This is a genomic window from Candidatus Eisenbacteria bacterium, from assembly GCA_018831195.1.
In the GTDB taxonomy this organism is placed as follows: Bacteria; Eisenbacteria; RBG-16-71-46; order CAIMUX01; family JAHJDP01; genus JAHJDP01.
On record JAHJDP010000002.1, the window covers coordinates 1 to 57,671 of the forward strand.

Annotated in this window: 46 protein-coding genes and 2 pseudogenes (1 of these 48 running past the window's edge); 9 read left to right on the top strand and 39 right to left on the bottom strand. The window is 54.6% G+C overall.

What is annotated here, in order from left to right:
- Positions 1–364: 364 nt before the first annotated feature.
- From rsgA to KJ970_00060, 4 genes are all read right to left on the bottom strand, one after another.
- Positions 365–1,429 (bottom strand): ribosome small subunit-dependent GTPase A, encoded by a 1,065-nt coding sequence (gene rsgA, locus KJ970_00045; GenBank protein MBU2689291.1) that lies wholly within the window; start codon positions 1,427–1,429, stop codon positions 365–367.
- 157 nt (positions 1,430–1,586) lie between these two features.
- Positions 1,587–2,129, bottom strand: a complete 543-nt coding sequence (locus KJ970_00050; GenBank protein ID MBU2689292.1) for a hypothetical protein — start codon at positions 2,127–2,129, stop codon at positions 1,587–1,589.
- Between the two features lie 16 nt (positions 2,130–2,145).
- The gene (locus KJ970_00055; GenBank protein ID MBU2689293.1) at positions 2,146–2,916 is read right to left on the bottom strand and encodes a TSUP family transporter; all 771 of its coding nucleotides are present in this window, start codon (positions 2,914–2,916) and stop codon (positions 2,146–2,148) included.
- A 142-nt stretch (positions 2,917–3,058) separates the two neighbouring features.
- Positions 3,059–5,287 carry an amidohydrolase family protein gene (locus tag KJ970_00060; GenBank protein MBU2689294.1) on the bottom strand — a complete coding sequence of 743 codons (2,229 nt, stop codon included), beginning with the start codon at positions 5,285–5,287 and terminating at the stop codon, positions 3,059–3,061.
- A 177-nt stretch (positions 5,288–5,464) separates the two neighbouring features.
- Here KJ970_00060 and KJ970_00065 point away from each other — a divergent pair, with 177 nt between their 5' ends.
- Positions 5,465–8,098 (top strand): fused MFS/spermidine synthase, encoded by a 2,634-nt coding sequence (locus KJ970_00065; GenBank protein ID MBU2689295.1) that lies wholly within the window; start codon positions 5,465–5,467, stop codon positions 8,096–8,098.
- Between the two features lie 14 nt (positions 8,099–8,112).
- On the opposite strand, the gene KJ970_00070 is transcribed toward KJ970_00065, so the two are convergent.
- From KJ970_00070 to KJ970_00090, 5 genes and pseudogenes are all read right to left on the bottom strand, one after another.
- A complete protein-coding gene (locus KJ970_00070) occupies positions 8,113–8,538 on the bottom strand; it encodes a hypothetical protein (protein MBU2689296.1) in 426 nt (141 codons plus the stop codon).
- 125 nt (positions 8,539–8,663) lie between these two features.
- Complete coding sequence (locus tag KJ970_00075) at positions 8,664–9,416, bottom strand: class I SAM-dependent methyltransferase (GenBank protein MBU2689297.1); 753 nt, start codon at positions 9,414–9,416, stop codon at positions 8,664–8,666.
- 44 nt (positions 9,417–9,460) lie between these two features.
- Positions 9,461–10,125, bottom strand: a pseudogene (locus tag KJ970_00080) (aminoglycoside phosphotransferase family protein).
- Positions 10,126–10,408: 283 nt separating this feature from the next.
- Positions 10,409–10,471 (bottom strand): annotated as a pseudogene (locus tag KJ970_00085) (zinc ribbon domain-containing protein).
- Positions 10,472–10,511: 40 nt separating this feature from the next.
- Positions 10,512–10,748, bottom strand: a complete 237-nt coding sequence (locus tag KJ970_00090) for a hypothetical protein (protein MBU2689298.1) — start codon at positions 10,746–10,748, stop codon at positions 10,512–10,514.
- Positions 10,749–11,056: 308 nt separating this feature from the next.
- On the opposite strand from KJ970_00090, the gene KJ970_00095 reads away from it, so the two are divergent.
- The gene (locus KJ970_00095; GenBank protein MBU2689299.1) at positions 11,057–12,373 is read left to right on the top strand and encodes a TonB-dependent receptor; all 1,317 of its coding nucleotides are present in this window, start codon (positions 11,057–11,059) and stop codon (positions 12,371–12,373) included.
- A 27-nt stretch (positions 12,374–12,400) separates the two neighbouring features.
- Here the strand turns inward: KJ970_00095 and KJ970_00100 are convergent, their stop codons facing one another.
- The 5 genes from KJ970_00100 to KJ970_00120 form a co-directional block, all read right to left on the bottom strand.
- Positions 12,401–13,105, bottom strand: coding sequence for a peptidase E (locus tag KJ970_00100; GenBank protein MBU2689300.1), 705 nt, complete (start codon positions 13,103–13,105; stop codon positions 12,401–12,403).
- Complete coding sequence (locus KJ970_00105; GenBank protein MBU2689301.1) at positions 13,102–13,845, bottom strand: class I SAM-dependent methyltransferase; 744 nt, start codon at positions 13,843–13,845, stop codon at positions 13,102–13,104. Before KJ970_00105 ends, KJ970_00100 begins: the two co-directional genes overlap by 4 nt.
- Positions 13,846–13,986: 141 nt before the next feature.
- Complete coding sequence (gene mscL, locus KJ970_00110) at positions 13,987–14,382, bottom strand: large-conductance mechanosensitive channel protein MscL (protein ID MBU2689302.1); 396 nt, start codon at positions 14,380–14,382, stop codon at positions 13,987–13,989.
- A 195-nt stretch (positions 14,383–14,577) separates the two neighbouring features.
- The gene (locus KJ970_00115) at positions 14,578–15,495 is read right to left on the bottom strand and encodes a hypothetical protein (protein ID MBU2689303.1); all 918 of its coding nucleotides are present in this window, start codon (positions 15,493–15,495) and stop codon (positions 14,578–14,580) included.
- Between the two features lie 2 nt (positions 15,496–15,497).
- Complete coding sequence (locus tag KJ970_00120; GenBank protein MBU2689304.1) at positions 15,498–16,529, bottom strand: beta-lactamase family protein; 1,032 nt, start codon at positions 16,527–16,529, stop codon at positions 15,498–15,500.
- A gap of 208 nt (positions 16,530–16,737) precedes the next feature.
- Between KJ970_00120 and uvrA the strand changes: the two genes are divergently transcribed.
- The gene (gene uvrA, locus KJ970_00125) at positions 16,738–21,687 is read left to right on the top strand and encodes an excinuclease ABC subunit UvrA (GenBank protein ID MBU2689305.1); all 4,950 of its coding nucleotides are present in this window, start codon (positions 16,738–16,740) and stop codon (positions 21,685–21,687) included.
- Here uvrA and KJ970_00130 read toward each other — a convergent pair.
- Positions 21,674–22,084 carry a hypothetical protein gene (locus KJ970_00130; protein ID MBU2689306.1) on the bottom strand — a complete coding sequence of 137 codons (411 nt, stop codon included), beginning with the start codon at positions 22,082–22,084 and terminating at the stop codon, positions 21,674–21,676. The two genes, uvrA and KJ970_00130, sit on opposite strands and share 14 nt — an antisense overlap.
- On the bottom strand, positions 22,084–22,971 hold the full coding sequence (locus KJ970_00135; GenBank protein MBU2689307.1) for a LysR family transcriptional regulator: 888 nt from the start codon (positions 22,969–22,971) through the stop codon (positions 22,084–22,086). Before KJ970_00135 ends, KJ970_00130 begins: the two co-directional genes overlap by 1 nt.
- Positions 22,972–23,077: 106 nt before the next feature.
- Here KJ970_00135 and KJ970_00140 point away from each other — a divergent pair, with 106 nt between their 5' ends.
- The gene (locus KJ970_00140; GenBank protein MBU2689308.1) at positions 23,078–24,103 is read left to right on the top strand and encodes a hypothetical protein; all 1,026 of its coding nucleotides are present in this window, start codon (positions 23,078–23,080) and stop codon (positions 24,101–24,103) included.
- 25 nt (positions 24,104–24,128) lie between these two features.
- Here the strand turns inward: KJ970_00140 and KJ970_00145 are convergent, their stop codons facing one another.
- The 17 genes from KJ970_00145 to KJ970_00225 form a co-directional block, all read right to left on the bottom strand.
- Positions 24,129–24,290 (bottom strand): GNAT family N-acetyltransferase, encoded by a 162-nt coding sequence (locus KJ970_00145; protein ID MBU2689309.1) that lies wholly within the window; start codon positions 24,288–24,290, stop codon positions 24,129–24,131.
- A gap of 174 nt (positions 24,291–24,464) precedes the next feature.
- Positions 24,465–25,232, bottom strand: a complete 768-nt coding sequence (locus KJ970_00150) for a nucleoside phosphorylase (protein ID MBU2689310.1) — start codon at positions 25,230–25,232, stop codon at positions 24,465–24,467.
- Between the two features lie 166 nt (positions 25,233–25,398).
- Entirely contained in the window at positions 25,399–28,506 is a 3,108-nt protein-coding gene (locus KJ970_00155) for a right-handed parallel beta-helix repeat-containing protein (protein MBU2689311.1), read from the bottom strand.
- Positions 28,507–28,533: 27 nt separating this feature from the next.
- A complete protein-coding gene (locus KJ970_00160; protein MBU2689312.1) occupies positions 28,534–29,625 on the bottom strand; it encodes a formylglycine-generating enzyme family protein in 1,092 nt (363 codons plus the stop codon).
- 83 nt (positions 29,626–29,708) lie between these two features.
- The gene (locus KJ970_00165) at positions 29,709–30,293 is read right to left on the bottom strand and encodes a T9SS type A sorting domain-containing protein (protein MBU2689313.1); all 585 of its coding nucleotides are present in this window, start codon (positions 30,291–30,293) and stop codon (positions 29,709–29,711) included.
- A 207-nt stretch (positions 30,294–30,500) separates the two neighbouring features.
- Positions 30,501–31,214 carry a hypothetical protein gene (locus KJ970_00170; GenBank protein ID MBU2689314.1) on the bottom strand — a complete coding sequence of 238 codons (714 nt, stop codon included), beginning with the start codon at positions 31,212–31,214 and terminating at the stop codon, positions 30,501–30,503.
- Positions 31,211–31,843: a sigma-70 family RNA polymerase sigma factor gene (locus KJ970_00175; GenBank protein MBU2689315.1), complete on the bottom strand. Its 633-nt coding sequence runs from the start codon at positions 31,841–31,843 to the stop codon at positions 31,211–31,213. Before KJ970_00175 ends, KJ970_00170 begins: the two co-directional genes overlap by 4 nt.
- A 45-nt stretch (positions 31,844–31,888) precedes the next feature.
- Positions 31,889–34,723 (bottom strand): CHAT domain-containing protein, encoded by a 2,835-nt coding sequence (locus KJ970_00180; protein MBU2689316.1) that lies wholly within the window; start codon positions 34,721–34,723, stop codon positions 31,889–31,891.
- A gap of 3 nt (positions 34,724–34,726) precedes the next feature.
- Positions 34,727–35,770, bottom strand: a complete 1,044-nt coding sequence (gene cydB / locus KJ970_00185; GenBank protein ID MBU2689317.1) for a cytochrome d ubiquinol oxidase subunit II — start codon at positions 35,768–35,770, stop codon at positions 34,727–34,729.
- Positions 35,771–35,782: 12 nt separating this feature from the next.
- Positions 35,783–37,147, bottom strand: a complete 1,365-nt coding sequence (locus KJ970_00190) for a cytochrome ubiquinol oxidase subunit I (GenBank protein MBU2689318.1) — start codon at positions 37,145–37,147, stop codon at positions 35,783–35,785.
- A gap of 192 nt (positions 37,148–37,339) precedes the next feature.
- The gene (locus KJ970_00195) at positions 37,340–39,445 is read right to left on the bottom strand and encodes a radical SAM protein (GenBank protein ID MBU2689319.1); all 2,106 of its coding nucleotides are present in this window, start codon (positions 39,443–39,445) and stop codon (positions 37,340–37,342) included.
- Between the two features lie 54 nt (positions 39,446–39,499).
- Positions 39,500–40,402, bottom strand: coding sequence for a class I SAM-dependent methyltransferase (locus KJ970_00200; protein MBU2689320.1), 903 nt, complete (start codon positions 40,400–40,402; stop codon positions 39,500–39,502).
- An 84-nt stretch (positions 40,403–40,486) separates the two neighbouring features.
- Positions 40,487–40,999, bottom strand: coding sequence for a lipocalin family protein (locus KJ970_00205; GenBank protein ID MBU2689321.1), 513 nt, complete (start codon positions 40,997–40,999; stop codon positions 40,487–40,489).
- A gap of 112 nt (positions 41,000–41,111) precedes the next feature.
- Entirely contained in the window at positions 41,112–41,780 is a 669-nt protein-coding gene (locus KJ970_00210; protein MBU2689322.1) for an NAD(P)H-dependent oxidoreductase, read from the bottom strand.
- A 72-nt stretch (positions 41,781–41,852) separates the two neighbouring features.
- A complete protein-coding gene (locus KJ970_00215) occupies positions 41,853–43,034 on the bottom strand; it encodes an SDR family oxidoreductase (protein MBU2689323.1) in 1,182 nt (393 codons plus the stop codon).
- Positions 43,034–44,836 (bottom strand): FAD-dependent oxidoreductase, encoded by a 1,803-nt coding sequence (locus tag KJ970_00220; GenBank protein ID MBU2689324.1) that lies wholly within the window; start codon positions 44,834–44,836, stop codon positions 43,034–43,036. The genes KJ970_00215 and KJ970_00220 overlap by 1 nt, the downstream gene beginning before the upstream one ends.
- 81 nt (positions 44,837–44,917) lie before the next feature.
- Positions 44,918–46,390 carry a catalase gene (locus tag KJ970_00225; GenBank protein MBU2689325.1) on the bottom strand — a complete coding sequence of 491 codons (1,473 nt, stop codon included), beginning with the start codon at positions 46,388–46,390 and terminating at the stop codon, positions 44,918–44,920.
- A 162-nt stretch (positions 46,391–46,552) separates the two neighbouring features.
- Between KJ970_00225 and KJ970_00230 the strand changes: the two genes are divergently transcribed.
- From KJ970_00230 to KJ970_00245, 4 genes are all read left to right on the top strand, one after another.
- Positions 46,553–47,665 (top strand): sensor histidine kinase, encoded by a 1,113-nt coding sequence (locus KJ970_00230; protein ID MBU2689326.1) that lies wholly within the window; start codon positions 46,553–46,555, stop codon positions 47,663–47,665.
- On the top strand, positions 47,662–48,312 hold the full coding sequence (locus KJ970_00235; protein MBU2689327.1) for a response regulator transcription factor: 651 nt from the start codon (positions 47,662–47,664) through the stop codon (positions 48,310–48,312). Before KJ970_00230 ends, KJ970_00235 begins: the two co-directional genes overlap by 4 nt.
- 164 nt (positions 48,313–48,476) lie before the next feature.
- Positions 48,477–49,679, top strand: a complete 1,203-nt coding sequence (locus KJ970_00240; GenBank protein MBU2689328.1) for an ammonium transporter — start codon at positions 48,477–48,479, stop codon at positions 49,677–49,679.
- Positions 49,680–49,712: 33 nt separating this feature from the next.
- Positions 49,713–50,744 carry a porin gene (locus KJ970_00245; GenBank protein MBU2689329.1) on the top strand — a complete coding sequence of 344 codons (1,032 nt, stop codon included), beginning with the start codon at positions 49,713–49,715 and terminating at the stop codon, positions 50,742–50,744.
- A gap of 51 nt (positions 50,745–50,795) precedes the next feature.
- On the opposite strand, the gene KJ970_00250 is transcribed toward KJ970_00245, so the two are convergent.
- The 4 genes from KJ970_00250 to KJ970_00265 all read right to left on the bottom strand — a co-directional run bounded on the left by KJ970_00250 (position 50,796) and on the right by KJ970_00265 (position 55,999).
- A complete protein-coding gene (locus tag KJ970_00250; protein ID MBU2689330.1) occupies positions 50,796–52,214 on the bottom strand; it encodes a T9SS type A sorting domain-containing protein in 1,419 nt (472 codons plus the stop codon).
- 114 nt (positions 52,215–52,328) lie between these two features.
- Positions 52,329–53,873, bottom strand: coding sequence for a B12-binding domain-containing radical SAM protein (locus tag KJ970_00255; protein ID MBU2689331.1), 1,545 nt, complete (start codon positions 53,871–53,873; stop codon positions 52,329–52,331).
- 70 nt (positions 53,874–53,943) lie between these two features.
- Complete coding sequence (locus KJ970_00260; protein MBU2689332.1) at positions 53,944–54,537, bottom strand: superoxide dismutase; 594 nt, start codon at positions 54,535–54,537, stop codon at positions 53,944–53,946.
- 157 nt (positions 54,538–54,694) lie between these two features.
- The gene (locus KJ970_00265) at positions 54,695–55,999 is read right to left on the bottom strand and encodes a hypothetical protein (protein ID MBU2689333.1); all 1,305 of its coding nucleotides are present in this window, start codon (positions 55,997–55,999) and stop codon (positions 54,695–54,697) included.
- A gap of 60 nt (positions 56,000–56,059) precedes the next feature.
- On the opposite strand from KJ970_00265, the gene KJ970_00270 reads away from it, so the two are divergent.
- Positions 56,060–56,962, top strand: a complete 903-nt coding sequence (locus KJ970_00270) for a sulfite exporter TauE/SafE family protein (GenBank protein MBU2689334.1) — start codon at positions 56,060–56,062, stop codon at positions 56,960–56,962.
- Between the two features lie 43 nt (positions 56,963–57,005).
- On the opposite strand, the gene KJ970_00275 is transcribed toward KJ970_00270, so the two are convergent.
- Together KJ970_00275 and KJ970_00280 are read right to left on the bottom strand one after the other, a co-directional pair.
- Positions 57,006–57,461: a YaiI/YqxD family protein gene (locus KJ970_00275; GenBank protein MBU2689335.1), complete on the bottom strand. Its 456-nt coding sequence runs from the start codon at positions 57,459–57,461 to the stop codon at positions 57,006–57,008.
- A protein-coding gene (locus KJ970_00280; protein MBU2689336.1) for a nuclear transport factor 2 family protein crosses the window boundary here: on the bottom strand, positions 57,462–57,671 show its 3' portion. Its footprint extends 60 nt past the window's final position; the window shows 210 of its 270 coding nt (coding positions 61–270); its start codon lies beyond the right edge, outside the window; its stop codon occupies positions 57,462–57,464.

Consider the following 57,671-nt stretch of genomic DNA (forward strand, 5'->3'; position numbering starts at 1 on the left):
AGACAAGAGATAACATTTTGACGCTGGAGGCGAGATAAGGGTGAGGTATGTCCTTTTCAGGGACAGTCTGTTCAAATGGATGTTGAACATAATGAAAGAGTCCAATTCGGAAAAGATAAAGCATAATGCGCTTGTTTTGGGCCTAGATCCAGAACGGTCATCCCTGTTCTAACGTATGGTTTAAGCAATTTCTTCGGATTTTGTAGCCATCTTCGGATCCGGTTGTCCAATCCTCCCGCTCTTTCAACCGGGCATACGTGATGGTTCTTTTCACTCATTCTCGATCTCTCTTTCCGCTTCGATGCCGTGAATAAAGAGGCGTTCGCAGCCGCTTGGTCAAAATAAAATCGCCGCCGAGTAATGGTTATTTATTCTTCCTGTGCTTCATTGCGTTTTTGCAAAACGCTCCAAACTGCTTGTCCTTTCTCCGCCGTTCCATATAAGACATCTTATGGTAATTCGATTCCTTCAATAGTTTCAGATAACTTCGGTGGCGCTCTTCGCTGATATCTCCATTCTCAACAGCTTTAAGAATCGCGCATCCCGCCTCGATCGTATGTGTGCAGTCTCTAAATCGGCAGCCGTCCGACAATTCCCGAATGTCCGAGAAACTCTCATCGACTCCGTCTCCGGCGTCCATTATGGCGAGCTCTCTCATTCCGGGATTATCAATTATCATGGCGCCGTTATCGAGCATGATCAGTTGGCGCCGTACTGTCGTGTGTCTTCCCCTGCCATCCTTTTCGCGAACCGGGTAGGTCTCAAACTGTTCGCCGCCCAGCAGATGATTCAACAGCGTTGTCTTGCCAACGCCGGAGGATCCCAAGAGGCAATAGGTTTTCCCTTTTTCCAGCGTTTGGCGGATTAGATTCAATCCGGCGCCTGTCGTATTGCTGAATGTTATGACTCTATTTTGAATACCAGAATCCCGAATCTCTTCAATCTTCCGCTCCAACTCCTGAGGATTATTTAAATCACTCTTACTCAGAAGAATGACCGGCTCAATCCGCTCCTGATTCGCTATCACCAAATAGCGATCGAGTCTCCGTAAATTGAAATTGGTGTCACAAGATTGAACGATAAAGGCCACATCGAGATTAGAGGCTATGATCTGAAAAGAGATATCCCTACCGGCGGCTTTCCTTTTTAGAGTGGATTTTCGAGGGAGCAGATTTTGAATAATGGCCATCGTGCCGTCATTATGATACTGAACCAAAACCCAGTCTCCCACACACGGCCATTCCAAACTCGATTCGGTTGAAAACATAAGCTTGCCGGCCAGTTGAGCTGGGATCTCATTCATTTCATCCCGCACCAGATATCGTTCCCGGTCGACCGTCGTGACACGGGCAAGCTTAAACTCCGTGGTTTTCAGCTCTTCCCAGCGCTCCTGAAACCAGCTGTCGAAACCAAGCTTCCCAAGATCCATCATCCACTCCCCAGTTTAAGGCAAAGATTCCTTCTTATTATAGTATTTGACGGCAAAAAATTTCAGGAAAAGCGAAGTGACCCGGAAAAATTATCGGGGGGTATTTGAATTCGCATTTAATCCCCGCTCAACAAAATGCCGTTCCAGTGTCGTTTTTCTACTGGTTCGGATTCCCCGTCTCAGCAAATCTCTTCAGTCGTATTAGTTGCCCATTGAGAACGGTATCGACTATAGGGGCGATATTTTGCAGGCCTCCATCAATGTATCCACCGACACTGTACGTAAATCCCAGCCTGGTTGAATCGCCTATCGCCTCGAACATCCATGTCATACTCCCCGCAAGGCCAAAACCCTGGAGCGGGCCAAGAGCGCCTGACATGCGAAGCGTCTTGCCTGGGGAATTATAAACAACTTCGAGGTGGCGAACGCCGCCGCCATCGGGTAGCGCCTCGCAGAAACAACCACCCGGCCTTGCGTCAATAGACAGGTTTTTGGAATCGCCGGAAAAGGTATGTGCCGGATCCCACCATTCGGAGACATCCTGCACCAGATTATTATAGACACTGAGAGGAGTCCCATAGATGGGGATTTCGATTTTCAGAAAGAAGCCTGAATCCGTGCAGCTCGATACTTCCGCCACCGCCGGCGCGCAGACTGACAGAACAACGAGAATTACGAATTGGCTGAAAAGTTGCTTCATGATTCACTCCTTCTTATCATCCCCACACCCCATGAATCACCGCGGGAATGATAGAGGCAAGGCCGATGATCAACAAGATTATGTTAATGATTTTACGCAAGGCGGGCTTTGACATCCGGTTGCCGATCGGCATTCCGATACTGGCGCCCAGAAAGACAGCTGGCGTCAATAGCAGGGCAAGGAGCACGCTATGGAGGATATCCGGGCCAAAAGCTATATAGAGCAAAGCAAGCTGTACGGGGATTGAAGTGGCGAAAACAGCGAAAAGAAATCCTCTCGTCTTTTCGGCTGACCAGTTATGGGCCAGTGACCATAGGACCAAGGGTGGGCCGCCCATTCCACTCACCCCGGCCAAGATCCCACTCGAGCTGAAAGCCAAACCACCCCAAATCCAGTGAACAGATTCTACTGGTGGTTTTCGGCCGATCATTTGGATCCCCACCAGGACACACAAGATGAAGCCGACGATCATTTTAATCACCATCGGATCCCATGAAACGATACTTCTGAGAGCCAGCAAGCCTACCCCGACCATGACGGTTCGCGTCGCCGTCGCTACCAATGAGGATTTCCATGGCACCGAGGCGCGAAGCCGGCTGGCGCCCAAGACTGATTGAAGAAAGGAACAAACAGCCATCGTCGCAATCACATGGGGCAGCGGCATACCCATCCAGATAAGTAAAGGAGCCGCAAACAAAGCAAAGGCGAAGCCAACGGCGCTCTGAATGGCACTGGCCAGAAATATGACGACAGCAATGCCTAGGATATATAGAATGTTAAAATTCATGGCACCCGGCTTCTGAGTAAAGAACAAGTCCGCTTTGGTTAGACGGCGAAAATGTTTTGGCTCTCCGCACTCCTCTGCAAATAAATCCAAGCAGCCCTACTCAAGATATGCCAGGTGTCTTTCAAATGCGAAGGATTTCGCGTTATCTGATCACCAGGACCTTCTCTGATTGCGCCTGCTGGCCGACTTCAAGCCGGGCCAGATAGAGCCCCCCGGCGACAGGTCGATCATTGTCATCACGGCCATCCCAAATAATATTATGCGATCCCCGGTTCAGCTGTTGCTCTACCAAAGTTCGCACAATTCTCCCGTTGACATTATAAACTTTCAATGACACAACACTGCTATGCGGAAGAGCGAATGAATAGGCTGTTCCGGTGTGCATTGGGTTGGGTCCCACATGCAACCCCAGAACCGGATCCACGGATACATTTCTTATATCGGATGTCGGACAATCAAAGGGGCCGAGAAAGTCACATACTTTCGGAGTCGTATTGTCGTAGGCAACCTGAAGCTCGTCCATCACCGTGGACATCGGTTTATCAGATTCACTGATGCTATACGCTTCAATTTGAATGGCCAGCTTTTTGGGGAGCCCACAGACTGATATGTCTTCTTCATTGTCCAAAAAGAGAAACTCATCCATTAGATCCGGATCACCATACATAGGCCTGCCGCTCACTACTGTCAGCTTCACATCCGCAGCATCGATCTCGAGAAGGGCTTGATACGGATCCTCAGGATCACCGGGAATAACCATGAGATCGGCCTGATAACCCGTCGCCACTTGGCCTATTCGATCTTCAGCGCCCATGGCATAGGCGGCATTCCTTGTGGCAAAGAGGGCAAAATCCACGGGCTCAATCGTACTGCCCCAGAAAAGTGTGTTCAATTTGTTGCCATACTGGATTTCCTGCAGCATGTCCCGCGTGCCCGATTCGGTCCAATCCGGTGCAATTGCAACATTCACCCCGGCGAGCAGAGCGCCCGGAATGTCGGGCGATGCAGCATAAAGGAACATGTCGCTTTTGGGAGACCAGACCAGATTGGCCTCTGCTTCAGCCATGAGTTGCCATTCAGTTGGACCGTACGGGATACCATGAAGGATGGTCGTCCGCCAATCCAACATGCCCCATTGCCGCCAGGTATAAAATTCCTGTAAAGCGGCCGCATTGATACCTTCAGACAAATGGATAACAAATCGATCCCAATACTCCTCTTTCATGTCCTGCCAGTAGTTCATGTCCTCGTCAAGTGGAAATGTCTTCGTATAAATACGACTTGGAAATCTTTCTGCATTATTTATAACCATTCCCTGCTGGCCGTAAAAATCATCGCTCTCGACGTTGCAGTTTCTTCCTTGCATCATCGTTGTACCGGCACAAAGCGCTCGCACTTCGGCGACTTTGAAGACATTGCCAATTTGAGCGTTGGTGCCGCCGTAATCTATAATGGCATCAAGCTGATCTCCAAAATCAGAGTATATTGGAGTGATCCGCCACTCATATCGATCCGCAAAGGTTTGCCCGAAAGGAATATGATCCAGAACATTATAAGCTGCGTGATTATGGCCATCGATTAAGCCGGGGAAAATCAAACCACCGGTCTCAACAAGCAGCAGCTCCCTCGGTGGAGATGATGTGATGCCGATAATTCTGTCGCCCTGGATCTCAATGTATGAATCCTCGAGAATCTCGAGGGCTGGATTCATCGTCACAATATCTCCCCCTATAACAAAATGCGGTATGATATCGCCCGTTAAGTCCATGGTGTTGCGCGGCTCGAGTTTATATTGACCGGCGCTATAGTACAAAAACCCGGTCACGGAGGCCAAAGAGTCACCGATTCTGGGAAAGTACATATAGTCGTTTAGGTCATCGCAGCGAATATCGCCGCTTCCATCGTTGGCTATCCACTCGCCGGCGCCCAAAAGAGATGTCACTGTGAGATCATTGATGCTGAGAAGCACAGATTCATACTGTTCTTGGGGTGCGTCTGCCGCCCAAACAACCAAGGATCCGATGGAATTGCCGGTCGAGAGAAGGGTATAGCTGGTAATCTCCCACAGTATTGTCATGCCGCTGACCTCAATCACCGTACCGCTAATTTCCACCTCATCGCCAATCTGCGGGCCGTTGCTTTGGGAATAGACGTAGACCGCCTGCCAGGGACCGGTCCCTTCGGCGATCACATACCCGTAATAGGTAATGGCGGAGACGACACCTGAGGTTGTGATGAATTGCCCATTATAGGGGGATACCCCCGATGGATCAGTCGTGTATTGAATATCATAGACTGCAACCCCTGACACCGCTGTAACCGCAAACAAGATAAGAAGTAAGCTGATTACGGATGCTTGTGTAAATTTCATCGGCGTGGCCTCCATCTATGTGGTGTAAGAAGCAGCAATTATCTTTGTGCCTAGATCTATGACGAGAAAGCTGGTACATGCGAACCGATCAACTTCATGTACGCCCCTCAATTCCGAATTTTGATATCATAGACCCTCAGAAGAACACACCGGGATTCTACCTCAGAATATAGGCGCATGGCAAGCTCCCCGGGCGGCGGCGTCCGTCCAATACTGATATTGCCTGCCTTGCCCCCCGCCTGCTACTCTACCGACATGAATAGGGAATCGGACCATCGTGGCAAATCCTTCAGTATTCATCTCGTTATATTCTTCACGGGTTTTACATTTTTGATCTATGAGGTCAGTTGGAATCGACTACTGTCCTTGACTCTTGGAACGACCGTCACGGCATCTACAATCGTTCTCTCGTCCTTCATGGCGGGATTCGGAATAGGCGCCTATTTTTGGGGCCGCATCGCCAACGACAGGATCCAGCTCGGAAAAATCCTGTCGGCGCTGCTCACTGGGATCGGAATCACCAGCGCGCTTAATTATTTCATTTTATCCCTCGGGCTCCCCCTTCTATATTCCGCTCTTTCCCGAGGAGGGACCCCTTCGCAAATCGTCGAAATGGTAGCTTTTGCCATCGCCACGCTTTTACTTTTTGTCCCCGCCTTTTTCATGGGTGCCATCTTCCCGCTTGGCAGCAAGATTGCGGTGAAATCGGCCGTCTCGATCCCCGCCGCCTTAGGCCGATTGTACGCCTTCGAGACTCTAGGCAGCGCCCTCGGCGGATTGGTGGCGGGTTTTATCTTGTTGGGGACGCTGGGGCAAAGAAATACCTTTGTGTTTGCCATCATTATCAATCTTTCCTTGGCTATTTGGATTTTCATTACAAAAAGATTCAATCCATACGAAATGCCAACCCAAGAATCCGCCGATACCGGGCCGGCGTATTCTTCAAAAGCTAAATCCCGCGGCGTTCTCGGCCGCACGCCCATGGCCCTTAAAAGAACCGCCTTGATGGGAGCGTTTGTCTGCGGATTCGCCATACTGAGCCTTCAGATTTTGTGGTTGAGGGTCTTTCGGATCTATTTGACCAATACGAGTTACACCTTCGCCCTTGTGTCATCGCTGGCTATTCTTGGATTGTATACCGGTAGCACAATATTCAAATACATCGGTCATAAAAACGACAATTATCAGAGATCCATGTATCGCATCATACTCTTGATGAGTGCCGTCGTTCTTTTGGGTCTCATGTTTCTGATCTATCTGCCCCAGGCTCTCATGTTTCCATTTCAAACGCTCTGGGTTCATCCGCTGCTGCGCGTGCTGTTGTTGCCCTTCGTCGCAGCCATTCTCATTGTCTTTCCTCCTTCAGTTTGTTCCGGCTATGCCTTTCCGCTGGCTTGCCGCATGTATACCGGACGCGGGCAGAACATCAGCAAAGATGTTGGATTTGTGTTAATGATCAATACGATAGGGTCTGTCGTCGGACCAATTGTCGCCGCTTTTGTTCTTATCCCCGGGCTGGGCGCCGCAATATCGATCCTACTCGTCGTCTGGCTTCTGGCCGGCACGGCGCTTCTTATCTTGCACACGCAGAAATCGCCTCGCAAGCCTCGATTAGCTCTGGGTTGTCTCTATGCGGCCACCGCCCTTCTCCTTGCTGTGGTCATTGTTAAGCCGGATATTAAAATTCTTCCACCCTCCTTCTGCCGTTTTGATCACGATATCTTGTACTACCGCGAGTCGGTTGAAGGAACACTCACCGTCGGACAAGACAAGGGAGCCGGCCAGGCAACTAAGTACACCTTTGTGAACAACAGCGCCGTTATTGGATCAACTTACGACGCCATCAAGGTCGTTAAGATGATCGGTCATACCCCCTTTTTTCTGGGACTCGATTGCAAAAATGCTTTGGTCATCGGATTTGGCATTGGCGTAACCACCTCGGCGATCGCCTCCCATCCAGAAGTCGAATCGATTGAATGCGTAGAATTAGTGGCCGGATTGGGAGAAGCGGCCGTTTTTTATAACGACTTGAATCAAAATGTCATGGAAGACCCGAGGCTCAAGCTCGTCCACGGCGACGGCCGGCATTATCTTCAGATGACATCAAAGAAGTATGATCTGATTTCCTGCGATCCCACCCACCCCATTCTGGGTTCGGGGAATCTCTATACAAAAGACTATTTTTTGCTGTGCCTGGAGCATCTGAATCCGGGAGGGATGGTTTCCCAATATCTTCCTCTTCACAAACTGCGATTGGTGGATTTTTTAGGCATCATCAGCACATTCCACTCCGTGTTTCCAAACAGCACGGTCTGGCTCGGGCATTATCACGCAATGCTCCTGGGATCTACAGACCCGATTGAAATCGATTTTGAGACCTGGTCGGCAAACATTGAAAAGATCGACATAGATGTTCATTTTTACTCAGATCCTTACCACCTTGCCGCCAATCTTATGCTGGATGGCGCCACGATCGGGAAGCTCCCCACCCAAAACAGAATCAATACTGATGATCATTCCTATACCGAATTTTTTGCGCCCGCATGTCTTGATGCTGACAATATCAGTAGGAATTTGGCCTTCTTTATGGAGAGGCCGGCCGGACCGGTCTCCATTTTCAAGAACATTGCGGATGCGGAGAGAATGGAGCATTTTGTCCTGGGGAATCAGCTGTTAACCAAGAGTCTCTATTATCAATTAAACGGAGACAATCAGCGCAGCCTGCAGTTCTTGCGCCAGGCCTGCCGGTCGAATCCAGAGGATCAGGAGTATCCCTTCCTTATGCAACTCTACTTCAATGTTTCACAATAAAGCCAGCGGGATATCTAGTTGATCATATATCGAAGCACGTTCCATACCCCAACAGCCGCGAAAACCGTGCATAGAATAGAGAAGACGCCAAGATAACGATTTTTCAGCCAGCCACTGAGTCCGAGCATTGAAAAGAGGAAAAACAGACCCAGTATAAACGACCGCGACAAGGATATATGGGCGCCCAAGCGCCATGTTTCTGCAGACTCTTGCAGCGCTTCGGGCCCGCCCTTAACCAAAGTCTGCGCCGCAAAAGAACCCATCAATGACCACCCCAGAGCAGAAACCAGCAAACAGGCTGCCGCAGCCGTCGTCACAGCGATCGAGGCAGATAGAATGCGCCCTTTCTCTTTGTGGCCGAGAAGCAGCGCGAGAAACGTAATGGAAAATCCCGCAAGAATTGCGCTGACGTTGGCTAATTGTCCATAAAATGCATCCATCAGTTTCCCTCATCGCATCATTACGCGGCCCTTGCCCACACCTATTCTATTATTTATAGAATATAATAGACATCATTGATCTCAAGGCCTGCACGATATTTCTGTAGACGCCTTTCAAGTTTTTATCACGCTCCCACCTTCCGAAACGCATAAACTGCAAATCCCAACGTATCCCTCCCCCATTTCAGATAACTGTGTTTCTCGCGGGATATGCGTTCTTGAAGATAGGTGACATCCGGATCGTCGGCATGTTTCCGGCTATACTCATCGGCTGCATACCATTGCAGGCCCTCGTATTCATCCCAATCCTTTTCCTCGCTGACAATTGAATAGACAAGGCGCAGGCCCTTCTCCTCTGCAACACGTACATTTCCTTCGCATGTGCTGAATGTACCCGCACTGCAATCAATGGCCGCCAAATACTCTTTGGATGGATCTCGCCGCCAGTGCGGCTCCCCGATGATAACCCAGCCGTTTTGTTTAACCATGGGAATCAATGCCTCAAGCGTTCCTGCATGCCCGCCATAAATCCAGCTGGCTCCGATACACGCGGCCAAATCGAGGCTATTCGGCATGTCGGGTGAAAATTCCGCCCCATCCATTTCCAAAAATTTAATCCCTACCCCTTGGATCCTTTCGGCCAGCCTCTGCTTGGCGTCAGCCACACAGAAGGGGGAAATATCGACGCCGATACCGGTCACGCCGTATTTTTCTGCCAGACGGATGATGAACTCACCCTTGCCGCAAGCTACTTCCGCGACCAGCGCTCCAGCGGGAAGCCGAAGAAGCTCGATGAAACGGCCAAGCCGCTCCACACTCATCGGATTACAGAAAACATGTTCGCGATGGGTAATGTCATAAAACTTCCACTTTTCCATATTTCCTCCATGGTTTTTCTTGGGCCATTCTATCGCCGCAGAGTTCAAGATGTGATGATTCGCTCGAGTGTCGCTCGGTGTCGAAGCATCCAAGAGGCGCCTCTCGTCCTCCAGGTTATCCCCACAATGGGGTGGGATCTGTCGTTTCTGGGACAACATCAGGATTCATCACCTGGTCAGCGGCATCGTGCACTGCCAGTTCAATCATGATATCCAAAAATCCGCACCGCGCGGCGCGGGGAAGCTCAACCCGCGGGTCAACGGGGCCGGCATTCTCCCAGTCAATAAGCGCATGCGGCAGCCTTCCCCTGGCAAGAAAATTCCACGGCCCTGTATCGCAATGACCAATGACAGAATCCGGCCCGCCAATAGACCGTCCATGCCAGGGTCTCCAAATAGCATCACTGGGGATAGCAAAGGATTGGGTTGCCGTATGAAAATCCCGCAGAAACCGGCCAATCAACGGAAAGGCATCTTCTCTCCACGGTCCGGGATGGATGAACTCGCCTTCAATATAGGTGAGCGTTTCTCTACCGCGGTCATCAAACCCGGAGCCGACAACCCGCGGCGCACCCTGAAATCCCACCACCTCCAGGTGTCTTAAGAGCTTGTGGACCGTTGGAGCCCAAGATCCGGTTTCCCGATAAACAATATCTCCCCGGCGTGAAACCGCCGTGCGCCTCCCGCCGGCCAGCGGGATTTCAATCATGCCAAGCCTCCCTCGGAACAGATGCCTCAGCGAGATGGGGTTTCACTTAGCGAGCCCGCCCTCAAATGTCCCATAGGGAACGGTCACTTGCCCATCCAGACGCTCTACCTGTCCCATATCCTCCGCCCGGCCCTTGTCGTATTCCTGCCGGTAGGGGACCCCGATCTCGGGGTTCCCCGGCATGATGATGCCGGGCTGCGCTCCGTCGAGGCCTGCTTCCCACGAACCGGCGCGGTTCTCGGTGCCGTCTTCCTTAATGGCGCGCGTGTTCTCGCCAAAGTACCTAATGGATCCATCCGCACCCTGGGCATACCAATCGAGGGTGATCTCCGCAAGCCGGCCTTGCTCGTCCTCACGGCTCTCCACCACAGCGCAGGAAACACCCATCAAATCACGTGTTTGATCGGTAACAACGACTTCGACACGCTCATCTCCATCCGGCGTACTATATATATGGTCCCTGGAGTGAGCGGGAAAAATGGGTTATCCACGGTCGATGAAAATCGATTCGGATCAATCTTGGGCGCATAACTCTCTAATTTTTGATCGGTTGTATCGGTGCAGGATGACAGGAAGCCGATCATAAGTATGATAAACCCTGCGGTCAAAAGGTGCGCTTTCACAACCAGTTCCTCCTTATCAGGGCTTCACTTCCCTTAAAATCCCACCCGATCTCATTTTTATCTCATTTAGTTTCAGCGGACAACGGGCATTCTATCTATCCATTTCCTGAAATTCCAGGATTATAAAAATGTTCCGGATCCCTTTGGCGTCGCAAGGAAAACATTGCGATCATCATGTGGCGTATGCCACGCTGGGAGTGTATTAGATTGCAGGAGGCTCAACCAGAACCCCCTCGCGCCGCCTCCGATTGATCGTGGCGGAGATATTCGCCCGTTACAGGTTCTTTGCTATATAGGGATACAAATTCATGGCTCGAGAAGATGCAATTTTAAACACCCGCCATAAGGCGCTCCTCCTGAACAAGAATCCCCTGATCTACGGATCATTGGCGGAAATCGGCGCCGGCCAGGAGGTGGCGCGCCAGTTTTTTCAGGCCGGCGGCGCTTCGGGTACGATCGCCAAGACCATGTCGGCCTATGACATGGGAATGAGTGATTCGATTTACGGCGTCGACCAGACGGGAAGATATGTCTCCCTGACGCGGCTGGAAAGCATGCTCGATACCGAGTTCACGGATCTCATTAAGCGCGTCTCCGAAAACCGCTCGCCCGAATCCACTTTTTTCGCCTTTGCCGACACCGTGGCGGCCAAAGCGTATAAGTCGGATAAGGATTGCCATGGATGGATGGGGATAAAGTTTCAGTGCACCCCAGGAGCCGAACCGAGCCAGATCGCCATGCATGTGCGCTTGCTCGATAAAACAAATCGCGAACAACAAGAAGCCTTGGGCATCCTCGGCGTCAGCCTTATTCATTCATCCTTTGTTCATTCAAGAAACCCTGAAGCGCTGGTCGATGCCCTGATTGAGGATATTGACTGGGGCCGCATTGAAGTCGATTTCATACGTCTTGAGGGTTCCTGTTTCAAGGATGTCGATAATATGCAAATGAACCTACGGCTGGTCACGTCAAGTCTCGGGCCGGTCGTTATGTTCACTCCCGACAGGAAGGCCGTTGTGCCGGCTGATCTTATTTTTAGAAAAAACGTCCTCATTCTCCGCGGGAACTTCCGCCCTTTTACGAATGTCCATGCCGACATGATTCAATGCGGTATGCACACATTCGCCCAAGATCTTTCCACATCAGAAAAGAATATTGTTTGTTTCTGCGAAATGAACATGGCTCAATATTTATCAGACGGGGTTGATGAAGTTTCTGATCTTGAAGAACGCGTACTGATGCTCACCGGGAAGGGATACAATGTCATGGTCACTTCTCACTTCCGATATTTCCGTCTCAGTGAATATTTCTCTAACCATGGCAAGCGAAAGATCGGCTTCATTCTCTCGGTAGACAATATTTTATCGATTCTCGATGAAAAATATTATGAAGGCATGGAAGGCGGTCTTCTTGAGGCGATGGGTAAACTCTTCACGTCGGATTCCAAACTACTCGTTTACCCGAACTTGACCCCTGATGGTGAATTAGTAACGGCAGAGAATATTCTCATTCCGGATAATCAGAAATACCTTTACCGGCACCTACATTACAACAAGCGTTTGCTATCGCTGCGGCCGGACTCAAAAAACCTCGTGCCGTTCGCTGTACATCCTGAACCCCAATAATGTTTCCACCGCGGAATCGAGCCATTTCTATTTTTCCCCAAGATAGGTCGGCGGGAGTTTCTCTTCGTGCACCGTATCCCCGGTCTTCCTCACTCGGAACGCCGCGGCCCCCGGCCGGGAACTGACAATGCGGGCAAGCTTCTTGCCTATAAAATGAAGAGCGACGCCATCCTCGGCTGCCAGGCCGTCTTTCATCCGGCCCCCCTTAACCAGCCGCTTGAATGCGGGACGTCTATTTTCTTCGCTGTCATAGTGAGGACAATGGCTCCCCGCAAGGAAACCCAGGCATGGGAGAACGGTCAAACGATCTGAAATGGAGTCGGTCAATCCCTGCTCAAACCAGCAGATCGACCCGGCGCTGAGCCCGCCGAGAACCACTCCCTGGCGCCATGCCTTTCGGAGTATTTTGTCTAATCTCCATTCCTTCCACAACGCCAGCATACTTTTAGTGTTCCCCCCACCGACATAAATAGCATCCTGCGAAAGAACAAAGGACTCTATTCGCTCGGGGGGATAAAACAAGGATAGGTGGCTCGGTTGGCAGCGGTGCTTTGCAAAAGCATCATAGAATGTAACAATATAGGTGTCGGAATCACCTGATGCCGTCGGCAGAAAACAGACGCGCGGCGTGCGTTTACCCGTCTGCCGGAGGAAGTACTTATCCAAGAGTGGGTTTTCCGGCTCCATCGAGAAGCCCCCTCCGCCCATGGCTATGATTTGCGGCTTTTTCATGACATGTTTCGTACCTTTTCATCCCCTTCGGTCGCCGCCGAATTGCGGCTCACTGCCGGCATGGGTTCGGCCACATAGACAACAAAATCCTGCCCCAAAAATGAGTACTCTGTTGTTTCAACCGCATCCAGCTCCTCTTCAATCACATCCCGGTGGACTGCGTTGCGGTAAATGATCCATGTTTTCCTGCCCTGTCTTTCAAGAGAAGCCATGAGATTCCGCATAACCTGTCTTAGAACATAAGCATCAAAGGGATTAAACATGTAGAGAACATCTTCGTCGTCTTCAATTTTGTAATCATAGGCATCGGATTCATAAATCGTGAATTTTGTGTCCACGTTGGCTCTGTCTTTGTAGATGGAACAATTTCTTCTGGCAATATCACATAATACCGGCGAGATCTCCACGCCTTTGGCCTCTGCAAATCCGAATTCAGATGCAATGAGAAGGACTTTCCCTTTGCCGCTTCCCAGGTCAACAAGGGTCTTCCCCGCAGGGATATTCATTCTTCTCAACAACCTCCTCAGAGCGGCCGCATGCGTCGGTTGATAGAGCTCGGCGTGTTTCTTTTTTTCATCGTCTATTCCCAGGTCATCCAATTCCAACCAGGAATATGTCTCCGTTCCGCGTTTTCTATCAAAAAAGTAATCTATACAATGAGACAGAGAATTGACAAGGGTTCCCAAAAGCCCCCTTCTCTTCACCGATCGCAAAAATCTTTTAATATTTAATCGTTTCATTCTTGTATCCATCTATTTCGCGATGGATTGAACCCGGCAGCAAAAGCAAAGGCCGCCTCCCTGCGGCCCTCGCCTCTTGTGTACAACTTTACCTTGGCCAGCCCATTGCCCAATAACATCTGCTCGATGACTTCCGCTTGATTACTTCTGCTTGAGCAGATCTCTGATCTCTGTTAGGAGGACCTCCTCCTTCGGGGGCGCCGGTGGCGCTTTGGGCGCTTCTTCTTCTTTTTTCTTCAGCGAGTTCATGGCCTTGATGACCATGAAAATCGCGAAAGCGACAATGATGAAGTCCACTATGGTTTGGATGAATTTGCCGTAGTTCAGTGTCACGGCAGCCGCTTCCGCTGTGGCCCCTTTCAGCGTTATCACCAGGGCAGTAAAGTTAACATTTCCGAGAAGCAAACCGATCGGCGGCATAATGAGATCCGCCACCAATGACGAGACAATCTTTCCAAAAGCCCCGCCGATGACAATGCCGACCGCCATGTCGATAACATTGCCGCGCATCGCAAATGTCTTGAATTCTTTCATCATACCCATAGACACATCCTCCGTTGGTTTGGCTTTGGTCAAGCGACCCTGGGCCCATCCAAAACAGCCCCGGTCGATCAAAACTATAATAGGCTATCTTTCCAAGGGATGCCAGAATTGCTATAGGATGGACCGGCAGAACAAGTTAACGTTTGTTCTTCCAGCGGCTCTCCCTTCGTTCCGGCGACACGAATGGCCTCATTGCACCAAACCAAATCGAGGTCTGATGCCCAGATCCAGAACAACAACGCGATCAAAGAAGAGGGCATTCCCGATCAGCCCGTTCGCCGGGAAGGGCCAATTTGAAAAGAGATCAGGTTGTTCCTTTATGTAGAAGACGTTGGGATCCTCAATCCTGGCAGAACCTATGACCAAGGCTCCAAGAGCGGGGGCGCCCAAGATCGTCATCGCCCGGCCCCACGAGCCGACAATCCACTCGGTTTCAGCCTGCTCGGGTCCGGCGCACTCCGTCAGCGTTTTCCATCGATCGAAATCGACAATCAGGCCGAAGGCGCTGGATCCGGTATCAAAGAGGAGTCCATCCAATCCCTTGCCATTCAGAGTAATATTTAGGAAGAGTTTCGCATCACGCAGCTCGGCGGGTGTCCAGGTTGTCCGTTGCCATAGCCAGACCGGGGCCTGACCATGTTTCATCAGGATTATCCTGTTCCCGGGAAAATCGATTATCACAAGCTGGCCGGCCAGCAGGTCCAACCCAATCGATCCGCCTAGTTTATCCGGATCGCCGTGATCTTCACGGGTGCGCACCCACACGGGGCCGAGGTCCATGCCACCGATCTCCATTCTTGGCACATGAACCATTCCGTCGCACGTTTCCCATCCACGTTTCGCTGGAATGTTTCCATAGAGAAGGGTCACATCAAGACCGGTATCCACCTGAAACCTACAGGTGTCCCCATCAAGCTTCACAGGAACCTTCATGGCGGCGCGGTCGGAGACGCCTTCTTTTGCGACCCACTCGATGGGGCTGGATGGCGTCTGTCCGAATAACGAATCGAGTTGCGAGCGCAGATCCGGGGGCGGTTCGGCTTCAACCGGCCGCGGCAGGAACAGGGCGCAAACCAACAAACATTGAAGGTATCTTGAACGACGCATTTTTATGCCTTCCGTATCATCTCGTCGATCTCTTTTAGTACCGGCCAGGCGCCCCTGGTTGTGTTGGATATCACGGTGACCTGCAAATCGTTGGCTCTCATTGTGCTCGATTTGAAAGAAACCCCTGCGTCGCAACCTTCGATATATTCCCTTGGCTCCTGTTCGTTCTCATGATAAATCCATATCCCGCGCCCATAGTATTTGTTTTGTCCTTCTGTCTCAGCCTTAACATTTGGTCTCACATAGAGTTCAACCATTTCTTTCGACAGGATTTTGCATCCCCAGAAGGCGTCCCACAGTTTCGCCAGATCGTACAACGTGGTGTAGGCTCCCCCGTCCGATGCGCCGACAATAGGAAGATTGAAAACGTTGGTCCGCCATCCGTCCTCTTCCTCAATATAGCCAAAAGCCGTGTTTTCAGGCAGCTTGTTCATGGCAAAATATCCGGAACGAGTCATTCCGATGGGTGTGAAGATCTCCTGCTCAACGAATTTTTGATATGTTTCCCCGCTTAACTCCTCAATAATGATCCCTAGGATTATATATCCGCCATTTGAATACGAGAATCGCCGTCCCGGCTCGAATTTCATCTCTCCCTTGGGGAATACGGCCAGATAATCTCTCGGCCCTCTCAATTCATACCACGGAACCCCGACAGAAAAGTTATTATAATCCGTGATATTTTCCTCGTCGTAGTAGTCCGGAATCCCAGATGTATGAGTTAATAAATGCTCTATGGTAATCTCGTCTGAGTACTGAGGAAAATCCAGATTGATGCACTCTTTCGCTCTAGTTGAAAAGGAAAGCTTGCCGTCTTCGATGAGCTTTCCAATGGCCAATGCGGTGAAGAATTTTGTTCCCGATGCAATGCCGAATCGGGTTTCCGGCGTATTCGCGATCCTGTTACTGCGATCGGCATAACCCGCCGCCCGCTCATAAAGAACCTTCCCGTTTCGGCGAATACCAACGACGCCGGAAAAGGCGTGTTTTTCAATGGACCTGTCGATTGCTGGTTTGAGTTCTCCCGGCTTCACGGATACCTCCTACGGCGGGAATCTTGGCATGATCCCCGTTCAATTGTCTCCAATTCCCGTCTGCTATTTTCCTATCAAACGAGGATCCCGGCAAGCTTCTTCATCGATCCCGCCGCCTGTTTTTATTTGGAACTGCCTGGAATAATGTTTACTCTACTGAATAATGCAAGAATCAAAATATCAACAGATCGCCCAAGGATCAGGCTGAATGAAGAAGCTCACCATCAGAAGCGCCCGGGAGCACAATCTCAAATCTGTGGATGTCGACATTCCGCACGATTCCCTTGTGGTCATCACGGGTGTCTCCGGTAGCGGCAAATCATCCCTTGCCTTCGATACGATATACCGCGAAGGGCAAAGGCGATATCTGAGTTCCCTCTCATCTTATGCGCGGCAATACCTAGGCAAGCTTGGCAAGCCCGATTTCGAAAGAATCGACGGATTATCGCCGGCGATTTCGCTGGATCAGAAAACCGTTGTCAGAAACCCGCGATCAACCGTCGGAACACTTTCGGGGATAACTGATATCTTAAGACTCCTCTTTTCGAGACTCGGCGATTGCGAACCCGGTACCAGCTCGAGTTCCTTCTCTTTTAATTCCCCCAAAGGCGCTTGTCCGGTCTGCAAGGGCCTCGGCGTTGAAGATAGGATCATTCCCGATCTATTGGTCTTGGACAATACAAAGACCATCCGCGAGGGCGCGCTTGTCCTAACCACCCCAACCGGATACCTTGTCTACTCCCAGGTTACTCTCGACGTCTTAAACACAGTGTGCCGGGCGCATGGCTTTAGCATTGATATTCCATGGAAGGATCTGACCGACGATCAACTCCATGTCATCCTCAACGGCTCAGACAAGATAAAGATCCCCTATGGGAAGCATCCCCTGGAATCAAGACTGAAGTGGGCCGCTTTCACCGCCAAGCCCCGCGAAGAAGGATATTACAAGGGCATCCTCCCCGTCATGGAGGATATCCTGAAGCGCGATCGGAATAATAATATCCTTCGCTTCGTTCGTTCCGTCAAATGCCGCGGCTGTGGCGGGCGGCGCCTTAATGTTGATGTCCTGAAGATCACTTGTTTCGGAAGAAATATCGCCGCCCTGTCGGCCCTGACAATTGATGAACTTCATTCCTATTTCGCACAGATAAAACTCAGCGAAAAGGAATCTCCCATCGGCCGGCCGCTCGTGGAACAGTTACTCGAAAGATCCGGCATGCTTCGCCGGCTGAGACTGGGTTACCTGACCGTCGACAGAGAATCCACGACACTCTCTGCGGGAGAGGCGCAGAGAATACGCCTGACCAGCATTGTGGGAAGCCGCTTGCAGGGGATCCTTTACATTCTCGATGAACCCTCGGTCGGCTTGCATCCGGTCGATCATCAGAGCCTACTCGAAATATTAAAGCAGTTGCGGGATAGCGGAAACACCGTCCTGGTGGTCGAACATGACGAAGAGACAATGCGCCACGCCGACTGGCTTATTGATATCGGCCCCCGCGCAGGATCCCTCGGCGGGGAAATACTCTTTGAGGGAGCGCCGAAAAATATCCCGGCAAAGATCGCCGCGTCCAAAAGCGAGACGCTTCCATATCTGCTCGGCGCCAAGCAGATCACCATACCGGATAAGGTCCGCACCGGCGCCGGTGAGATCAAGATACTTGGGGCCGGCGAATTTAACCTGAAAAACATCGATGTCCGGTTCAAAACAGCTGCTTTTAACGTCGTTACAGGGGTTTCGGGCGCCGGCAAATCGACACTGGTCAATCGAACGCTGGCCTTTAAATTAAAGGAATGCGCTGGAGAAGCGGCTGTTAAGTACCATCATATCGAAGGGCTTGAACAAATCGACAAGCTCATAGAGATCGACCAGGCGCCTATCGGCCGGACGCCCCGCAGCAATCCGGCAACCTACACAAAACTTTTCGATCTGATCCGGGATCTCTTTTCCAGGCAGAGCGCCGCGAAGGAACTGGGTTTTGATAAGGGGCGCTTTTCATTCAATGTAAAAGGTGGACGGTGCGAGAGGTGCCAAGGCGCGGGCGTGCAGCAGATTGGGATGCACTTTTTAAATGATGTCTCGGTCACCTGCGAAGAGTGTGGTGGAAAGAGGTTTGACGAAAGCACGCTGAGCGTTCTATACCGCGGCAAAAACATTCATGATGTATTGGAAATGCCCGTCGAAGAGGCCGCACGATTCTTTGTTGACGCCGAAAGGATCATGCATTATCTAGACACGCTTCTGGACGTTGGACTCGGGTATATCAAACTGGGACAACCCTCCACAACCCTTTCCGGCGGCGAAGCGCAGCGCATCAAGCTGGCGGCTCAGCTGGCAAGGCCCGCCACGGGGAGAACCCTTTATATCCTCAACGAACCCACGACCGGTCTCCATAGTGCCGATATCGTCGTCTTGCTGAAGGCCATCAATAGACTGATCGACGCGGGGAACACTGTCATCGCCATCGAGCACAACATCGATTTCATCAAGTCCGCCGATTGGGCCGTTGATCTTGGACCCGGCAGCGGCAAGGAGGGCGGGCGGGTTGTTTTCATGGGCCTGCCCATGGAAATGGCGGATTCGAAAGAGTCTCTGACCGGCAGGGCATTAAAGGAATCAGGCTCTAGGCGTCCGATTCAAGAAGGAACAGACGATGGAAAAACAGACGGCCGCGGCAGGACAGGAGCCGGCCCCAAAAAAAATATGGAGATACGGGGGGCTGCGGCTCACAACCTCCAATCGATCGATGTCGATATTCCGCATGAGAAGCTGACCGTTATAACGGGTGTTTCCGGCAGCGGCAAATCATCTCTCGCCTTTGATACGGTCTATGCTCAGTGCAGAAGAAAATTCTCGGAATCGCTCTCTACCCAGGCCAGAAGATATTTAACAAAGCTTCCAACACCGCCTGTGGAGGAGACCTTGGGACTCAACGCGGCGATAGCGATTCAACAGCAGCGCGGCCGCGACAACCCCCGTTCGATCATCGCAACGGTCACCGAGATCTATGATGTGTACCGGTTGTTGTTCTCCAGAGCGGGAATGGCCTGTGGAACCAGCACCGACTTCCCGGCCGGAGCCTTTTCGTTCAATCATCATCTGGGTTCCTGCATGGAGTGCAGAGGTCTGGGTGTGAAAATCGGCTGCTCCCCCGAAGCCCTTGTATCACACCCCGGCCGATCTCTTCTCGATGGCGCTCTGGATGGAAGCAAGACAGGAAGGTTTTATGGCGAACGCGGCGGGCGGTATCTCGCCATTTTGGAAACGGTCGGAAAAGAAAGGGGCATTGACTATACGGCTCCGTTTAATGCCCTTTCTTCCGAGGCTCTGGAAATCGCTCTCTATGGAACCGGCGCGACGGTATGGAATGTCGTCTGGAAATTTAACAGGAAGGGCCGCATAGGTGAGCACGCTTGGGATACGCCCTGGCTCGGCTTCTGTACATACGTAGAGCAGGAATACGCGCGGGTGCACGCCGATCATCGCGGTGAACAGATGTTGCCCCTCATGAAGGATATTTTATGTCCAACCTGCCAAGGCAAAAGATTGTCCCCGGAAATTCTGAAAGTTGAATTTGCCGGGAGAAATATATCCGAGCTCTGCGCGATGACTGTGACCGGTACAATTTCCTTTTTGAAAGACCTCGCGGCAGAACCGGCGGCGCATTCTGTCACCAATAGACAGATGCTCATCACGGAAGAGATTCGTCGAGAGATCGCTGAGCGGCTCGAACCTATAAATCAGGTAGGTCTTGGATATCTGACCCTTGATAGAAAAACCTCGTCCCTTTCCGGCGGGGAACTGCAGCGGCTGTTGCTGGCAACCCAGCTTCGGAGCGGCCTTTGCCGGGTCACCTATGTCCTGGATGAGCCGACGGTTGGGCTGCATGAACGCGACACACAAAAACTCCTTGGCGTATTGAAGCGTCTGCGCGATGAAGGGAACACGGTCCTGATCGTCGAGCATGACGAGCAGGTTATCCGGTCGGCTGATCACATTATAGATATGGGGCCGGGCGCCGGCTCGCTGGGAGGTCATATCGTCGCGGCGGGGGATCTCCCTTCGATCGAATCACATCCAAATTCTTTGACGGGGAGATATCTTTCCGGGAAGAAAAAAATAGGCAGGCTTGCTAAAAAGCATGCGTTGGAAGAGGGGTTCGAGATTAAGGGCGCCCATGCCAACAATCTAAAAAATATCGATGTCAAGATTCCGAAAAGCTGTGTTATCGCAATTACCGGGGTCTCTGGAAGTGGAAAATCGAGTTTGGCCTTCGATGTGATCACCGAATCGTTTATCAGAAATCGGCCTGTTAAATGCCAGGGGTACGAAGGTTTTGATCAATTCGCCCGGATCATCGGCATCGATCAAACGCCTATCGGAATCTCCCCCCTCAGCAATCCGGCAACCTATTGCGGGCTCTTCGACAAAATTAGAGAACTCTTTGCTCAAACAGAGCCCTCAAGGAATCTGGGTTATAAAAAGGGACATTTTTCATTCAATTCCAAGGGCGGTCGCTGCGAGATCTGTCGGGGCATGGGGCATCAGAAAATTGAGATGGGATTTTTATCCGATATCTGGGTCCCGTGCGAGGACTGCGGCGGGCAGCGCTATAATAGAGAGACATTAGAAATCCGTTACAGGAACAGAAATATTTTCGAGGTATTACAAACAACGATCGATGAAGCGAAGGAAATATTCTTCGACTCCCCGGGCCTGAAATTGCCGCTCGACATTCTCGATTCGGTGGGGCTTGGATATCTCACCCTTGGCCAGCCTTCGAATACCCTTTCGGGTGGCGAAGCCCAACGGCTGAAACTGGCGACGGAATTGATAAAGTCCACGGTGAGCCGATCCGCAAATAATGGCGGGGATAACATCTACATTTTCGATGAGCCGACAACAGGACTTCATTTTCAGGATGTCGACCGCCTGGTCGGGATATTCAGCGAACTTGCCGCCAAAGGACACACGGTCCTGATCGTCGAGCACAACATGGATATCATCAGAAACGCCGACTGGATTATCGACCTCGGCCCGGAAGGCGGCGATGGCGGCGGCGCGATCGTCGTTAGTGGAACTGTTGATGAAGTGATGTCGTGTGATGAATCGTGGACAGGGTGGGCCCTGAGAGAAGGATCGGTTAGACGCGGCTAATCGATATGGGATTCCTCAGAAGCTCATCCAGCCGGCTCGGAACGGCAATCGCCCGAAGGATGTTGCCGTAACTTCTGTTCGTCGTGGGCGCCACCGACTTTGCCATAACGATCGGTATGTCGCGCGTTGCCCGGAGCATAAAGGCCATCCCAAAATCGAAGGTGCTCCCTCGGCTGGATGGATCCCAGATAACATGCACCTCTTTGCAAGCGAACATTGCCTGCCGGTGTGTTGAATTCAGCGTGAGTCCGACGCCATCATCGGTCTGATCCACGTCACGCGGCGGATAGTGAACAGAAACCCCGCGCTTTTCCAACGCTTCGACATACAGATCCGCAAAACGTCGCTGTTCCTCGGTGACGTTGCGTACCGGACAGATCAAATAGATATCTTTCATCACAGCTTCCCTTCTTTCCTCGCCAATTCCAAAAACCTCTCAAGCACAGGATCCGCCGTCCCTGGTACCCAGACCATACGAATCTCCATTGGCGGCCACCCGGCATCCATCGGCAGGGTCACAATGCCCGGCACCGGCGTTCCGAGATACGACGGACAGATCGGCGTTACACCCAATCCCTCGGCGACAAGCGACAAGGCCGCATGCTTGCCGTAAACCGAATAATCCAGCAAGGGCTCGAAACCGGCCTGCCGGCAACTCCCGACGATGGCATCATAGACCCGTGGCTGCACCGGCCGCGGCGGGAGGATCAGGTTCACGTCCCTTAGGTCCTGAACGGTGATGCGCTTGCGCCGAGCCAGCGCATGATGCCGCGGCACCGCGAGGTGATAGGGCTCGGAAATCACCGGCAGGCTTTCGAGATCCGACAGATCCTGTCCGCATGTCTGAATAAAACCAACTTGAATGCCGCCCCTCTGCAGTTCCCTCAACTGTTCATTGGTGCCCATCTCATGCAGAGAGAGCCGGATATCGGGATGTCGCTCCCTGTATCCCCTTGCTAATCTTCCTATTAGGAGATCGAGCGCGATCGGGACCAATCCAATCGCCAACGTTCCCATCTCGCTCGTATCGGCCCGGCGGCACAGCGCCGCCGCCATCTCCACCCGATCCAGAATAGGCTGCGCCTCTTTGAGCAGAACCGCCCCGGCCGGTGTCAGCTTGACCGAGCGTTTCGTGCGCTCGAATAGCCGAACCTGCAGATCCTGCTCCAAGCGTTGAATCTGTAAACTCAAGGGAGGCTGGGTCATATGTAGACGCTGGGCAGCCTTCGAGAAGTGAAGCTCCTCGGCGACAGCGATGAAGTATTGGAGTTGTCTGAAGTCCATACGATTAATATGTTATCGCTATTATTTGCGTGTCAAGTAATATGAGACAGATCTTATTTGGCGACGTACAATGAGTTCATAAGGTATCTGGAAACCGGAGATGTATATGGTCAGAACTCTTTTCGTCCTGCTTTTTCTATGCGCCTCGGCCAACCTCTCCCCGGCCCAGGCCGGCGACGCCGCTCCGGCTTTCGCCGATTACGCCTCTATGCGCGCCCACTTGACGACCCTTTTCGGTGCGGCGCGCTACGCCGAAGCGGCCGCCATGTTATCGGCCCACCTCGATCGCTTCCCCGATCACTTGGAGGCCAATGCTTTCAATCTGGCGATTGTTGACATCTTGAGCGGCGATCACGACGCGGCTGTTGCCGCCCTGAATCGGGCCGCCGACGAGGGCATCTGGTTCGGCAAATACAGTATCGAAAGTGAGTATTTCGCGCCGGTGTTCGATCTACCCGCATTTAAGACCTTTCTCGCCCGCAATAACGCGATGCGGGAGTCAGCCGCACCGGGGACGATGCAATATGAAGTTGTTTTCCCCGAAAATTACGATCCCTCCAAACGTTGGCCCTTGTTTATGGCCTTTCACGGCGGTGACGGAAACATCGAAGAGTTCAGCGCCGCTTGGCACTCCCCTCGCTTGCAGCGTGAGTTTGTGCTGGCTTATGTACAATCCTCGGTAGCGAGTAACATGAAAGGATTCAGTTGGTATATACCCGGTGAGATTCGCTCCGACATTCTATCCGCATATCACCAGATCCAAGCCGGCTGCCCGATCGACCCGGAGCAGATCTACATCGGGGGATTCTCTGCCGGAGCGACCGCCACCTTCTGTATGGCTTTCGACAGCGATCTGCCGGTCAGTGGATATATCTGCTTGGGCCCTCCATACCCGCCTCAGATTCTGACGCCGGAGAATATAAAAAGCAGTGCGGATAAAAAAATGCGGGGCTGTTTCATTGTCGGTGAGAACGATCGGTTTTTTAATGACGCCGCTTCCATGGCGGCAACCCTCGATTCCCTCGGGCAGGCGATCGATATGATCATCCTGCCCGGCGTTGATCACGGCTATCCGGAAGATCTACCGGCGCGGATCGATGAGGCCCTGGGTCGTATCCTGCTGAAGAATTGATGAGCCGCTCCCTCACACCTGAACCCTATCTTCTCAAGGACACGAAGGATGCCTGGTGGTCGTTACAAACCGTTGCCTGCAGTCTGTGAGCATCCGCTTTAACATAGAGGAAACGAACGACCGCTCCCAGCACCTCGGTCATGATGCCCTTATTCCAGAAATCGACATCGAGGTGATATCCAATCATGCCCAATATTGTCGTATGTACGCATACTTGATATGCCCGATAAGGCGGTCTTGATTCCGCAAAAAAAACCCCAGGGAATATCCTCCTTTGCCAAGAACCACTCGTGCCACTAAAACAATCTGAGCAGCCGAAAACGGGCCAAAACTTTTTTGCTGGTTTATCGTTATACGTCTTCTAGAATTTCATGCAGGCTTCAACTGACAGCCAGAACAACTGTTCAGGAAAAGACCTGCGCTCCTTCATCTGCCGGGGATCCCATTCACTACCGCTGACATCATCTCCGGCGGCCAGCAATTGCCCGAATCGGACCCCCCGGAAGGCTGCGACGGCCAGGAATGCGGCGCATTCCATCTCAACGGTCAGACACCCTTCCGATCTCCGCTTCATGATCCGCTTCTTCGTTTCCCGGAAGATGGCGTCAGTTGTCCATGTCTTACCAATCTGATACTTAACACCCCGGCTCTCCAGCACCGTTTGAAGTGATTTCACCACCTCCGGCTCCACCGCAATTTCCCGGCCGGGTGTAAGATAGTGGTATGACGTGCCCTCATCTCGAACCGCACCACTTGGCACAACCACGGTGTCCTTGGCGAGGGCGGAATCCAAAACGCCGGCCGCGCCGCAGGCCATAAACTTCCGGCACCCGAAGGCAATGAGCGCCTCAAATACCGCGGCGGCCAACGGGGCGCCAAGGCCGGGGTGGGCCACCGCTACATCCTTGCCTTCATAGGTCATGCGATAGACCGGCATGGGCCCCATGGAGGTCCGAATGTCGTCTATATGTGTCAGAAGATCCGTTTTCTTTAAAGCCTTGATGACCTGGTCGTAAATGGGCATAACACAATGTTCCGGCATTCCGTCCACCGGTTTTAACATCTTGGATGGTTCAATGATCGCATCCCGGCTATCGTCAAACTCCAGAATCGGATACTCGGCGCTCATTTTCCCTCTCAAATTGGAATATGTAGAAGCGGGGGCCGAAGCCCCCACGTTGCGAGGTCATTATCATTCTTGCAGCGTCGCGTGTCGATCACAAAGGGACAACAACAGGCGTATGCGATCAGGCTCGCTTCATCACGGTCCATCAAACACGATCACGCAAGCAGGATCACTCGAGCAGGATCAACGGCCGCGTCTCGCTCCGTCCGAGTAGGTCCAGCCGGCAAAAATAGACGCCGGAAGTGACCCGGGCCCCCGCCAGATTCCGCCCATCCCAAGCAACCGAGTGAATACCGGCGGATTGCTCGGTATCGACGAGCCGCCGCACGAGCCGTCCGCCGGCATCATAGATGCTTAGGCTGACCGGCTCCCGTCCGCCCGATCCCGGTACCTGATAGGTCAGGGTCGTGGAGGACCGGAACGGGCTCGGTTGACCGGGGCTGAGGAGATGCCCGCCCCGTAATATGCCGGGTTCCTGATCCGTCGGATTCTCTACTGTCGAACTCCCGCTGCAGCCTTCCGGCCAGGCGCCGATCTGCCCGCACACCTGATTGTTCCATTCAGTACAAGGAGAGGTTTGATGTAATGTATAAGGCTCTTCCGGGTTCTGCTGCCCGCAGAAGAGGGGATCCTCGCTGATGTTGTCATCCATGCCGAGGAAGTCGGCGATCGCCCCCACCCAGTCGCCGCCGATGTTGCCGTAGAGATCACAGCAGGCCATACTCGGGACGGCCATGCTATTGGCGCAGTAAATCGCACCGCCGCTGAAGTTCGAGGCGATGATCGTGTTATCAATAACCGGGGTCGCGTATTCATAGCAGGCCAAGCCGCCGCCGGCAGTCGCCGTGTTGCCGACAAGGGTGCATGCGCTGATCAGCGGCATTGATTCCCAAAAGGTCATGGCACCGCCGGCATCGGCATCATTCCCCTCAAATGTGCACCGCAGCATATACAAATGGCAGTTGTTTCCAAAGAGGCCTCCGCCGGATGGAGCCGTGTTGAATTGGAACAGGCACTGGCTGATATCGGGAGAGGCATAGTTGCAGTAGAAGGCTCCACCGGCTTGCGAGGCTTGATTATCGTTAAACACGCAGGTATTGAAGTTTCCCGGAAACTGCCGAAGATAGCAGGCGCCACCATAAACGGCCGTGTTGTGCGACATGGTTGTGATGCCGAAATCGAAGTAGGACTGATCCCAGGCGCAGACGCCGCCGCCATATTCGGCGGCATTGCCGGTCAAGAAACACATAAACGTAGTGGCATCGGCATCCTCTGCATAGATCGCGCCGCCGCGGGCGTTCCCGGTCAGGGCGCTATTGTTCTCCAGGGTGCACCGATCGAGGGTCAGGTAGGTCGATTCCCCCGATATAAAGATCCCCCCGCCCATCGTCGCCTCATTCCCCGTGAATGTGCAGTCCGTCAGTAATATCTCGGCGCCGGTATCGCCGTACAAACCGCCCCCGCCGCTTTCGGCTTCGCCGGTGGCGCGATTGTCACGGAACTCGCAATTGGTGAGGGCGGCTGAGGCATCAAGCCCGACCCGCAGTCCCCCCCCATAACTGCAGACATTGGAGAGGAACTCGCAACCGGTGAAGGTTGGGTAAGCGTCCTCCGATTCAACGTACACAGCGCCGCCGGAACCGCCGCCGCATGTATTTGAAGAAAATTCGCAGTTCAAAAAAGTCGTCTGCCCGAAGGCGAGAACCGCGGCGCCCGCCATAATGGCGGTGTTCCCTTGGAAAGTGCAATTTGTATAGGTTGTCGGCCAATTCTGGCACAACAGGGCGCCCCCCATCATGGAACTATTCCCAACCAGCCGGCAGTCGCTGGCCCAGACGCCTGAGAACTGATCGCCCGCGATGGCGCCTCCCATCTGATCGGCGTGGTTATTGGAGAGAATGCAGTTGGCCAGCGTGGGATTGGCGCCGCCGGTGCAGCGTATGGCGCCGCCGGCCGATAATGTATATCCATTGGATATCGTCACACCCCGGATGACGCTGGTACTGTCTTCATACATTTGGAATTGAAACCCGCGGTGCGAGGAGCCATAGCTCCCTTCGCAATCGATAATACAGGCGTTGGGATTGTCCGAAGCCGAGCGCACGGTGAGCCGCTTGCCGTAAAAATCGAGATCGCGGTTCCCGTCGCCTGTATAAGTTCCGTCACCCAGTTCTACAATGCCGCCCCAGACCGCCGCATCGATCGCCGCCTGGATCGTCGCGTAATCGCCGCCGCCGCCCGCCTCTACGGAGTAGACCATCGGCCCGCAGGAGACCGGAAAGCGCCCTATCAAACCGCAGGCGCTCTGCTCAGGAGCGCACGGCGAATTTTCATGCAGGCCGAAGGGCACAACCGATCCGCAATAGAGGGGATCGGCGCAGATATTTCCCCATTGACCCAAATAGGGGGCCAGACCACCCACCCAATCACCGCCGCCGTTGCCGAAAAAGTCACAGCACTCCATATCGGCGTTCCCGCCGGTCCGCCAATAGACCGGCTGGTGGTCGCCGAAGGAGATGATCGTATGCTCCAAAAAGGCGGTACCGCTGACATCGACCAGGACCGACACGTCACGCGAGGTGCCGTTGATCGTGCATTGATTCATCCAGGTATCGCTCGTGTGGAGATAGAGGCAGGCGCCGCCATACCCGCTGTTGCCGCTGAACAGACATTCGTTCAGACTCACCCACGAGAGATTGACGGCGCAGATGACCCCGCCGCGGCCGTCATTCTGGTCGAGATTTTCGTTGCCGGCAAAGAGGCACCCCGAAAATTCCATGGCCGAGTAGTCATCCATAAAAACCGCTCCGCCGTCATATTCGGCGCGATTGTTCCAGAAGATACAGTTCTCGAAATGAGTGTAACTCATGGTCGCGGCAATCGCGCCCCCGGAGTTGGTCCCGGTTACATACCCGTTCTTGATTGTTAAACCACGGATATAGGAACCGTCGGACGCGCTGTCCAAGATAAAACCGCGATGCGGCGCGCCGGCGCTCCCCTGGCAATCGATCACGCAGAAGGCCGGATCACCACTCTGCGATTCGATGGTGATGATGAGATCACCGAGAGTGATGTCCCGGTTCCCCGCGCCGGTGAACGTACCGTCGGGGAGCTGGATGACATCCTCATTTTCCGCTCCATCCAGCGCTGCTTGAAGGGTCGGATAGTCTCCCGTCCCGTCGGGGCGCACGGTGATCACCACGGCCGCCGCCGGGGCGATCAGCCAGAGGGTGAGAGCGATGCTGAGCCAAGCAGCGACGATAGGTCCGCGGTACATAACAACCTCCTATACATTAAGACAGGATCACGGGTTGACACTCTTCGCCGGCCGGAAACCGACCTCATAGGTCTTGCTGGTGGGGGTATAATCGAATCGTATAGAGCATCGCATCCGGTTCTGGTTGTAGTACCAGGAGCCGCCATGCAGCACCTTGTAAAGTGCACTCGCCGGTCCTATCGGGTCGGTATCCGGATTGTCTCCCAGGTCGCATACGTGCCAGTCGTTGCACCACTCCATGAGATTTCCACCCATGTCATAGAGACCCAACGATGACGGGGCCACTGGATACGTTTCCACCGGCGTTGTCCAACCGATACACATTTCATAAGCGCCCCAACGGTAATTGGCGATGCTGCAGTCGGGATCATCGTCCCCCCACGGATAAGCCCTATCCCCCTCGATCTGCGTCGCATACTCCCACTCGGCATCGGTCGGTAAACGGTACCCCTGCGCTCCATACGGATCGCCCCCGTTGCATGACCAGTCCCCCGTGTGTTCATAGGCCCGCGGCAACCCCGCCTGCAGGCTCAACCAGTCGCAATAGCGGGCCGCCCCATACCAGGTCACCATCAGGACCGGGTGATCACCGGGATCGTATCCGTTGGGGTAGGCGTTTTGGGCTTCCGTTGACGGGGATTCGCGCAGGTAAAACGTTCCCTCGCCGTCGAACTGGATTTCCGACCAATCCCAACCCATCCCCAGCAGTTCCACCGTGCTTCCGTCCAGGTCGTCCCGCACCTCGTGTGAGAGGTTCACCGTGACATACCCGTTGTCATACGCCCATTGCAGCGCCTCCATGTACTCCTGGTTTGTCACCTCATGCTGCCCAAGGTAAAAGTCATGCGTCAGGGTCACCTCTCGTTCGTCAATACCGCACTGGGATTCCATATTCCCATCACCCATCCAGAAGACCCCGGCCGGCACCATGACCATCCCCGGCGGAACGACCATATCATCGTAAAAGGTCACGCTGTCGACATCCGATACCGCGTATTCATCGATCCCTGTATAGGTGTGGACCTGCATCTTCCACTCGCCGTTGACCGTTGAAATCGCAAGGACCAATACCAAGCCCAGCAGAGCCATCAATTGTATAACCATCATCCGTCGTCTCATTACTCCATCCTCCTCCCGCTGCCTGTGAATCTGTTGAATCCAATATCGCGCATTCCTGCCTGCACTCTTCAGAAGAAGTAATCTCACGGCAGCAGGATCATCCGCCGGCTCTCTTCGATCCCGGGCGCTCTCAAATTGTAAAAGTAGACGCCGCTGGGGACCGCCCGCCCGGCGCCATCCAATCCGTCCCAAGCCACGGTGTAGCGGCCGGCCTTGCTTGTTTCGCTCACAAGAGCGCGGATCAGCCGCCCGCTCACGCTGTAGATCCCCAATTCCACCTCCCCGGCCCGCGGCAGCTCATAGCTGATGCGCGTGTCGGGCGAGAAGGGGTTCGGTTGGTTTTGGAAAAGGTGAATCACATCGACCAGCGCCGCGGCATTCATGGGATCTTCTACATTTGAGGCGTCCCAAAGAAATTCGATCCGCTCGATCAACGCGAGATCGTAGTAGTTCCAAATGTCGCCGGTCACGACGGCGAAGGTCTCCTCACCTTCAAAGCCGGCCCAGTCGATGTCGCTCAGGTTGTAGGTCGCCCCCTCTCCTCCGTTCAGATAAACGGCGAGCATCGGTTCATCCGCCCGGGCTCCCGTGAGAAGCAGCAGTATGGCGAGAAGGTGGAAGGCGGCCAAAGCGATGCCTGTACCTCGCCCTTGTTTTTGTCGTTGCATGAGCACCTCCTGTACAAAAGGTTGGGATTCCTTCAGATGGGGAGAAAGGCCGGATGGGCGCCAAAAGACCCGCCGTTTCAATACCCCGCTCCCTGTCGTTTGAATAGACAGGGACGGGTGAGCGGAATCACAGAAATTGGAAAATATTTAGGCGGAATTAGAGCTGGCGGCGGTAAGGGACCGCGCTGATGCCGAAGGGGGCGCTTCCTAGGGAATCCGCAGCCGCTCCGGCGTTGAGTGCTGAAGTTCCTCTCCGCGCTGCAGGGCTCTGACCTGCCAGAGGATCGGCTCACGGCCAAAGGTCTCGCTCAACCGGGCGCCCTCCACGCTCGCGGCCGGATCGCTTCCCACCGGCAGGCGAAGTTGCACATTAAGATCAGCGTCCAGAAGAAGAACCTCATATCCGTCGGCCCCCTCCACAGGCTCCCAGCTCAGAAGAAATTGATCTTCAGAAAGCGCCCGCGGCGGATGAAGGCTCAAGGCCGCCACCCTGTCCGTCGCCGCTTCGCGGGTCACGATGGGACCGGAGATCTCGCCCAGGTGGTGATAGATCATTAGAAAACCGACGGCCACGACACAGATCGCCGCCAGACCCCAGGCCGGTCTGAAACCGGGCCGCCATAGCCGGCTTAGAAAGAGATGGAACGGTCCGGGCGCGCTCCTCCGGCGCGGGAGTTCGCCCTCACCACCCGCCGGAAGATCTCCCAACCCAAGTTTCTGATCCAAAATTTGTTGGAGCTTTGCGGCCGCAACCTGCGGCTGCGCCCCCTTGGGCACAACGCTCGGATTCTTAAAGGCCAGGACAGAGGCCAACAGGGCCTGGCAATGCGCGCATCCGGCCAGATGCGCTCGCCGCGGATCGTCATCGGGCAGATCCGCGATCTCTCCCAACTCCTCAATGCGATAGCAGTCCCGGCTCATGACTCTCTGTCTCCCTCCATGGTGCCGCGGCCCTCCGGCCGGCCGTTGCGGTTTCTGCGATCGGCCAAGGCCGCACGGAGCTTGCGGCGGGCGCGCTGGAGCACCCCGCGCGCGCCCGACACCTCTTCAATCCGCAAGATCACCGTGATCTCATCCACCGGCATGCGCTCGGTGCAGCGCAGACGGATGGCCCGTTGTTCGAGCGGATCCAATCGCTCCCGGACAAGATCCAGCAAAACCAGCTCATCGGCTTGCTCTTCGCGGAGCTGCTCGGGACCGGCATGCGGCGCCGGTAAATCCTCCAGCTCAACCTCCTCATCGCGGAGGAGGGACGGGCTTTGCACCGCATTGATACAACGGTTGCGCGTAATGGCAAAGATCCACGAAAAGAACCGTCCTTGTCCGCCGAAACTTTCCAGATGGGTATAGGCGCTCATCAAGACATCTTGGGAGAGATCCAACGCCCGTTCATGTTCATGCACGAAGCGGAAGCACCAGATGTAGACACGTTCGGCGTAGCGCCCCAGGAGTTCCGAGGCCGCCTGGCGGGACCGGACCGACTCCGGATCCTCGCGGGCGATCTGGACCAGCGCCTCATCGCTCGGCGTATCGGTTCTCTCTATCGGCATAGACAATCCTGCCAGGGTGGAATCACAGGCGATCCTCATTTGAGATCAACCTGGGGGGTGGCGGCGCGATCGGCGCCGTATCCCTATAATAATGAGGGATGCGGCCGCTATCATCAAGAGCGAAACGCCTAATAGAAAGTAAAATAACACGTTAGAACGCCGTTCCAGCTTCGCGCGCACGTCGCCGTCCCCCACCACGGTGAAGCCGGCCCAGAAAAACGGAGCGCTCCAGCGCCGATCCCGGCGCATGGCGGATTGGGCCTGCTGCAGCGCGGCGGCCACCGTTTCCCCATCCGCCAGATGCGCATAGAGATGTTGCATGAGCCGGGCGGTGGCGCGATCCCCCACCGGCCACAGCGAAGCGATCACGGCGGGAACGCCCGCGCTGAGGAAGGCGCTCGACAACCCCTGCACCCCTTCAAGGGAGAGGATCCGCCCGCCGGCGGTTTGACAGCTGGAGAGAACCGCCAGCCGCGCCGGCAGTTCCAGATTTGCAATCTGATCGGCGTGCAGATTCTCCGCTCCTTCTTCGGGATAAAACTGAATCGTGGATCGCCATGGATACTGATCATCCACCCAGGCATGCGCCGCCAGATGCAGCACCTCATCGTGGGCGATGAGATCGGCCAGGGAGACCGCAGGGGTGTCGCCGGGCAGAACGAGCGCTTTAACATGGCGGTAGCGGCGCGCCAGCTGCCGCACCTCTTGCACGCCGCCGGGAAGCGCTTCACCTTGGGCCGTTCTCGCGGCCGCAATCGCCAGGAGCGTCACCGTCTGCGGGGTTTCTTGCGGGGCTTCTTCGGCGGATGGGTGTCCGCGCTGCCGCGTGAGAAAGGTCGCCGATGGGATCCGCACGAACGCCTTTCCCGCCGCGATCCGCGGTGAGGAGATAAGCGGCGGCAAGGCCCAGAGCGGAAGGAGGTTCAGGGCGGCGTCGGGGGCGAAGAGGATGCGCGAGCTGCCGCTGACGAGATCCTCAATGCCGCATAGGATCTGCGCGCCGAGGCGGGCGCCGATATCCTCGAGAAGTTCCCTATCGGCCGGGACCCCCGAGCGCGGCGGCGCGCTGACCATTTCGTAGTAACGCCGGAGTTTCTCTTCCAACTCCGTTTCGGGCGGAAGTTGTACAACCCGGCACTCGGTACGGGTCACGGCGAAGAGATACGACCCCTCCGGACCGAGGAAGGCGTCGAGGAGCAGCTCTCCGGGCCGCAGGGTTTCATGCTGCAGCCGCTCCACCGTCGCGAGCGGCGCCGCTTCGTTTTGGTAGGTTTCCGCCAGGGCCTCTCCCGGCCCCAGCATCCGCTCCAGCAGCGTCCGCGTCTTGAACCCTTGCAGCGCATCAAAGGCGCCGCGGATGCGCTGCGCCGCCGGGGTATCGGCCGGATATTCCAGCAGCAGGGCGGCGGTCTGGTTGGAGAGCATGGCGCCATAGGAACCGCGTTGCTCGCGCCACTCCGGGTTGAGCGGCACCGCGCGATCCGCTTCCCAGAGGCCTTGCGCTGCTTGTACAAGCGCCCAAGCGCTGTCGGGGAGGCCCAGAACACGATAGATCAGCGCGGATCTGGCCAATGCGCCGACCCGGAAACGTCGCAAACCCAGGCGCTCCTCTTCCCGGTTGACCGCCAGCAGACAGTCCAAGGCCTCGTCGTATCGGCCAAGCTTGTACAATATGGCACCCATGTGGCTGTGCAAGCCGAGACTCAGTTGTATATTAGAGGCCCCTTCCACCCGCCGGGCGCCCTCTTCCAAAACAGCCAGGGCCGCCGCGCTGCTGTCCATCGCCGCGAGAGACCGGGCCAGGCCGATCCGGGCGTCGACGCTGTTCTTGGCCGGCAGAGCCTCTTCCAGCGCCAGAGAACGCCGGTAGAGTTCCGCGGCGTCGCGCTGCCGGCCCTGCAGATGACGCACCAAGGCCATCTGGTTGGTCACTTTACCCGAGAGATCTGAAAATCCCTGCTCCCGGCACTCTTGTACAAGCACCTCAAGACCGTTGAAGGCCTCTTCATAGCGACCGAGTTGGGTTTGACAGATGGCCAGATTGAGGGCCGGCGTGATCGCCGCGCGGTTGTTGCCGCTGCGGCGGTGCAGCGCTTGGGCCTGGCGGAAGTGCGTCTCGGCCGCGCCCGGATCCCCCCGCGAAAACTCCAGCGTGGCCAAATTGTTAAGGATGGCGTTCAGCATGTAGCTTTGTTCGCCCTCTTGTTCAATCTTCTCGGCGAACGCGGCCGCCTGCCGGCCGATTGTCATCGCCTCTTCGTAGGATCCCAATCGCGTGAGCGCGACAGCGAGGCCGTTGAGCGCCAAAGCGCGGCTGCCGGGGTTCCCTAATTGTACAAAGAGTTCCGACGCCGACCGGAATTCCGAGACGGCCTCCTGTGTCCGCCCTTTGTCCAAGTCCTGCCATCCCAGGCCGACGCGCGCCATACCTTGATAAAACTCATCACCGGCGGCGATGGAAAGGGCCAGCAAGCGCTCCGCGAGTTCGCGCGCTTCATTACCACGCCCCTGTGAAGCGACGGCGACGCCGAGCCAGCGCAGGATATAACAGGTGGAGGGCGTGTCGGCCGCCGCCTCGGATAGGGTCAAGGCCTCGCGCAGAAGTTCTTCCCCGCGGCGGGCCCGCCCCTTTCCGGCGCAGATTCCTCCCTCCCGCCATAACAGTTGAAGCAGAAGCAGGGAGTCGGATTCCGCCCGCGCCGATGCGATCAGAGGATCGATGGCCGCCATGACCGCATCCGAAGTGGTGACAAGGCGCAACGAGTCGACGCGGGCCAAAACCGCGGCGCGTTCAGGCGCTGTCAGGGGTAGGGCCAAAACGGCCGGGAAAAACAGGCCGATGAGTCCAACCAGCATGAGCAGCCGTCGCCCACCCCTCATCGATTAATAACCTTCGCTATCCGTCGCCTGGACCCGGCCGCGGTGTAAGCGGAACAGCACAACAACGTAAAATATCGCCAGGACAAATCCAACCGGCCACCAGCGCAGCCCGGCCAGGAGGGACTCATGGCTGGCCGCGGCGTTCCCTGCGGTCAGAGATTGCGATGGAGTATCGATCGACCGGATCATGACCGGATAAATCGAAGCCGCTGTCGCGCCGAGGTGGCCGAGCAGGAAACCGCCCGAGCTCACAAAGGCAAGCAGATCGCGCCCGGCGCGGCGGGCGAAGAAAGCGCCCGCGAGACCGGCAACGAAGAGGATCGTCGCCAACCAGGCGAGGGGCCGCGCCGCAAGCGCCGCGTAGAGATCCGGAACAAGCGCGGCGGTCGCCGCCGTTGCGGCTATCAAGAGAACGATAACCGCCGGAAAGAGGCGGCTCGCCGCCTTCAAGCTCCGCTCGCGCACAAGACCATCCGTCTTCCATGCGAGGAAGAGCGCGCCGTGATGCAGCAGGGCCGCAAGCGCCAGCACCCCGGCGAGCACGGTATACCAATCGAGGAGACCGAGTTCGCCCCGCGGTGAGAATGATTCGAAGAGGGAGAGGGCAAACCAGCCGTCCTCCTGGAACGGTACGCCTCGGATCAGGTTGCCCAGCGCGGCGCCGAAGAGGACTGGGGCGAGCGTCGACGCCGTGGCAAACGTCGCATCCCAGAAGGCGTGCCACATTCCGTCTTTAATATGCGAACGAAACTCGATCGAGATGCCGCGCAGAATCAGCACCCAGAGAATCAACATGATCGCGAGGTAAAAGCCCGATAGGCCCGAGGCAAGCACCTTGGGGAAGGCAAGCAAGAGCACGCCCCCTCCTGCCAGGAGCCAGACCTCGTTGCCATCCCAGAACGGACCGATGGCGGCGAGCACCTGGCGGCGCTCCCGGTCGTTTTTTGCGACCCAGAGATGCAGCGCGCCGGCGCCGAAATCAAATCCGTCCATCACGACATAGATCGCAACCATCACCGCGGCAAGCATGAACCAGAGCATCTCCATGATTCGATCTCCTTAGTCGTGGTGCGCCGCCGCCGATTCCGGTGCAGGGGCGCTGGTTGACAATTTCGGACCATGCCCGACTTCCCTTGCGATGAGCGAGAGGAAGAGGACACCGAGCACAAAGTAAAGCCCGGCGAAGCCGAGCGTCGTAAACAGCGTGGCGCCGGAATGGACGGTCGGCGAACCGCCTTCCGCCGTGCGCATTAGACCGTAGATCAGCCAGGGCTGGCGGCCGACCTCGGCCGTCATCCAGCCGGCGGTGTTGGCAATGAAAGGAAACGGGAAGGCCAGCGCGAGAATCCACAGCATCCACCGGGCCAAAGCCAGACGGCCGCGCCAAAGCATGAGCGTGGCAAAGCCCATGAGCGCGGCAAACAGCGTTCCCAATCCGACCATAATGTGAAAGGAGTAATAGAGGAGCTCAATGTTATCCGGCCAGTCACTTTCAGGATAGGCGGCGAGACCGTTGACATTCGCTGAAAATTTACCATAGGCGATCCAGGAGAGGACGGACGGCAGCATGATCGGGTTGTCGAGCTTGCGCTCCTCGACGTTGGGCTGGCCGATCATTGAGAGCGGCGCATGCGGACCGCTCTCGAAGCGCCCTTCCATCGCCGCCAGCGTCACCGGTTGGTACTTGGCCACCCCGCGGCCCTGCTCGTGGCCGGTTGGGAAGGCGACGAGCATAGAAGCGATGAGCCCCGCGATCACGCCCGTGCGCAAGGATATCTTCGCCGTTTCATGCGTCTCGCCCTTCAGCGTCCAATATGCCCCCACCGCGGCGACCACAAAGGCCCCCGACACAACAGAGGCGGTCTGATTGTGCAGGAATTGCAAAATCGCCCAGGGATTAAAGACAAACTGGGCGAGACTGGCGATTTGAAAAGTGCCGTCCGCTCCGATGCTGTGTCCGACGGGATGCTGCATAAAGGCGTTCGTCGCAATGATGAAATATCCCGAGAGCCAACTGCCGGCAAACAACGCGATGCTGGCCAGGTAATGAATCCTTGGACCAAAACGCCGTTCGCCCCACACAAGCACGGCGAGAAAGCTCGATTCGAGGAAGAAGGCGAAAATCCCCTCCATCGCCAATGTTTGGCCGATGACGCCCCCGGCTCTATGCGAGAAGGCCGCCCAGTTCGTGCCGAACTGAAACTCCATCGGAATGCCCGTCACAACGCCCATGGCGAAGGTAAGTCCGAAGATGCGGATCCAGAATCGCGCCGCATCGTTCCAGGCCTCACTGCCGCGGCGCAAGGCGATGCTCTTCATCACGACGATAAGGAGCGCCAATCCCATAGTTAACTGCGGAAAGATATAGTGGAACGTCAGTGTGAATCCGAACTGCAGGCGGTGCCAGAACATAGGATCACTCATAATTTACTCCTTCGGCTTCGTAAATGACCTTCCATTGGTGGAACGCCCCACCCAACAGAGCGCCGGCTGTCGCCCCGCTGTCATTGCCACTGGTCATACGAAAATTGTGCAGCCGATACTATCCGGCTCTTTATCTTTGTCTGTTTTTAAATCGGGATACCGGCGCATCGGCCACAGACCTCCCTTTTGATTTCAGTTTTCCTCCGCCCCATCATCAATCCAATCTCCCATCTCGGAGAGAAGCTCGTTATCGGGCGGCCCGCCCTTGGGCATACGTTCCCCGGATCCTCCGGCCGATGCTTGTGTTCCCAATAGTTTGTTAACAATATAGCTGCTGTCTGAACGCCCCGGTTCGACTCTGTTGAGACCGGGAACTTGCGTGCTTGGTACGCCAACGATATTCCCATAGCTCGATCCCGCGCTGAGGTTCAGGTCGGCGGCAGCGCTCTCGGCGGAATGGCATCCGGCGAGGGCGCAGCTCTGGTCCAGCTTGGGTTCAATGTCGTTGGCAAACGACCGTGCGGGTGGGGGTGGAGGATCGCAGACGGTTGAGTTTGACGATTGGGAGCAAGCTAGCGGCACGAGGAAGAGCCCCAGAGCCGGGACGGCGGCGGCGATACGGCCCAGAAGTCTGGGAACCCGATTGACAGAGGGCAGTCGAGAGAGCTTGGACCTGGCAAGGAGGGCGCGACCCTCAAGCTCCAAAGAAAGCGATGCCCACCGAACCGTATCAAGCCGGGTTCTGGCGTTAACGGCTTGCCGCAAAGCCCCCATCGCCTCTTGATCAATACGGCGCCCGGCGATAGCCAGATCGGTGATGCGCTGCATATTTTCGACGGTGGCGGAATTGACACTCTCGATCAGTGACCTGATCCGGCCCTTGAGATCTGGTGATGTCATCTCGGGGTGAAACCGCGACAGAAGACTGTGGCGAAATCCTAGATCCTGAACGCGCTGGAGTATGGAGGAACCACCGAAGTGACGATCCCAAAGAACGCTATTGAATAATTGAAAGGCCGTCTCGACCTTGTCATCCAGAATGCGATAGTCAAATCCGCGATAGTCTCCGATCGCCCGTCCCTCCTGAATCATCCTGTCTTCCAAGGTCGAACGAGCATAAAGTTCCGTGCGCGCAATGTCAAACGGACAGCGAAGCTGCCGGCGGAGAAACATCAGATTCTCCTGCAACTCCGGGATCGTCGTCCCAGGATGGAAGATGAGCAGGTTAAAGCAGGCATAAACACCAACCCGCCGCAGGATGTCCAGCGCTTCCAAGTTAACTTGGGGAGAGACCCGGCGGTTCAGAGCGGCCAACCCACTGGCGGCGTGGGCCTCAATGCCGACATAGGCGCGGACAAGTCCCTTGTTGCGTAAATAGCGAAAGAGTTCTTCTTCAACATCATCCGGGCGGCACTTGATGACGAAAGCCAGCGGCTGTCCTATCCCGCGCTCAGCCTGCTCGAGTATCTCCTCGCATCGTTTTTTTGCCTTACGCCGATCCGGATGGATAAAATCGTCGTCGTGAAATACAAAGACGCGGACCCCATGCTCGCGATGGAGTAACACCATTTCCTCGGCAACATTTCGCGGGGACCGGAAACGAAGCCGGTCTGATGGGACTTGTTTGTGCCAAGCGTGGATGGAGCAGAACGAACAAGAACCTGAACACCCACGGCTCGAAACAATCGGGGCTCGGGCATACCCAAGGGCTTTATCCGGACGGCGGCGGGCTGGAAACGGTAATGAATCCAAAGAAGCGACCTTGGTTGCGGGCAGATGCCGGATGGTGCCGTCGGAACCACGCCACGATACGCCATCCAAAGGTCCCGTGGTTGATTCATCAACCGGGCCATCAGGCGCTCTCTCCACCGATCCGCCCATCAATTCGTCTATTGATCCGGACGATAGAGTGTGGAATTCCAGTTTGTTCAGAAGGTTGACAATCCGGAGCTCCCCATCGTGATGAATGATGGAGTCGATTTCGGGAGTATCTCTGAGAACTTCCTGCGCCCGAAGGGCTGCAAAGTGGCCCCCGGCGGTGATGTGTCCACTGAAACCCCTCCGTCGTATTTCCGCGACAAGTTTTTGGAAATCGGAGTACCGGCGCTGGGCCACCAGCGAGAGACCAATAAGCGCTGGGCCGCACCGGAGGAGTTTCCCAGCCACCTTCGGAATCTCCCGGTCATGATTAAACGGAATGAGCAAACACTCATGTCCCGAACGCTCAATCGCGCTGCACAGATAGGAGATCGACAAATTCTCTTCGAGGTTGGGGCCGATCAGAATGGCTTTCATCATCCGCCTCCCCTGGGCTTCGAAATTCTTTGGCACCCCCGCCCGACAAGCCCGGTGTCATGGCTTGCCATAGACTCCGAAAACATAATCACTCTTCCGGCTCTGCTTTACAAAGTCATCTTCGGCTGAAAACAGGACATTTAGCCATTCTCTAACTTCGGCCGTGTCCTCCACAAAATTGTGTGAAATATCCTTAAAAATCAATTGCAGCAGGTTTCCGCCATAGGGCCTTTCTTCGAGCTTTTTGAATGTCATTCTTAATTCCGGCATAATTTCTTCTGATGCAACCGCCTCAGAAGGATCAGATAAAATCATGCGCAAATACCCCGGCCGGTAGATTTTCTTTTTCTCGCGTTTGGATTTCCATCGCCGCCTGTAGGAAGCCGGAATTTTATTTAAGTAATAATTGGAAAGGGACAGCTGTTCATCCGTCCATTGAAACCGCTTGGGCCCAACATACTCATCAATAATTAATATTCCGTCGGATTTCAATGAATTGCGCAGTTTCTCAAATAGACTCCTTAGATTCCTGACATGATGGAGGATTGAATGAAGAAATATGACATCATACCGATTGTCCCCAAAATCATATTTGTATATGTCGCCTACAAAATAGAACAGGTTGCCGCAATTTGATTTTTCGGCCTCTGCGTTGGCGCCTTTGATCCGCCTTGACGATAAATCAAACCCCTCAACCCGTGAAAACTGATCGTGTTTCGCAAACCTGAACTCCAAAGCGCCATAGCCACAGCCGGGGGAAATCATCCGCAGATTTTTCTTTTGTTTCAGATATTTGTTAACGACGTATGCCGGAAATTCCACATTGGATTCGCCGGTAATCAGACTATTCCACCTTTCTCGCACTCTGGGAATGGCCCACCAATGCACAGGAGGACTGGCGCTTTGTTCCCAGGTATTTCTTACTCTGGATAAATTTGAAACGGCCAGCCTGCTGAACACATATCCCGGCCCCCTAAGAAGCATCTTGTGATAGATGTCAACAAAATCTCCGATAGACAGAATTGTCTTCATATCCGGTTCTTTTTACGGCGCGAGCGCCTTGTTTGATAGCGGAGAGTGCTTCGTCATTTCAAAATCATCAGGATTGTACCCTTGTTTGCGAAGCAATGAAAATATTCGATCCAGCTGTTCTTCAGAGAGCGTCCTGGTTCTGCTTAAAATCCAACCATATTTCCGATCAGGCGTCCCAACCACAGCGTATGTATAATCTTTATCAAGACCGATTATCCAATAGTCGCCCCAGAAGAGCGATATGCCGAATAGTTTGACAAAACTAACTTTCAGTTTGGCGTTGGATTTCTTATCCACGACCTTGGCGACGCCCTTGGCTTCAGATTGTTCATTGTCCCTGCCGATACAGCGATTCACGACATCAATCCGCCCATCCTTTCTCAAGGAATAGAAAGCGGAGGTGTTGCCGGCGCACTTTTTCTGAAATCGATTCGGTATTTTGGCAATCTCGTACCAGAGACCCGTGTACTTCTTAAGCTCCACACGTTCTACGGGTATCGGTTGCTCTGTTTCGTTGCTTGCCATTAATAACCTCGATGTTGGAATTATCACGGAAAAAACAAGAATCAATCCAACCAAGAGCAAAGGGCTTTTGTAATATCGATACTTCATGAACCACCCTTATTATCCGCCCGCCTTAATATCCGCCGACATCCATGGGGGATTCCTCGCCGATGTGCTTCAGGCGGGAGGCGTACCCGGCCAATTGGCGCGCTCTTTCATCGTCGGTCATGCGGGCGGGGCCGTAGACAATCTGCGGCGCCAGCACATCAAATCCGACAAACTGCAATATGCCCCGCTGAATCGGGCGCAGGATCCCGCCGATATCGCCGTTAAAGCCATCCTTAAGATAGGCCTTTTCGGGGCCGCCCGTTGTCAGTGACAAGAGCGCCCGCTTGCCACGACAGGTCCCGGTCTCGTAAATTTGACCGCCGCCGTACAAGCGCCCCATGGCAAACACCCGATCAACCCACCCTTTGAGAGCCGCCGGCAACCCAAACCACCAGAAGGGAAATTGCCAGATCATGAGATCGCACCACTCGATCTTTTTAATTTCAGAATCAATCTCCGCTGAAAAGCCGTTCGCTTCAGCGGCATGCAATTCTTCGAATTGCAGCTTCAGATAATCTGGATCCTTGATGGTTTTGAAGTTTTCCCGCCCGGAGACCGGATCAAAACGCATATCGTGCAGGTCCGACGTCCGCACCTCGTTCCCGGCGCCTTTCAGCGCCTCACAAGCCGCATGAAACATTGCATGGTTAAAACTTCGGGGTTCCGGATGCCAATAGACAATAAAGGCTTTCATAGCGATTCTCCTTTTGCCCCCCACTTTTGCAGCCGGCCGCGGCGATTTCCCTTATCTCTTCGAAGAGCCCATTCAACAAAAGAGTCCTTTCCCCCAGCCGGCGGAAACAGCAAAGTCCATGCACCTCTTGAAAATCTCATAATTGAAATCCGGCGGGAGGGCGCCGCCGGTTGCTCTATCGGTATTATCTCTCGCGAATATCCTTTTATCAGAAATATATGGCCGGTAGGCCTTAATAAAATGGTCAAAGAGCTCCTCGGGCGGATTTCTCATCTCGTTCTCGCCCGGCGCGCCGATAACAATCTCGATCCCGGTTATATTGAGAAAGCGTTCGGCATATGCAGCCAATCTAAACATGCTTTCCGGAGAATTGCTTGTGATGTGATAGATTGTTTCATTAACAGGCGTCTCAATTATCGTGAGAACTGTCTCTGCAAAATAATCCACGGGAATCAGGTTAATTTTGCCCTCATTCGGAATGAATATCCTGATAGGAAGATGCAGCCCGCCTTCATCGTTCATATAAATGCCGAATTCCGTCGATTTCATTCCGTGGTTGAATTTTATATCATCGAGATAAATATCCCTGATTTGCTGCAAAGACCTGATCGGATAATAGAGCGCCTTGAATTTGAGGGCCCTTCCCGTAACTGAATCACCATATACAATAGAGGGGCGCATTATTGTATATGGAATCCCGCCCTCCCGGCACTTTTCGGATACTATATGCTCGGCATGCGCTTTGCTCTCTTCATAAACATTGGTGAAACGGCCTGATTTCACCACCGCTTCCGGGCACTTTATACTGCCGGTCCCCGCCGCATAAGCCGTGCTGATAAAATGAAAGCTGCGCGCCCTGCTCTCTATCGCAAATTTCATGATCTCATTGAGGCTCTCCACATTGGATTTCATCACACTATCACGATTCTTCTCGGAAAAGCTGGTATCCGAGGCGCAGTGAATCATGTTTAAGTGTAAGCCGCATAGACGCTCATACTCATTCTCGCCCAGGCCCAGCCTCGATTCCAGAAAATCAATTTCATATGTTTCGAGCAATCCCCGCGGGTGCTGCATGCCGAACCAATTCAGCAGTTTCCTGATTCTCTCCTTCAGCGGTTCACCATCCGCGGGCCGCCCCGCGATGACAACACTTTTGCCCTTCGATAGAAGCCCCGCCATGATGTGGCTCCCCAAAAAGCCGGTGGCGCCTGTGAGCAGATACCTCGCTTCCTCCCCCGTTTCTATTGCGGTCATCAATCAGCGCCAACGGTGGAATAGAGAAAACTCTCCTTCCGGCTGAATCCCTGGCGGAATACATCCCTTATCCAGGTCACGGTCCCTGTTTCGGCGGAATATCTTTCTATCATCACTCCGGCTTCCATCATGGCCTGCTGCGTTTTCATGCGCTCAACCGGATCGTTATGGTCGAGGTAGTAGTCATACTCAAACACACAGCGTTTGCCGTCATCCAGAGGAGTGATGAAACCAAAGTCGTTCTTCAGCCCGTGGCCGCGGGCGATGCGCCTGAACTCCCTGTCAATCTCCGCAATGAGTTTATTGTCTATGGGGAGATATACAACCATTGCCAGGACATGTTTCTCGCGCCCCATGCGCGAACTGATAATTCTGAACATGCTAAGCCATACGGGGTCGGTCATCTCGGGCCTTGAATAGAGTTTCTCATAGAAAGGACGAAGCTCAGGGTCAACATCGCGCACAAGTTGTGCGGGTGATGGCGCCAGCGCCGCTTCAGCAAGGTCATGAAAATGCCTAAGTCCCAGGTATGAAAACCGCTCTTCGCCGGAAAGCTCATCTATGAGATCCAGCCATTGAGCCGAGGCGAGTGAGGGGAGCCCCAGGTTCAGGGTTCTGATCAGGCGGTTGTCAAAGTATTTGTATCCCATCGCTTTTATCGAATGAAGCGCGTATTTATCCCCGATCACGAGAACTACGTATTCAATTTTCAGTTTATCTTTGAATGCATTTCTCACTTCCACCGCAAGCTTTTTCGTGGGCGAGAGAAAAGCCGATATATACTCTCCGCCCAGCACGCCGATGGCCAGGCCTATACGCCGCATGGCGCACTCTTTTGCAAAATGAAGCGCCCGCTCAAGGGACTCAAAGGGAACAAGCGCGGCGCCTTCGTCGGAAGTGACGGGGTGAAGCCTGATATATGCGGCTGTGCATATCCCCGGTATGACTGAATCCTCCTTCTTGAATGCAAAGAGGTTCGGGGCGGATGTATCGCTCAGCCTGAACACGCCGCCGTCGTGTCCGACGAATTCAGCATCAATGTAATTGTCAGCCGCCGTGCCGTAGCTCGCTGAAAATGTAGAGAATATTCCTGAACACATGATGTTGGCGCAAACCAATGCCGCCGGCTCTGCGGCATTGACCCTGAAGCCGCGCTTCACCGCCGCTTTCTGAAGATCGAAAGCGGAAACACCCGGGCCGACCTTAACCAGCCAGTTCTTCTCGTCAAAGTCGATTGTCTTCATTCTGCCGAGGTCGATAACGGCGCCCTCGCTCATGACAAAACCCATGACGCTCGACCCGTTCCCTCTCACGGCGTAAGGCACATTGCGCTTCATCAGCAGTTTAACCACGGCCGAAATTTCAACGGTCGAACCCGGCATAATAATATATTCCGGCATGCGGGGCTCAGCGACGGGGCAGGGGTCATGAGCATAGGTAAGCGCCACCGCGCGATCACTTGTTGCCCAGGCGTCACCAACGATTTCCTTCAGGCCATCAAGGATCCCGTTCTTCTCTTCAGTCACCACCGCGCCGCCGTTATTCAGGTGATGGCTTACATGCTCCTTGAGGGCCTGCATGACAATGGATGGCTTCATCTCTGTTACAAAATAGCATTGGTAGTCGCAGAGTCCGCAAAGGTCACAGCTCTCGGCAATCTCTACACACTTTTCAGTAACCGGGATCCTGTTCTCCGCCAGGGCTGCATAGAGATCCATCCTTCCCTGAGGATAGAAGGAAACATAATGTTTCTCTGCTCCCGATTTGCACAATCCCGCGCCCAAGAAATCTATCTTGCACATGGCATAATGCCTGCAGCTCCTGGCTGTTTTCAGCGCATCGTCCAACGCGTGTTCCTTCACACAAGTTTGAAGCTGTCGCGCTCAGCGCTTCTTCTTTTTTGTCGCATTGCCGAGCGTGATGCCAAGAGCTTCAGCCACACCCTTGCCGTACGCCGGGTCCGCTTTCATACAATTGCCGATGTGGCGGATCTTGATCTCCTTGGGCGCATCGCCCATCGCGCGGGCGGTGTTGCCGAAGAGCGCCTGCCGCTGCTCATGGCTCATCAGGCGAAACAGCTGGCCGGGCTGGGAGTAGTAGTCGTCGTCCTCGCGATGATTCCAGTGATCGGCGGCCCCTTCCAGGCTCAGCGGCGGCTCTGCGACATCCGGCTGCTCTTGCCACTCGCCGTAGCTGTTCGGCTCATAGCCCAGCGTGCTGCCATAATTCCCATCGACCCGCATGGAGCCGTCGCGGTGGTAACTATGAAAGGGACAGCGGGAAGCATTCACCGGGATCAAGTGGTGATTGACACCCAGCCGGTAGCGTTGCGCATCCCCGTAGGAGAACAAACGGCCCTGCAGCATCTTGTCGGGCGAAAAACCGATGCCGGGCACGATGTTGGCCGGGTTGAAAGCCGCTTGTTCAACCTCGGCGAAATAATTCTCAGGATTGCGGTTGAGCTCGAAGACACCCACCTTGATGAGCGGGTAGTCTTTGTGAAACCAGACCTTGGTTAGATCAAACGGATTATAGGGGGATTGGGCCGCTTCTTTCTCCGTCATCACTTGGATGAACATCGTCCAGCGCGGGAAATCCCCCTTCTCAATACTTTCGTATAAGTCGCGCTGATGGCTTTCCCGGCACTTGCCGACGACCGCCGCCGCTTCTTCATCCGTCAGATTCTTGATGCCCTGCTGGGACTCAAAGTGAAACTTGACCCAGAACCGCTTATTCTTGGCGTTGATCAGGCTGAAGGTGTGGCTGCCGAAGCCATGCATGTGGCGGTAGGAATAGGGAATGCCGCGGTCACTCATGGTGATGGTGACCTGGTGCAGCGCTTCCGGCAGCGAGGTCCAAAAATCCCAGTTGTTGCGGGCGCTGCGAAGATTGGTGCGGGGGTCGCGCTTCACCGCGTGATTCAGGTCGGGGAACTTCAGTGGATCGCGCAGAAAGAATACCGGTGTGTTGTTGCCCACCAGATCCCAGTTTCCCTCGTCAGTATAATATTTCATGGCGAAGCCCCGGATGTCGCGCTCGGCGTCAGCGGCGCCGCGCTCACCGGCCACCGTGGAGAAACGGGCGAACAGCTCGGTCTTCTTGCCCACCTTGGAGAAAATTTTGGCCTTGGTGTAGCGTGTGATGTCGTGGGTGACGGTGAAGGTGCCATAGGCACCGGAGCCCTTGGCGTGCATCCGCCTCTCGGGGATGACCTCCCGGTCGAAATGGGCAAGTTTCTCCAAAAACCAGACATCTTGCAGCAGCATCGGGCCGCGCGGCCCGGCGGTCATCGCATTCTGATTATCGGCGACCGGCGCGCCGCCGTTGGTGGTCAGTTTTTTCTTTTTATTTTTCATGGGTCCCTCCATTGGTTCTTTGTGGTCGAAGTATACATGGGGGTCGCCCGAGGCGCCAGCATCGCGATCGGCGTGGTGACGGCGCTTCGCCAAAGGCCCCGGCCTGCGTTATCATGACGGGGTCGCCGCGGGGATGCCGCGGTGCGACCGGAGGACGCCGCGATGAAGGACGACATTCTGCACAGGCTGACCGAGCGGGTGAAAGAGCTGACCGCCCTCCACCGCACCTCCCGCCTCCTCCAAAATTACGAACGCCCGACCGGCGAACTCATGAACCAGATCGCGGCCCTGCTGCCCGGCGCCTGGCAATATCCTGATGTGGCCGCTGCGCGGATCCGCTTCCGCGGCAACGAGTTTCTGACCAAAGGCTTTCACGAATCGGCCTGGACCCAGCGCGCCGATTTCGCCACTCCCTCGGGAGAGGGAGGCAGCATCACGATCGCCTACCTCGAGGCGCGGCCCGTGGCGGATGAAGGGCCTTTCCTGGCGGAGGAGCGCGATCTCATCGAATCTCTAGCCGAAATGCTGCGATCCCACCTGGAACATCTTCTGGCGGATGAAGCTCTGCGCGAAACCCGTGACGCCCTCGAAGCCCAGGTGCTGGCGCGGACGGCGGACCTGCGGCGCCTGGCATCCCGGCTGACTCTGGCGGAAGAAAAGGAGCGGCGGCGCATCGCCTCCGACCTGCACGATCACATTGGCCAGGCATTGGCCTTTATTAAAATGCGCATGCGGGAATTCCAGGGTAACGCCGTTTTTAGCGGCTTTGAGGAGGCCCTCGATGAGATTCTCCGCCTGCTCGACCAGACCATCCGATATACTCGCGCACTGACCGGAGAGATCAGCCCCCCGGTCCTCTACGAACTGGGTTTGGGGCCGGCTCTGGACTGGCTCGCCGACTATTTCACAACCAAAGGACATTTCCGCGTCCGTCTGCGCACGCGGGGCCAGGCGCGGGAGCTGCCCGAAGAGATGGCCATCATGTTGTTCAAGTCAGCCCGGGAGCTACTGAACAACAGTCTCAAGCACTCCGGTGAGCGAGAAGCCAGCCTGGATCTGACGTGGGAAGCGGACGCGCTCACACTCTGCGTCGGCGATCGCGGATGCGGCTTCGATCCCGCCCTGTCGGCGGCCGCAGGGGGCGACGGCTTCGGCCTGTTCAGTATTCGCGAGCGCTTCAGCGACTTGGGCGGCGGCGTCACCATCGCGTCCGCCCCCGGCGCCGGTTGCCGTGTAACCTTGAATGTGCCGCTGCGGCGGCGGGAGAGGCCATGAAAATCCGCCTGATACTCGCCGATGACCATAAAATGTTCCGCGACGGCCTGCGCCCGCTCCTGGAGCGGCGCCCGGACCTCAGCGTCGTGGGCGAGGCCGCCGACGGCCGCGAGTTGCTGGTCCTGGTCGAGTCCCTGCGGCCCCATCTCGTTGTGCTCGATGTCAGTATGCCCGGTCTCAACGGCATTGAAGCCGCCCGCCGTATCCGGGATATCGATCCGTCGATCCGCATCGCCATGCTCTCCATGCACGCGGACCGGCGCTTCGTGCTGGAAGCCCTTAAAGCGGGAGCCACCGCCTACCTGCTCAAAGACGACGCCTTCGAGGAGCTGGTGCGGGCGATCCCGCGGATCATGGCCGGACAAGTAGTCCTGGCCGAGAGCATCGGCGAGCAGGTGGTGCAAGAATATATCACCATGGTTCGCCGTGAGGAGAGTTCCGCCTTCGGCCATTTGACCCCCCGCGAGCGGGAAGTCCTGCAGCTCATCGCCGAGGGGCTCAGTACCAAGGAAATCGCCGCGCTACAGAAAGTCAGCGTCAAGACTATCGAGACGCAGCGCAAGCAGGTCATGGACAAGCTGAACCTGCACAGTGTGGCCGAGTTGACCAAGTACGCTATTCGCGAGGGCCTGACCTCCTTGGATTAGGCGCTCGCAACACGGCCTCCTCGGGTATTTCGAAGCCCCCTCTGAGGGATCCCCTGATTGTCCCATTTCCCGGCCACTCCTATTCTTCTTCCCGTCCCCCTGTGGCGCCCTGCGGCATGCCTTATCCGCCGCAGCGTTCCACACTTATACGAAAGGAGCGCACCATGTTCGATACAGGCAATACCGGATTCATGCTCGTGGCGACGAGTCTGGTTATGTTGATGACACCCGGTCTCGCCTTCTTTTACGGCGGATTGGTGGGGCGTCGAAACGTTTTGTCTATTATGATTCAGAGCTTCGTCTCAATGGGCATCACCACCATCCTCTGGTTCGCCGTCGGATACTCCCTTTGCTTCAGCGGAGGTGAAGGAGGCATCATCGGCAACCTGGATCTAGCCTTCCTCAGGGGCGTCGATCCGTCGACACCCTTCGGCGACGGCCAGATCCCACTCTACGTCTTCATCGCCTACCAAATGATGTTCGCCATTATCACGCCGGCATTGATCACGGGTGCCTTCTCGAACCGGGTCCGCTTCCCGGCCTACTTGATCTTCTTGGTGTTCTGGCTGCTGCTCGTTTACTTCCCCTTTGTTCACATGCTCTGGGGCGGTGGCTTCCTGGCCAAGCACGGCATCCAGGATTTCGCCGGCGGTATTGCGGTACACAACATCGCGGGCATGGCGGCCCTGGCATCCATCCTTTTCGTGGGCCGGCGCCGCGTGGAAGACAGCAAACCCCACAGCATTCCGCTTGTCGCCCTGGGAACCGGCTTGCTCTGGTTCGGATGGTACGGCTTCAACGCCGGCAGCCAGCTGCAGGTGGACCAGATCACCGCCCTGGCTTTCCTCAATACGGATATCGCCGCCTCCTTCGCGGCCATCACCTGGTTGATCATTGAGTGGTCGAGATCCCGCAAGCCCCGCTTTGTCGGATTGCTCACCGGCGCGGTGGCCGGCCTGGCGACGATCACGCCGGCGGCGGCCTTTGTTTCCACCTCGAGCGCGGCGATCATTGGTTGCTCGGCGGGCCTGATTTGCTACTTGGCCGTCGAGCTGAAAAATAAACTGCGTTGGGATGACGCTCTGGATGTCTGGGGTGTTCACGGCGTGGGCGGCGCCCTGGGCATCATCCTCCTGGGCGTTCTCGGCTCTACCGCCATCAATAGCGCAGGGGCCAACGGATTGATTTACGGCGGCGGCACCTTCTTCATCCGCCAGGTGTTGGTGGTGGTCGTTTCATCGATTTACGCCTTCGTGTTTACCTGGGTGATGCTTTGGATCATTAATAAAATAACCCATGTGAAGACAAGCGAGACCGAAGAAAGCACTCTCGATGAATCCCTTCACGGCGAGAGGGCTTACGAGTAGGCTCGATGGATCCAACTTCAAGGAGGAGAACAAATGCCGTATCGAATCCTTATCGTCGTCATCGCGGCCGTGATCGCGGCGGCCGCCCCGCCGGCCGCGGTTGGCGATGACGGCGGCGTCTGCATGACGGTTTGCATGAGCGGATTTGTGGACGCCAGCTACAGCGGCAACCTGGACCTCGGCACCGACACCTTCGGCTTGGATCAAGCCGAGATGGATCTGTCCCGCTGCTTCGGCGAGCGCGGCGGCCTGCGGGCGGATTTTGAGTGGGCCAAAGACGGTGATGATTGGGCTCTGGATGTTGAGCAGGGTTATCTAAGTTATCGGCCGGCTTTCACCGACAAGCTGAACTTTACCTTTGGAAAGTTCAACGCCCCGATCGGGTTCGAGCTGCCGGACGCGCCGGATATGTACCAATTCTCCCATGCCTTGGTTTTTGATTATGGCCTGCCGACCAATCTGACCGGCGCCATGCTTTCGGTCAATGTAACGAAGGATGCGGATATCGGGGTGTACCTGGTCAACGGCTGGGATGATAACGACTTGGGCCGGGCCGGCCCCAAGACCTTCGGCGGGCGGGCCGGCTACCGGCTCGGGGACCTCGGCGCCGTGGGTCTCGCGGCCATTATGGGCTCAGAGCAGGATGAGATCCGCAAGGCCGTCATGACGCTCGACCGCACCGTTGTCGACGTGGATCTCACCCTCACACCAATACCCGCCCTCGAGATCGGCGGCGAATTCAACATGGGATTTGTTGAAGTCAACGACGTGGAGTCCGAGTGGATGGGTATGCTGGCCATGGTCCACTATGACTTTAACAAATGGTTTGGATTGACCGGCCGTTTTGATTGGTTCGACGATCCGGATGACTTTGTCTTTGAATCCGGCCTTGAGGAAACGCGCACCGCCATCACCTTGGCGCCGACTTTTGTTCTCGGGGACGGCATGGGCGCCCTGTTGGAGTTGCGCATTGACGGTTCCAGCGAGGATGTCTTTATCAATTCCGACGGGGAGCCTAAAGCCTCAACAACCGGCCTGGCCTTTGAGATGACGTACAGCTTCTGAGCGCCGGTCTTGTGGTGGGTTGAACATTATCCCTGCGCTGCGCCGCATATATTATCGGACGAGGACGACCTTGCCGGCATTGCCGGCCCTGCCGTTAGAGCCAGATTGGAGGCGCACAAAGTAGGGCCCTGGGGAGACTTTTTCTCCCGACGAATTCATCCCATCCCATGTCAGCGAATTCGGCCCCGGGTTCTGTGGGTCCGAGAGCACCCTGGCGATGCGCCGGCCCAGCACATCATAGACGGTCAAGCTCGTCGCCGCGGGCTCCTCAAGGAGGTAAAGGAAGGTCACCGCGTCATGGAAAGGATTAGGCATCGGGGGGCCAATGATGATGGCGGGCGGAGGAACAGGAGGTGTATCCAAGCGCCCCTCGCCCCAATGTGCAATGTTATAAGCGCGCTTGCCATCCACAGAGCCGAAACCTCCCGCTGCAATGAGGTGGCCGCGGTACTCTTTTACGGCGAAAACCCCCTCGGGGATGCTGAGAGGAACGTGTAACTCCATTTCATCGCCCATCAAAGGTTCAGGTGGAAGGAGTCCTGATCCCATGGGATACCAGGCCACCCCATCCCACTGGGTGATGCACCCACAACGGAGGCCGCCGGCATGTGTATAAGAACCGGCGACAATCAGCTTGCCGTCAAAGACCTCAAAATCGTGGACCCTTGGATCGAAATCATCGAAGGATCCGCTGATACCGCTGCGCAAGGAATCCCAAACAGTTCCATTCCAACGGGCGATCCCGTTCACCGGGAGGTCACCGATGTGGCGAAATTTACCTCCTGCATAAAGTTCGCCTTCAAAGGAAGCGAGTGCGTAAGCGTGGTCATCAAGACCTTCCCCCAAGGGATTCCATCCTTCTCCATCCCATGCCCCGATATGGTTCAGCGGTATATCTCCGGAGCGGCTAAAGCTTCCGCTGGCGATGAGCTCTCCATTGTGAACGGATAGAGCGAAAACACTGCCATTAAGGCCATCACCAAGGGATTCCCATTCCTCGCCGTCCCAGCTTGCGATTCCCCCGCGCGTCTCCGTTCCACCCGCCGTCCGAAAGCGCCCCGCTGCAATAAGATCACCCTGAAAGACGGTGAGGGAGTAGACATAGTTATTCATTCCCGTGCCGAGAGACTTCCACTCCAGTCCGTCCCAGGAAGCGATGTAGTTCACCGTGTCTGCGCCGACGACTTGGAACAGCCCGCCGGCAAACAGTTTTTCTTCGTGGACGGCCAGACAAAAAGCCGGGCCTCTGATGATCTCGCCCAGGCCGTGCCAATAGTCGCCGTTCCATGCGGCCACATAAGAAGCCGGCGTACCGCCCGCCCCATAGAATTCGCCGGCGACAATCAGCATTTGCCCGAAGAGACGATGGTAGTAGACGTCTAGGTCGTAGACTTCACCGCCAACGCCCGTGCCCTCAAACAGATCGCCCCACCGGGCATCGGAATCAGCGCGCGCCGGGTGATATATCAAAGGTTGGCATGAAAGGACAAGAAGGATAACAAGTACGGAATAAAAGAGGAGTCTTTTATGTTTTCCCCAAGCAGATACAAGGCCGCTTATATTTCCATTATACATAATGTTCATTCACTTTCCCGCCATCAAGTCAAGCCCTCTCTTGAGGCTCGCCCCGATCCCCAATTCCTGTATTCTTTTAAAAACGCTCAAAGAACAGAGTCTTCTCAGCCTATGCGCACGGAATTTTCTGTCGACTGATTTCTCAACGTCGGACACCAGCTCCCTAAATCGACCCTGGGTGATGTTTAGGCAGAAATGATTAGCCGGGCTTTGATGGTTGTACAATGCAACATCATAATCGTCGCCGATCAGGCCATTCATCATGCAATATTCAAACGCCTCCGTCCCCGGGTAGGGCGTAAAGATGCTATAGGTCAAGACGTCGCACTTTACATTCTTCATCGCCGTGATGGTGTCCTGTAGCGTCTCTTCTGTTTCCTGTGGGTAGCCGACGATGAAAAACGCCTGCAGTTCAAGACCCTGCCGCTTGACGATTTTGCAGGCCTCAAGCGCTTCCTCGATTGTGATATTCTTTCTCATTGCCGACAAGATTTCATTGTTGCCCGACTCAACACCGATCTGGATATGAAAACAGCCGGCCGCCTTCATAAGAGCTACGACTTGGTCGTCCATCAATTTGGGGTGCGCTTCGCAGCCCCATTTTAATCCCGGGGAATACCGCATCAGGGCGCGGCACAGGTCTGCAATATACTGCTTGTTGACGCCGAAGGTGTCATCATCAAAATGGATAAATTTCAACCCCAACTTTAGAAGGCCGCCGATTTCCCTTGCCACATTTTCCGGGGAACGAAATCTTACCTTACGGCCCCAAACATTCCGGGATCCGCAAAAGAAACAATTATATGGACATCCCCGTGTCGCAAAAACCGAACGAAAAGCCGTTTTCGGATATTGTTCGTAATCTTTCAATACCTCCGGCGCGTGTTCGTGGGGAAAACACAACGTATCAAGATTCTCAATGAATTCCCTTGGCGGGGTTTCTACAACCTCTCCCTCTTCTCTACAGACGATGCCATTTACATTATGAAGCGCGGTTTGATTATCAATGGCGCCAAGAAGTTCGACAATCGTTTTTTCTCCTTCGTTCTTTACACAAATGTCTATCTCTGGATAATCAAGCAAGTCTTCGCCAACCAAGGAAGGATGCGGCCCACCCATTATGACAAGGGTGTCTTTATTGTTTTTCTTCACAAGTTCCGCCACTCTTCGTGCTGATTTAAAGTTTTGTGACTTGGCGGAAATTCCAACAATCGAGGGATTATATTCTGCTATCGTTTGTTCAATTTCTTTCCATATCTCCCCTGACAAATCCGTTAGATTTTCCAGGTACTTATTGAATCCGATGCCCGACAAATAGCTGACTTTGATGCTTTCATTTCGTGGATGGAAATCGGCATTATACACCATGACATTCCAGATTGTATTTCGCTTTATCTCTCCGGCCAGATAACCCAGAGCTAAGGGATACCTTGCCAGAGAGTAAGTATTCTTAAACAATCTATAAAAAGGAGGTTCCACCAGAAGGATTTTGCGCGGGTTCGGCTTCATCATGAATCCAATACAGCCACATAAAGAACTCTCCGGCCCCGGCAAGAAATACCGAGCGGTCCCGGGGGAATCCTTGTCGTTGCCCAACGCCGGCTTCAGTTCCTGCGGCCTGTTGTTATCCGAGATTAGAGTTGACGAACGCCCAGTTGATCAAGTTCGCCATGAAAACCTCAAGATAGTCTGCGCGCTTGTTCTGATAATCCAGATAATAGGCATGCTCCCAAACATCCACCGTCATCAGGGGTTTTAAGCCATGGGCTATGGGAGTATCGGCGTTGGCGGTTTTGATAATCTCCAACTTATCCTTTTTCAACACAAGCCACGCCCAACCGCTGCCGAACTGAGTGAGGCCGGCATTCTTCAGCTCTTTAATGAAGCTGTCAAAACCCCCAAAATCGGCATCGATCTTCTTCGCGATCTTTCCCGTGGGTTTCCCTCCGCCGCCCGGCTTCATGGATTTCCAGTAAAAGGTATGGTTCCAAACTTGGGCCGCATTGTTGAAGATTCCCATTTTATCAGCTTTGTCTGCCGTCTTTTTGATGATATTTTCCAGCGTCTCGGCGGCCAAATCCGTCCCCTCAATAAGCTTGTTGAGGTTCGTCACATACCCCTGATGATGCTTTTCATGATGAAATTCCAATGTCCTCGCGCTGATATGCGGGGCCAGGGCGTCTTTTTTGTAGGGAAGGTCGGGTAGTGTAATCGTCATTATTATTCTCCTTATATTGCGTTTTAGCTCTATCGCCGCTCCTCGCAAGGTGGGCCGCCATTAGCCCTAACCCAAAACTCCTGCTGTCGCAAGAAGCAGTAGTAGTATACCCAGCATCTCCTCACTTGGCCAGAAGAATCGCCGCTTGGATGCCGGACTATCGAAGCGCCAATGCCAGGCCAATCAATAGTATTGGCGAGGCATCCAAATTATATCCTTCAAGAAAACCAATGGATTTATACCCTATTTCCAATGCTGCTGAAAGTGGATGCTTGGAATCAGATAAATTATAATGTCCTCTTACAGAAAATGCGCCTCCCATTCCGCCGCCTCTATGGGCCGTTGGATTGCTCCTTAATTGAATTTCAGGTTGATTCCAAATATCGACATGCATATCAAATGAAAATGGTTTGGGCTCATAAATGTTTTGAATAAAAACGCCCAATCCTCCCCATGAATCGTGAAACGTTTGATCGCCGATCCTGAAATCGATAAGCGAAACCGTATTTCTGTGGCGCAAATAATTCTCCAAGTGGTATTCGATCCCGAAGGGGGTCAGCCCGGCGCGCAAACTCGGCAAATAATCAATCCCTCCAAGCTTTAATGTGGATATGCCGCCCGAGCTATTTCCATCCCACATATACACTTTCAGAATTGAAAACAGAGAGTAGTAAAGAAAAGGATTGGCTACATTAATCTTGGTTTTTGATTTTAGATCTTTAACAGTCATAATTATAGTATCAGGATCTGTATAAACAGCCCCGGCATTGATGATACGAGTATACGCTCTCAAATCGTTATCTCGTGTTCCATCAAATAGGTCTTCTTCGGTATCTTGAATGTAAGTAAACATTATCTGCCAAGACCAAAAATACAGAGAGGCTTCACGATAGTTGATCTCATCCGTCAGCATCCAGCGCATGCTCAAATTCCGGCCTATAAGGGATTGTACCTCCAAGCCGCCCGCCCAAATGACGAGATCTTCGTGGAGGCTGATGGGAAGGGCTCCATCTATTGAAGCCTCGCCGCCCCCCAATCCGTATGGCGGCGGCATACTAAAACCGTAATGAATACCGTCAATATTTAATTCCCGATAACGCGCCCCGTGTCCATAATATTCGTGGCCAAGAACGATTGAGAAATAGTCCAAAGGCAGATCAAGGAGAAGATATTTTGCCGTTCGCCCGGATATACCCCCGATTTTCCCCGCCATATTTGATTCCGAAAACCAGTGAATGCCTAATAGTGCATCTTCAGACAGCGCAATCCCCCTGTGAATTGTTGTAATGTTCTCCACGCCGCTCCTCATCGTTAATCCGGGATCAATCAATAATGGAGAGTAGGCCTGAGGAACAATTCGTAAATCTGTTGCAGCCGTTAAGCCCGCGAAACCGCCGTTTTGAGCACCACTCTTAGTTGAAAGCAGCAGCAAAACAGAAAGAATATAAATTGTAGTTTTCATTATCTAAAATTAACGCCCATGAATTCCTCCATTGCAACGAGTTATTTTTGACCCCATCGTATGAATGCGCGGCGAAACCTCGCGGCCGGCCATGGGACGCTTGACCCGCCGCGGGATCTCATGACAGGCTGCGGCCGCCACTTTAAATGGATCCTCGCATCTCAAGATCTTATGGAGAGTCCTGTGGTTGAACTCGCACTTCTTATCGTGGGTGGTCTGGCCGCAGGGGCGCTGGGTGGCCTCCTTGGGATCGGCGGCGGCATTATCCTCATGCCAATTTTGCGCTTTGCCATCGGGCTTCCGGCCCCCCAGGCCGCGGGCGCCTGCATTGTTGCGGTGTTCTTCACAACGCTTGGAGGGGGTTACCGGCACTACCGCCTTGGGCACATTGTTGTGCGTTCCGTCATGCCGGTCATGCTGGCGGGCCTTGTCGCCTGCGCCGGATGCTCGCTGCTCTTCCCGCTCCTCGCGCGGCGCGGGGGGTGGCTCGACCTCGGTATTGGTTTGGTCTTTCTCTCTATCTCAGTTCGAATGCTTGTCGAGAGTATTCCCGGCCTTGTGTCTTGGTCCCGGGAGGCCCCGCAGCATGCCCGCGTAGAGGGAGGGCTTCCACAAAAGTTATCGATCGGCGCTGTATCAGGCGCCCTGCCAGGCCTCCTTGGCATCGGAACGGGAGGAATCCTTGTCCCGGCATTCGCCTTCTTGCTGAAAACACCCATCAAGACGGCGATGGCCGCCTCCTTGGTCTGCTTCTGCTGCAATGCCGGGGTGAGTGCCGCTTTCAAGTACACCCAGGGTTATGTCGATCTTCATGTCGCCTTGCCGCTCAGCCTGGGAACACTTGTCGGCGCAAACCTGGGCGCCATCATCAACCGCCGCTTCCCGTCCCCCGCGCTAAAACTCCTGTTTGGGTTTGTTTTTGTATGCGTCTCGCTTCGATTCATCCTCTCCTCTGTCAAATAGCCTGGCTGCTTCATTCGAGGGGAAAACCGCTGGATGGTTCATGTCACGGATGATTTCGCCGGATCGATTGAATCACGTTATCGAGCTGTTGGAGAAAAAGCGATCGGTCGCGCTTCTGGAGCGGCGGGGGTCCGCCCGTTATTTGTCCGGCGTCACGGAGTTCTGACAACAGGCCTCGTGTCGCGACGGCCAAGCCAATGTTGTCTTCCGTGAACGGCTTTCCCGTTGGACCAATGACATGCGCGCCTTCCTGCAGGCAGCGGTTCGCCAGTGGGATGTCTGCAGTGATCACGATATCGTGAGGCTTCACATGTTCAACAATCCAATCATCGGCCGCGTCGAATCCGTCTTCTACAACTTCGAGTGTAACGCTTCCTTCACTCGGAACCTGCATCCAAGAGTTAGCGACCAATGTGACGCCAAGGCCATACCGGTTTGCGACACGGTACACTTCCTGTTTGACCGGACACGCGTCGGCATCTACAAAAATATGCAGCAATTAAGTATCTCCCGTGAAGGACCAATGCGTCTGCACGATCTCCCACCGGGAGGCCGACACCTTGCCGCGAAGGGACTCGTAATACGCGGTGAGGGCTTCAAGCCCGTCAATACGTTCACCCTGATAGGGATCGAAATAGACGACATCCGGTGCGGATATCTCCAAAAATCCTGACGGATCACCCTTACACCAGCGATCAAGTGCATGACG

Excerpts from the sequence above, each read along its gene's own strand:
- KJ970_00140 (MBU2689308.1), top strand. The coding sequence starts at position 23,078 with ATGGTCAGAACTCTTTTCGTCCTGCTTTTTCTATGCGCCTCGGCCAAC.
- uvrA (MBU2689305.1), top strand. The coding sequence starts at position 16,738 with ATGAAGAAGCTCACCATCAGAAGCGCCCGGGAGCACAATCTCAAATCT.
- KJ970_00160 (MBU2689312.1), bottom strand. The coding sequence starts at position 29,625 with ATGAGACGACGGATGATGGTTATACAATTGATGGCTCTGCTGGGCTTG.
- mscL (MBU2689302.1), bottom strand. The coding sequence starts at position 14,382 with ATGATGAAAGAATTCAAGACATTTGCGATGCGCGGCAATGTTATCGAC.
- KJ970_00210 (MBU2689322.1), bottom strand. The coding sequence starts at position 41,780 with ATGAAAGCCTTTATTGTCTATTGGCATCCGGAACCCCGAAGTTTTAAC.
- KJ970_00050 (MBU2689292.1), bottom strand. The coding sequence starts at position 2,129 with ATGAAGCAACTTTTCAGCCAATTCGTAATTCTCGTTGTTCTGTCAGTC.
- KJ970_00055 (MBU2689293.1), bottom strand. The coding sequence starts at position 2,916 with ATGAATTTTAACATTCTATATATCCTAGGCATTGCTGTCGTCATATTT.
- KJ970_00180 (MBU2689316.1), bottom strand. The coding sequence starts at position 34,723 with ATGAGGGGTGGGCGACGGCTGCTCATGCTGGTTGGACTCATCGGCCTG.
- KJ970_00230 (MBU2689326.1), top strand. The coding sequence starts at position 46,553 with ATGAAGGACGACATTCTGCACAGGCTGACCGAGCGGGTGAAAGAGCTG.
- KJ970_00195 (MBU2689319.1), bottom strand. The coding sequence starts at position 39,445 with ATGATGAAAGCCATTCTGATCGGCCCCAACCTCGAAGAGAATTTGTCG.
- KJ970_00145 (MBU2689309.1), bottom strand. The coding sequence starts at position 24,290 with ATGATTGGATATCACCTCGATGTCGATTTCTGGAATAAGGGCATCATG.
- KJ970_00190 (MBU2689318.1), bottom strand. The coding sequence starts at position 37,147 with ATGAGTGATCCTATGTTCTGGCACCGCCTGCAGTTCGGATTCACACTG.
- KJ970_00220 (MBU2689324.1), bottom strand. The coding sequence starts at position 44,836 with ATGTGCAAGATAGATTTCTTGGGCGCGGGATTGTGCAAATCGGGAGCA.
- KJ970_00265 (MBU2689333.1), bottom strand. The coding sequence starts at position 55,999 with ATGAAAACTACAATTTATATTCTTTCTGTTTTGCTGCTGCTTTCAACT.
- KJ970_00205 (MBU2689321.1), bottom strand. The coding sequence starts at position 40,999 with ATGGCAAGCAACGAAACAGAGCAACCGATACCCGTAGAACGTGTGGAG.
- KJ970_00060 (MBU2689294.1), bottom strand. The coding sequence starts at position 5,287 with ATGAAATTTACACAAGCATCCGTAATCAGCTTACTTCTTATCTTGTTT.
- KJ970_00260 (MBU2689332.1), bottom strand. The coding sequence starts at position 54,537 with ATGACGATTACACTACCCGACCTTCCCTACAAAAAAGACGCCCTGGCC.
- KJ970_00150 (MBU2689310.1), bottom strand. The coding sequence starts at position 25,232 with ATGAGCGCCGAGTATCCGATTCTGGAGTTTGACGATAGCCGGGATGCG.
- KJ970_00170 (MBU2689314.1), bottom strand. The coding sequence starts at position 31,214 with ATGAGCCGGGACTGCTATCGCATTGAGGAGTTGGGAGAGATCGCGGAT.
- KJ970_00130 (MBU2689306.1), bottom strand. The coding sequence starts at position 22,084 with ATGAAAGATATCTATTTGATCTGTCCGGTACGCAACGTCACCGAGGAA.
- KJ970_00225 (MBU2689325.1), bottom strand. The coding sequence starts at position 46,390 with ATGAAAAATAAAAAGAAAAAACTGACCACCAACGGCGGCGCGCCGGTC.
- KJ970_00095 (MBU2689299.1), top strand. The coding sequence starts at position 11,057 with ATGGCTCGAGAAGATGCAATTTTAAACACCCGCCATAAGGCGCTCCTC.
- KJ970_00065 (MBU2689295.1), top strand. The coding sequence starts at position 5,465 with ATGGCAAGCTCCCCGGGCGGCGGCGTCCGTCCAATACTGATATTGCCT.
- KJ970_00270 (MBU2689334.1), top strand. The coding sequence starts at position 56,060 with ATGAATGCGCGGCGAAACCTCGCGGCCGGCCATGGGACGCTTGACCCG.
- KJ970_00240 (MBU2689328.1), top strand. The coding sequence starts at position 48,477 with ATGTTCGATACAGGCAATACCGGATTCATGCTCGTGGCGACGAGTCTG.
- KJ970_00175 (MBU2689315.1), bottom strand. The coding sequence starts at position 31,843 with ATGCCGATAGAGAGAACCGATACGCCGAGCGATGAGGCGCTGGTCCAG.
- KJ970_00235 (MBU2689327.1), top strand. The coding sequence starts at position 47,662 with ATGAAAATCCGCCTGATACTCGCCGATGACCATAAAATGTTCCGCGAC.
- KJ970_00075 (MBU2689297.1), bottom strand. The coding sequence starts at position 9,416 with ATGGAAAAGTGGAAGTTTTATGACATTACCCATCGCGAACATGTTTTC.
- KJ970_00155 (MBU2689311.1), bottom strand. The coding sequence starts at position 28,506 with ATGTACCGCGGACCTATCGTCGCTGCTTGGCTCAGCATCGCTCTCACC.
- KJ970_00215 (MBU2689323.1), bottom strand. The coding sequence starts at position 43,034 with ATGACCGCAATAGAAACGGGGGAGGAAGCGAGGTATCTGCTCACAGGC.
- KJ970_00105 (MBU2689301.1), bottom strand. The coding sequence starts at position 13,845 with ATGAAACGATTAAATATTAAAAGATTTTTGCGATCGGTGAAGAGAAGG.
- cydB (MBU2689317.1), bottom strand. The coding sequence starts at position 35,770 with ATGGAGATGCTCTGGTTCATGCTTGCCGCGGTGATGGTTGCGATCTAT.
- rsgA (MBU2689291.1), bottom strand. The coding sequence starts at position 1,429 with ATGGATCTTGGGAAGCTTGGTTTCGACAGCTGGTTTCAGGAGCGCTGG.
- KJ970_00165 (MBU2689313.1), bottom strand. The coding sequence starts at position 30,293 with ATGCAACGACAAAAACAAGGGCGAGGTACAGGCATCGCTTTGGCCGCC.
- KJ970_00135 (MBU2689307.1), bottom strand. The coding sequence starts at position 22,971 with ATGGACTTCAGACAACTCCAATACTTCATCGCTGTCGCCGAGGAGCTT.
- KJ970_00115 (MBU2689303.1), bottom strand. The coding sequence starts at position 15,495 with ATGCGTCGTTCAAGATACCTTCAATGTTTGTTGGTTTGCGCCCTGTTC.
- KJ970_00100 (MBU2689300.1), bottom strand. The coding sequence starts at position 13,105 with ATGAAAAAGCCGCAAATCATAGCCATGGGCGGAGGGGGCTTCTCGATG.
- KJ970_00070 (MBU2689296.1), bottom strand. The coding sequence starts at position 8,538 with ATGGATGCATTTTATGGACAATTAGCCAACGTCAGCGCAATTCTTGCG.
- KJ970_00245 (MBU2689329.1), top strand. The coding sequence starts at position 49,713 with ATGCCGTATCGAATCCTTATCGTCGTCATCGCGGCCGTGATCGCGGCG.